This is a genomic window from Anaerotignum propionicum, assembly GCF_024461735.1.
In the GTDB taxonomy this organism is placed as follows: domain Bacteria; phylum Bacillota; class Clostridia; order Lachnospirales; family Anaerotignaceae; genus Chakrabartyella.
The window spans coordinates 115,343-172,570 of the sequence record NZ_JANGAD010000008.1; the positions used below are offsets into that span (position 1 = coordinate 115,343).

Here is a 57,228-nt window from a genome sequence, read left to right on the forward strand (position 1 = left end):
GAAAATACGATTCACTGTTTTATCCAAAAAATATCTATCATGGGATACAGCAATAACCGCACCTTGAAAATCTTGTAAATATTCTTCTAAAATCATCAAAGTTTCCAAATCCAAATCATTGGTTGGTTCATCTAAAAAAAGAATATTAGGTGCTCCCATTAAAACCCTTGCCAAATAAAGTCTTCTTTTTTCACCACCAGAAAGCATGGAAATGGGACCTCTTTGCATATCCGCAGGGAATAAAAATTTTTCAAGCATTTGAGACGCACTTATTCTTCCATCTCCTGTCTGGATATACTCCGCCACCTCACGAATATAATCCAAAACCTTCATGGTCTCGTCCATACCATCATTCTCTTGAGAGAAAATTCCGATTTTCACAGTCTCCCCTCTCTCAATCATGCCACTGTCCGGCTGCAGTTTCCCTATCATCATCTTCAATAGTGTAGTTTTACCACACCCGTTGTCTCCCGTGATACCAATGCGGTCATCCCTTAAGACTATATAGCTAAAATCCTTTATATAAAACTTATCATCGTAAGCCTTTGAAATATTTTTTAATTCTATGGTCTTTTTCCCTAGGCGGCTGCCAATAGATGATAGGGCAACGTTCTGCTTTTCCTCTGGTGCCTTTATGGCAGATACTTCATCAAAACGTTGTAATCTTGCTTTTTGCTTTGTTGATCTTGCTTGGGCCCCACGGCGTACCCATTCCAGCTCACTGCGCAAAAAGTTTTGACGCTTTCGCTCTCCTGCGGCTTCAAGCTCTTCCCTTTCAGCTTTCAGTTCTAAAAAGTTGGTATAATTACCTTGGTAGGAATAAAGCTGACCTTTATCCAACTCAAGTGTCCGATTGGCAACTCGGTCAAGAAAATATCTATCATGGGTTACCATAAGCAGAGCTTTTGCATATTTCTCTAAATGCTTTTCTAAACACTCCACTGTTTCATGGTCAATATGATTGGTTGGCTCATCTAATATCAATAGCTCCACCGGAGCGATCAAGGCTGCCGCCAACGCTACTCTTTTCTTTTGTCCTCCCGAAAGGGTATCTACCTTTTGCCCAAAATCTACAATCCCAAGGCGGGTCAAAATATTCTTGGCTTCACTTTCCAAAGACCATGCCTCAGCCTTATCCATTTCCTCTGTCAGCCTTGCGGATAATGCCGCCATATTTTTATCCTGAGGGTTTGCATTCAACTGCTCCAAAGTCTCCTCATATTCTCTGACCAAGGAAAGCTTTGGATTCTCCCCCGCAAAAACATGCTGTAGTATAGTAGTTCCCTCCATAAATTCAGGATTCTGAGAAAGATATGCAATTCTCATTCCATTCATGGTAATCACTTCACCGCTATCTGCGTGTCCAACACCAGCTACGATTTTTAATAATGTGGATTTTCCAGCACCGTTGACACCTATAACACCAATTTTATCCCCTTCATGGATACTAAATGAAATATCATCAAAAATAACCCTTGTTCCGTAGCTTTTACGAATGTGCTCTGCAGTCAATAAAACCATTTTGCTTCCTCCAATATGTAAACCTCTGTCATAACTCCAGAGGCAAAAGTTCAACGTCTCCCGTATCTAGGATGCTAAAATTCTAAGAGATATTCTCAAAATTCATTTCATAATGGCTTTGCACCTAAAAGAGAATTTCTTCTCCTTTGTGATTCCACTTGAAAACCAGGGTTTTCGAGCATTCCTAAAAGTATCACATTATTTCATAGAAAAAATCATTAATCCTCTTTCTTATCCTCATTCTCCATAGCATTCCCGCCCTCCGTAGATTTGAGAACAAGCTTTTCCTGTCGTCCCTTCCATACCAAAAAAGCTGCCGCCGCAACAATAAATATTGCAGATAGCACCTGAGAAACGGCAAACCCGCCCCATTGCAGCTGATCCGTTCGCAAACCTTCAATCCACACTCTGCCTAAACCATAGCCAAGGAAGTATAATCCAGCTATTTCACCGTGAAACTTCTTCCTGCGGCTCATAAAAATCAAAAGGGCTAACACTCCTAAATTCCATAATGATTCATACAAAAACGTTGGATGTACCTGAATATATTCAACGCCATTGACCATTTGTAATTGGCTCAATGTGTTATCTGAAATATCTCCAAGGCGTACCTGAGAAAGCTGATAACGCATAGCAAATAAATTGTTTGTGAAATCACCAAAGGCCTCACGGTTGAAAAAATTCCCCCAACGCCCCAATACCTGCCCTAAAACCAAACTTGGGGCAGCAGTGTCCGCCAACTGCCAAAAATTTATTTTTTTTATTTTAGAATATACTAACGCTGTTAATACGCCACCGATAACTCCACCGTAAATGGCAAGACCGCCCTCTCGTGTAGCAAAAATCTTTAAGGGATTATCCTTGTAGGTATCCCAAGAAAATGCAACATAATATAATCTGGCACAAATAATAGCAAAAACCAATGCATAAAGGGCAAAATCCAAATAGGTATCAGGATCCTGGCCTGTTCTTTTCGCTTCATGCATGGCAAGCAATAGTCCTAATAAAACCGCTGTGCCAATAAATATTCCGTACCAGTAAACTTCTTTTCCGAAAATTGTAAACGCAACTCTGTTTAAATGATTTATTTCTATTCCCAAATGAGGGAACCATATTTCAGGCATAAGCCAACCTACCTTTCATCAATACATAAAAATATAACAACACCTATTATATCATTGTAACCATTTTTGCTTAGTCTTATAGTACAGATAAGCAAGGGTTTAAAAATGAGAAACTTAAATAATAATTTATCAGCATAATATTACTTATTGACCCATTTAGAAAAAATAATACCACATCGAGACCCGTAACTCAATGAATTCTTTCATAAAAGCTGATATCCCGCCTAAAATGCAATCACGCATAAATTAATTTAATTTATATGTAGTTCATGATAAATACATATAAAAAACACAGAAGCCTTTAAGGCCTCTGTGCTTAGGGTATGGAAAATACCCTTATCAAAATCGTAAGTTCAAGCCTTTTTACGTTAGAAACAAAGGGTAAGTCTGAATCACCTTAACGGATTACGGAAAGAACCATCTTCTCTTTTGCAAAAGCCTTGCTTAAAAGCTGCTCAGCTTCATTCTTTTGCACAGTTTTTAAATAACGAAACACTTGTCCTGCCGAGCAGTCTGCCATGGCCCACTCAATCTGCCCCATTACCATGCCTGATACCGACTGATTTCGACGGATAAAGCGTCCTATTTGTTTTTTGCAAATTCTACGGAAATCCTCTTCACCAATTCCCTCTTGACAAAGGGTCTCCAGATGTTGTAAAAGAAGCTCGCTCACTTCTTTTCCCCTTTCTCCCACGCCGGAAAAAGCACAAAAGGCATACTCTTCACCGTTAAAATACGCATTCCCCAGCGGCTCATCCAAATATTTTTTATAATAAGCCTCCTGATAAAAAGCACTGCTTTCACCGGCTAAAATCTCCAACAAAATACTCATTAAAATCCGCTGTTTTATGGGTTCCTTCTCTACCGGTGTCATTTTAAAGCCAATCTGAAAAATTGGTCTAGTAATGCCCAGCTTTCCTTCTACATAGCTTTCTTTTACATTCTCCGGCTCTCTCTCAAATAGAGGTTTCTCCCCCGGCTTTTTCTTTTTCATCATACCCGCAGCTTCAACAATTTTTTGTACTCGAATATCTCCAGCACAAATCAAACTAAAACGTTCCGGCGTATACATACAATCATATGCCTGTTGTAACACTTTATAATTGATTTTCTCCATTGCTTTCGCATCTCCCGCAATGGGGATGCGAATGGGATGATGGTGATACATCGCCTGCAAAAGCTGATAATATACACGCCAATCCGGATTATCGTCATACATGGTAATCTCACTTTGTATAATACTCTTTTCCTGTTCTGTTTCTTCTTCTAAAAAATAAGGGTTTTGGACAAAGCTGAGTAACAACCTCAAGTTTTCAAAAAAATTCTCCTGACAACTAAAATAATATACTGTTTTCTCAGCATCGGTAAAAGCATTGGCAGAAGCACCCTGTTTGCTAAAGGTTGCAAAAGCATCTCCCCATTTTTGTCGGAACAACCTATGCTCAATAAAATGTGCCGTTCCTTCTGGAAAGTGCAGAGGTTTTTCCTGATTCTGCGCATCGCAGGCTAAAAAATTGGAACCTGCTTTCACCACAATGGCGGCCATCTTCTCTTCATAATCAGGCATAGGAAAAAAATAGCAGTCCATTCCAGAGGATGTTTTTGTCCAAACTGTTCCGTTTTTATCAGTATCATTTTCCCTCATCTTTTGCCACCTCCTGACCGCTTAACAAATAAATGGCTTTCAATACGGCTTTGTTCGCCATACGACTTACCTCTTCTGCCGTAACATTCCCAATGCGGCGCAAAAACGGTTCTAGTCCCCGCTCACCTTCACCCAAAACCTGCTCCACCGAAAAGTCAGCCATTGCCCACGGCTGATCTGCAATGGTTCTATACTGTCTTAATAATGCAGTTTTTGCCTGCTCTAACTTTTTTTCCTCCACAATATCTTCTCCCAGCTTTTCCAACTCGTGAAGAATTCCCTTTGCAGATTTTTTAGCATCCTCAACTTTAATTCCTGTCTGCACAAACAAAAGTCCTGTTAATGGATAAGGAAAAGATTTGATGTCATAACAAAGTCCATCCCGCTCTCTTAGGTTTTGAAATAATAAAGAATCAGGATCACCACCAAATAGCTGATTTAGTACCAGCATTGTGCCATAGCTTCTTTTGCCCCATTCTGCCTTAGTATCAAAAGCCAATACAAGCCTTGCCTGTTCCATTGGGGTATGCTCTCTAACATAAACAGGCTCTTGTCTAGTTGTGACTTCAACCTCCGTTAAGCTTTCCAAAGGTTCTCCACCTGAAAAAATTTTACGGAAAATTGTCAGCTTCCTTTTTTCCCCCTCATCGCCGCAAAAGAATATTTTAACTGGTGCATGCTCAACAATTTTGCAATAATAGTCATATAATGATTTTCCATCAATTTCATCCAAATCCTCTTCATAACCATCAGCAGAAATTTCAAGGGGTGTTCCTTTTGCTGCCTCCTGTAAGCATCGTCTGCGGGCATACTCTTGTTTATCATCCTTCAAAGCTGCCAATCTTTTCGCCAATATTTCTTTCCGCCGATCTACAACGGTTTCAGGAAACCCAACATGATCTACCAAAGGTTCAGAAGAAAGAGCCTTTAAAAATCCAATTGCTTCCTCTGTTTCTACCGCCTTTGCCGTTTCCAATGAGAAAACCAATAATTGTTTATCCCCTTTTTTCACAATGAAAATATCCCACAAAGCACCATACATTTCTTCCGCTGCAGTGGCTATTCGGCGAGCATCAGGATAAGCCTTGCAGCCTTCTCGCAACACCTCAGCTAATAAAGCTGTTTTTGTGGCAGTTTCTCGTTTTAAAGGTAACTCAAAAAAAAGCAAAAACAGATTTGTTTTAAACTTTTTGCCATCCAACCAATAAATTCTGCATCTTGGCGTATTTCTCTCCAAGGAATACATGTTATCACCTCATTTACTTCATTTTGGATTATTGTTTCCCAAAGAAGTAAAAAAAATCTATGCAAATTGTGTTTTCTTTTTCTTAAGATTTGAAACTTTGGCAAATTATTTTGCTTGCGAAAAAAACAAATTATCATGTATTTCTGTTTTGTAAAGATTCACAAAAAACTCTAAGTATGATCTACTTTGGTAAAGAAGATTTTAATCAGAAAAGGGGGAATTTATTATCTCATTTAAAAACAAAAAAGTGTCGACTAAGCCGACACTTCTGCTTCATTACAACCAGATATAACATGTTACGCAAGGATTTTTTACGCCAGTCATCCTAAAATATTTACATTGGCTTTAGGAATCTAGCTTCAATTTTTAATGCAATTTGAACCACAAATATTGATCTTTCATTTCAGGAAATCTCCTGAGAGGTTCTTTTGTTTAACTTCTTCTGATAATATTGAATTTTATTTTTATACATTATTTGGTCTGCTTCCTGTATTAAATGATGAACCATCTCTTTTGTTACCTTCACATCCTTCACCGACTGGCTTCCGCAGGAAATAGAAATAGGCCCGTGTTCAAAATTTTTCCACTTTTCTGTCGCCTTCTGCATCCTTTGTTGACATTCCTCATTGCTTAGCTCCGTTTGGGTCATCAAAACCACAAATTCGTCCCCGCCCAAGCGATACCATGCATCCTTTTCCTCTGGGAATGCTTCCTTGATGCTTTTTGCCGCCTCACATAAGAGTCTATCTCCCGCACCATGACCACTTTTATCATTTACGGGCTTAAGCCCATTCACATCCATTAAAATTACCGTTAGATTTTTGCAAATTGTCCCTCTCTCCTCTAAGCTTTCAATGCATTTCTCTAAAGCTACTCGATTGGGCAAATGGGTTAAAACATCTCTTAAAGCCAACTCCTTGTAAACCCGATTTTCGATTTCAACCTCAACATAACATAGAACCTTCTTGGCACAAATCCAAACAATTATAATTATAAACGACAAAACACCATATCGAAAAAATCTTGCATTGTCCAGAGGTGCAAAAAAGAAAAATCTCAACACGTCCATCATATAGAAACTTAAAAAAACAATAATAGCGATTAAAAAGCCAGCAGTATAATAGGACTTTTCCTTTGTGTATTCCCCCATTGAAATACCAATCAAAGCAAAAATTGTGAACAATAGAAGAATATATGTAATAGACATCATTTGAATATATTGATATATCCCGAGAAAATTCAATATATTTTGAAGCAAAAAGTTAAGGGTAGCGGCTCCCGCCAATCGATACAAAAATCTTTTGTATCGCACCAAAACATCACTATAAAAAATAGGTATCATAATGGGTAGAAGCATAAAAGAATTAAAAGAAAGATATGCTAATAAAATATCATTGCCAACACATAAATGAACTACCTCGCAGTTTGCGATTGACCAAATACTGCTTAACACCATCAGTATAGAAGTATGTGCTAGTAAATCGACTTTTTCACCACTCCCCATTTTTTCTCTCAGATACATCGCCATGCAAAGTATCGTAAAAAAAAGCATTATCCCGGAAAAAACCAAAGAGGATAGTCCAGCCCGCAAGGATTCCAACATCAAAACCGACTCCGCACCCATAAAAAAACTCGGGAGATGCAGACCCACCGTTTTCATAGGTGATTGAAACGAAACCTTGATTTCTTGACCAGCATCCTTTTCCCCTAAATCCACAATACAAAGCACATTGGTGTTCATCTGCCGTCCCTGCTCAGGAAGTAAGCCCCGATATGAATAACGTTCTTCACCATTAATTTTCACTTGAACATCTTGAAATCTATTTTCAAAGGCCAAAATAGTATTGTCATTTATTTTTTCTGGCAATTGCCTATAAATCTCTGCTCCGTCAGACGCCATCACAAATTCCTTGGGTAACTCTTCTATGGGATATATAACATCTCCAAGCTTCAGGTTCCATCCCTCTTTAAGCTCTGACAGCTCCCCTCGCTTCGATTGGCTCGACCCATAACGAAAAAACCCAACTGCATCAACGCATACAAAAATAAGCACCGTTATCTCTACCATATAAAGTATGTATAATAATATTTTTTTACACATGAGAAACTCTCCTTATCATCATACCTTCATTATATATGGTTTCCTTAAAAATTGCTTAAAAACAGGGCAAATTCCTATGAAAACATTCCTTTCTTTATCGACAAAAAAACCCCAGAGAAGCCTAAGCTCCCCATAGGGTTTTCCTCAATCTTATTTCCAAAATTCAAACTCTAAATCGTAAATACGAACGGTGTCACCTTGTTCAATTCCTTTTTCTTCTAAAGCTTCAATTATGCCCTTTTCCTTCAAATATTTCTGGAAGAAAGCAAAACCTTTTTCCGTTTCAATATTGGTATAGCCAATCATTTTTTCTACACCCACACCGGTTACCACAAAGTAGCCATCTTCCACCTCTTCGATGGTGAAAGGTTCAACATCCACAGCAACTTCATCGTATTCTTCATAATCCTCTGCAAAAATAATGTCCTCAGGATAGTCCTTCAAAATCAATGCAACGGCTGACAAAAGCTCATCCAATCCTTTGTTCGTTGCCGCAGAAATGGGGTATACCTTGAAGCCTTCTTTTTCATAAGTTTCCTTCAAGCGTGCCACATTTTCTGCCGCTTCGGGAATATCTGTTTTATTGGCCGCAATTACCTGGGGACGCTTTAATAATTCAGGATTATATTCTTCCAACTCATGATTAATTTTACGAATATTCTCAACAGGATCATCCCCTTCAACACCTGCCGCATCCACAACATGGATAAAAACCTTAGTTCTTTCCACATGACGCAAAAATTCATGACCTAACCCCACACCTTCGCTGGCGCCTTCAACCAAGCCTGGAATGTCTGCCAAAACAAAGCTATCGCCAAATCTGCCCTGTACGACACCCAAATTGGGTGAAAGGGTTGTAAAATGATAGTTTGCGATTTTTGGGTTTGCATTTGTTACCATGGAAAGCAGAGTGGATTTCCCTACATTGGGGAAACCAATCAGTCCAACATCAGCAATCAATTTTAATTCTAAAATAACGTCGTATTCCTTTGCAATACGGCCTCTTTCCGCATATCTTGGGGCCTGTCTGGTTGGGGTTGCAAAATGCTGATTCCCTTTGCCGCCTTTGCCGCCAAAAATCAGTACTTTTTCTTCCCCGGCTTTACTGATATCCGCCATTACCTTGCCGCTTTGGGCTTCACGTATAACAGTACCTACGGGCACGCGAACAGTAATGTCCTCGCCATCTTTACCGAAGCAGTTTCTTTTTTCGCCGTCCCCACCATTTTGAGCTTTAAAAGCCCTTTTATATCGGAAATCGACTAGGGTATTCATACCCTCATCACCCACAAAAATGACACTGCCGCCTTTACCGCCGTCACCACCGTCAGGGCCGCCATGGGTAATGTATTTGGCTCTATAAAAAGAAACCATACCGTTTCCGCCGTTTCCACCTTTAATATGAATCTTGACTCTATCTACAAACATTTTTTCACCTCTTTATGAATTACCTCAAACTATGTTTTGAATATCATTTTATTTTATAATATATCTTTTGCTGAAATTTTACTATAATTAACCGATTAACTTCTACGAAAAGGAATTCCTGCAAAGGCAGCTCACGGTTCACTAAAATTATATTCTTCTCTTCCATTCCCTTACAAGCTTCACCTTTTTCCCAAAAAGCAATATTTTTGCTTTTCACGAAAAAAGCTTCAAATGGTATCATTTGAAGCCTTCGCAATTCTTATTCAGCGATTTCGATAGGATAAACAGAAACCTGTTTCTTATCTCTGCCTTTTCTTTCATACTTCACACGGCCATCAACCAAGGCAAATAAAGTGTCATTGCCACCTTTGCCAACATTTGTACCGGGGTGAATCTTTGTGCCTCTTTGTGTGTATAAGATATTACCGGCCAAAACAAACTGACCATCTGCACGTTTTGCGCCAAGTCTTTTTGCATTAGAGTCACGACCATTCTTTGTGGAACCGCCGCCCTTATGATGCGCGAAGAACTGAAGGTTTAATCTGAACATCACTTACACCTCCTTATCAATCAAAGTAAAATACCGTTTATATTCCGTTTCTATTGCTGACAAGCCCATCTCCAGCGTTTGCAGTAAAAGCTGAGTATCATGGTCTGCCATACCCTCTAAAGGGAAAAGGACTTTGAAAAAACCGCCGTTTTTTTCATCCGCTTCACAGCGAAATGGAATTTCCGTAAATTGCTCAATGGCATTTATGGTATTCAACGTCAGTACAGATACAGCGGAACAAACAATGTCTCTGCCGCTTTTGGCGTACTCTGCATGCCCGGTTAGCTCAACTCCGCAGATTTTTCCGTCTTTACGATAAATAATAGCTCTTATCATAATTAGATAGATTTGATCTGTAATTTTGTGAAAGGCTGTCTATGGCCTCTTTTTTTGTGAAAGCCTTTTTTGGATTTGTACTTATAAATAATAACCTTTTTCTCCTTGCCATCACCAATTACAGAAGCTGTAACAGCAGCACCGTCAACATAAGGAGCACCTACTTTAACGTCACCGTCTTTTGCTAAAACAAGAACCTTGTCGAATGTAAAATCCTGACCAGCTTCAACGCCTAACTTTTCAACTGTGATGACATCACCTTCAGATACCTTATACTGCTTACCACCTGTTTCAATAATTGCGTACATATGAACACCTCCTCGCAATTTACTCGCCGAATACGGTAATCAAAGCCATTCTTTGATTTTAAAACCTCTCCGTGCGGCTGAACATACTTCATAATAGTATCACAGCAAAAAAAACATGTCAACAAAAACTATTCTAATTCATGCCCATTTTTTACGGAAAAATAAGCTTTGCTGTCGCCGCTTTTCCACAAAAGCTCACGCAAAAGCTGAATGCCTTCTTTCGTCATGCATTTTTTACCAGTTAAACTTTCTCCATATGCCAATTTTAATGCTTCCAAAGCTTTTTCTTCCAAGCCAGCTAAAGCATATAGCCTTCCAACCTTATCACAAACCTTGCCAAAACTTTCTGTTGTTATTCCGTTTTTCCCTGCCAAAATCAAAACATGATCCAGCATTGTCTCTCCTTCTTGGATATTTCCAATTTGAATATGAAGACTTGCAACCCGCAGAAGCAGTTTACTGAATCTTTCCGTTTCTCCCTCACGGTTTCTGATTGACACGGCTAACACGTAATAAAGCTCCATGGCTTCCTTATGTCGTTCAAAGGCAGTCAAAATTTTACCAATTTTTATAATCCGATTGTCTCTGGAAGCACATTCCGGCAAATTCAGCTCTTTATAAAGCTGATTCCAAGAATGATAAAATCCCAAAGCCGTTGTCATCTCACCTTTTTTATAAAAATAGTCTCCAATATGACCCAGTACACGGCAGTTCTCCCATGAATGGGTATCTCCATATTCTGAAATGAATTCTTTTGCATTTACAAATTTTTGTAGTGCTTTTTCTTCATCCCCATACAGCAATAGTACCTCACCCAATCGAATACAGGTTCTTGCATAATACGTAGAATCAGCATACTTTTCAGCTAAGGTATACCAATAGATAGCCTCATTCTTTTGACCAAGGCGCTGATACATCTCCCCCAAAGAGAACACTGCGAATGCTAGTTTTCCATTTTCCAAATTTTCTTTGGCTCTACTTTTCTCATAAAGCTGGGTCATAAATGTAATGGCGTCTTCAAGATTTTTTCGTTCACTGTCTCGCATACGCCTTCTCACCGGCCGATTGGCTGGAATAAGGACATTTTTCCCTGCACCATACACTTCCTTTAGTTGAAGATATCTATCATTGGGCATCAATCCACTTTGAATCAGCTTTTCTTCTGCCTTTTTTGCATATGTTCTTGCCTTTTCCTTGTCTCCCAGTCTGAGGCAACAATTGCCCATGGCCAGAAGGGTACAGGCGGAAATTCTTTGTTCTTCAGGTGTCTCCTCAAAATTCATATCATTGCGCTCTTTGTAAAGCTGCAGTGCATAACTACAGTCACCCCTGCAAAGACAAATCTCCGCAAAGGCCTCCAAGGTCTCAATATAAATTGGATTGTCCCTATCAAGGGTATCTCTTTGCAGCCTTAGAGCTTCCTCTAAATATTTCCCCGCTGAAGCCAAATCACCGGATTTTTGATAAGCAATGCCTAAATTTTTAAGCACCTCACCATATTCGGAATGTCGTTTTCCCAAGGCACTTCTAGCAATTTCCTCCATTTCAAGGCAAATTAACACCGCCTTTGTATATTCTTCTTGCTTCTGCCGAACCTGCACAAGCGCATTCATTAGTGAGATTACAGGTTTCTTATTTGCACAAGAAAAAGCCATTCTTACTTTTAGGGCATTCTCATATAGAAATGCCGCTGCTTCATAAGAACCGTGCTGCTCAAATATACAGGCAAATTCAAACCATAACTGTGCTAGAATTGTTTGATTATCCGAAGAATCTTTTTCCAGAATATCAAGAGCTTGTTTATAATAAGTTAACGCCTGCATACAGTCTTCCATTTTGGCCATGATCTGACCCATTTGAACGTAGCTTTTTACGCTTATGCTTTTATGCTGTGTTTCAAATGCTTCTCTTAAAGAAAAAGCCTTTTTCCCCATCTCCAAAGCTTTTGCAAAATCTTTCATTCCACAATAATCTAGAGCTATTTTATCTAGAAAATCAAAATACAGTAAATGATTTTGTCCTAATTTTTTCTCAATGATTTCCATTCCGGTTGTATGTAGTTGAAAAGATTTTTCAAATTGACCGTCCTTATAGCATAAGTCAGCCAAGTAGCATAAATGATTCACATAATCTAAATGACCTTGCTGAAATATTTGCCTGTGCACCTCAACGGCACGCTCACAATATTCCACGGCAAGGCCAGTAAGTTCCGCCTTTTCACAAACAAAAGCCAGGGCAATGGAATTATTTAGAAAGGCTAGGTTTCGGTTGCCCAGCTTTTTTTCCATAATATCCAATGCAACCTCATAATTATAAATTGCCTTTTTATAATTCCCCGTTTTATCATAACAGCGGGCCATAGAGGAATGGATATCCGCCAGATCCATTATCTGCAAAGAACGGCAATCAATACTTCTCTCCAATGCCTGTCCATGGCTTTCCAGCGCCTTGTCATACTCCTTCAGGCTTTCATAACAATTTCCTAAATTATACAGAGTATGAATATAATCCTTATGATTTTGCCCCAACTTACGTCCACGCACTTTTAGAACCTGCAAATGGGTATTTAATGCATCTTCGTGTCTATCCAAATTGCTGTAGACAATGGCTAAATTATTTAATGTATCCGCATATCCCCGAGACTCACCTCTATATGATTTTTTCAGTTCTGCTCCTCGGCCATAGTATTCTGCTGCCTTTTCATAGTACCCCAGTTCATCAAAAATAACGGCAACATTATGAAAATCCTCTCCCAAATCGGTCTGAGCATCTTCCCCGTTTTTTTTATAAAGCTCTAACAAGTGTTCCCCAAGAAACAAAGCCCTTTTATAATCACCTTCTTTATATGACTCCACCAAGTTTTTTCGCAGCTCTCTTATCTCAGCTAAATAAGACTTCATGATCCACACCCTGCCTATTGTTGATTCATTTCCTCAAAAGCATCCTTTATTACTCCATAGGAATAACCCTTGCGTTGCAAAAAACCATATAACTGTTTCTTTTTTTTCTCATCCGGCGGCCACTGACCTCTTGTTTTTTTTTCCAGCCATTTCACCGCATCTTTTGTTTCACAAAAATCCGCTTGCTCTAAAACTTCTTCGCAAATTTCCTCAGAGATGCCCCTTTGTAAAAGCTCCATGCGCAATGCATAAGCCCCTCTTGGGCTTAAATGCAGGCGATCCTTTATATATCGATTGGCATATTCTCTATCATCAGTATAATGATACTTATTCAGAAAGATCATCACTTCTTCAATGATTTCTTCGGAATATTCACTTTCCATGAGCTTTTGCCTTACTTCTTTTTCCGTGCGCAACTTGTACCCGATAAAATGTAATGCCTTGTTCTGGGCCTGAATATAAATCAGACTTCTCTGAATAAAGGTTACTGTTTTTTCGGGTATTTCCCTGCCTTCTTTAATATGAAAATATTCCATATCCCCCATAGAAAGGGCAAATACGTATTCTCCGTCTATAAAAATATTGTACTTAGAGGTATCTCTTTTTTGAGGTATAATTTTTGTTACAAGCATTGGATTTTTCTCCTTATTCTTTCATTATAACACAATTTTTTTCCTTTCACTATCACAATTCAACATAAAATGAATTCAGTTTTCGACAGTCTGTTTATCACGAATATTCCCTTATGAAAATACGTAATTACCATTAAAAAAACCCGCTTGCATGGAACAACTTTACCTTGCAATACGGGCTTTTATTTTGAATGTACCTCTAAATCTTATTATGAAAAATTCATTACTCTAAATCCAATTCTTCAATTTCAGATTCATTTTCTGCCGTGTTAAAAATGCCTTCCGGAGTCTTTCCGTCCATTAAATTTTCATTTAATCCCTGTCCAGACATATCAGCCATGGAAAACAATCCGTAATGCTCCCTAACTGCATTTTCAACCTCAAGGCAGATATCCGGATGCTCTTGCAAAAATTGCTTTGCATTCTCCCTGCCCTGACCAATTCTTGTTTCCTTATAGGAGAACCAAGAACCACTTTTGTTAATAATGCTTACCTCAGAAGCCAAATCTAAAATATCTCCATATTTGGAAATGCCCTGACCATAAATAATATCAAACTCCGCCGTTTTAAATGGTGGAGCAACTTTATTTTTTGCCACCTTAACTTTAACCCTGTTTCCGATAAGCTCTGTTCCTTGTTTCAGCACATCCGCCTTTCTGATGTCGATACGAACAGAGGCATAAAATTTAAGCGCACGACCACCTGTAGTTGTTTCAGGGCTGCCATAAATAACACCTATCTTTTCTCTTAACTGGTTAATAAAAACAACGGTACATTTGGATTTATTTGTAATACCCGTCAGTTTTCTCAAAGCCTGACTCATCAATCTAGCTTGCAGACCTACGTGAGATTCGCCCATTTCACCTTCAATTTCTGCCTTAGGAACCAATGCCGCAACAGAATCCACAATGACAATATCAATGGCGCCACAGCGTACCATGGTCTCTGCAATCTCTAAAGCCTGCTCACCATTATCAGGCTGGGAGATATACAATTCATCAATATTAACGCCCAGAGCCTTGGCATAAACAGGATCCATGGCATGCTCGGCATCAATATAGCCGGCAATGCCCCCTTTTTTTTGAACCTCTGCAACCATATGAAGGGCAACGGTTGTTTTACCTGAAGATTCGGGGCCGTAAATTTCTATAATTCTGCCTTTTGGTATGCCACCAACACCTAAGGCTACATCCAAGCTTAAAGAACCGGTAGGTGTTACCTCTACATTCATCTGGCGACTGCTGTCACCTAGCTTCATCACAGCACCCTTGCCAAATTGTTTTTCAATATAACCCAACGCCGCAGACAGCGCTTTATCCTTATCCTCAAATCTGATGTCATCTTTTTTTGAATCATCTTTTTTTGCCAATTGACCTTCACCCTCTCTAAGAAACGAACTAATGTTCTTATATTAACTTATTTTCTCCTCTGTGTCAACTGTTTTTCCCAATGGCTTTTCAGCCAAGAGCATTGCCGCAAAAATAATTCCGCATCCTAACAGACCTCGCCATCCCATTCTCTCACCATAAAACAAAACGGATATGATAGCTGCAAAGATAGACTCTGAAGTAATAATAATTGCGGTTTTATTGGCTGAGGTATATTTTTGCCCCACAGATTGCAATACAAAATAGATTGCTGTACAAAAGATACCTACATTCAAATAACTAGCTACAGCAAATCCATTGAGGGACGGCATGTCAAATCCCGTTATAGCAGTAATCACAAAAGATATGACTGTAACTGCCAAATGTTCAACCAATGCAATATTCACGGAATCACATTCCTGAACAGCTTTCCCCATAAAAGCCATCTGCATGGAAAAAGCTACAGCCGCTCCAAAGGACAAAACAGCCCCGATATCTAATTTAAAATCCTCAGTCACTGAAAGAAGTGCCACACCAAATAATGTCAAAAAGGCTGCCAAAAAGCCACTTGGCAAAGGTTTTTGCCGAAATGCCCCCCAACAAATAAAAGGAACAATAGCGGCTTGGGTGTTACATAAAAAAGCGTTGACAGAAGGAGTTGTATATTGAAGCCCCACTGTCAAAAGAACAAAGGTTGCCGCCAGCAGCACACCTAAGATACCGCCCATTTTCCATTCTTTCTTGGTAATCTGAAAATATCTCTTAAAATATATCAGGCTTAAGCAAACCGTTGCGATTAAAAATCTGCCTAGCATCACCTGATATGGCGTATAGCCCCAATCCAAAAGATATTTCACACCAATGAAGCCCCCGCCCCCAAGTATGGCGGCAATGAGAAGCATCCAATCTCCTTTATTTCTCATATTGCAATTTTCTCCGCAACCAATCCAAAGCTTGGAAGGTTGCCCGCTCTCTGATTTTATTTCTATTACCCGCAAAATGGAACCCTCTGGCCTCAACGACTCCATTGTTATAAATACCGATATAAACCAAGCCCACTGGCTTCTCCTCTGTTCCGCCATCAGGCCCTGCAACACCTGTGGTGGCAATGCCAATTGATGCGCCAGAGGTTCTGGCAATACCTTCCGCCATTTCTTTTGCAGTTTCTTGGCTTACAGGACCAAACTTCTCAAGGGTCTGGGCAGAAACTCCTAAACGCTTCATTTTTGCCTCATTGGTATAGGTTACGCATCCCTCCAAGAATACTTCCGAAATACCGGGAAAGCGTACCAATTGTGAGGAAATTTCTCCACCGGTGCAAGATTCCGCTACGGCAATGGTCTTTTTTTGCGCTAGCAAAAGCTTGGCCACCTCAGTTTCCATGTTTGTTTCACCCTCAGCGTAAACAGATTTTCCCAGACGCTCCTTTAATGCTGCCGCAACGGGGTCAATTAAGCGATTTGCCTCCTCTTCGTCCTTTGCTTTAGCAGTAATGCGTAAAAGGGCTTCACCTTCCTTGGCATAGGGAGCTATGGTAGGGTTTGTTTGGGCATCTATTAGGTCTTTTACCATTTCCTCCATGGCACTTTCTCCAACACTAGCTACCCGTAGAATTCTGGAAATAAAGGTATACTCTTGTTTTTTTGCCAGATAAGGCTTTGCCTGATTTTCAAACATAGGCACAACCTCTTTTGGTGGACCAGGTAACATTATGATAATTTTTTCATCTTTTTCTATGATAATGCCCGGTGCAGTACCGTTGGCGTTGTACATAACTACGCTATTATGTTCAGGAACGAATGCCTGTTTCTTATTGTTTTCTGTCATAGTTCTGCCAATACGATCAAAGAAAACTTGAATCTGAGCCAATGCCTTTTCATCCAAAACAAGGGACTCACCAAAATATTTCGCCGCTGTTTCCTTAGTCAAATCATCCTCTGTGGGGCCTAAACCTCCTGTGGTAATCACCAAATCCGCTCTGGAAAAGGCATGATAGATGGTTTCCTCCAATCTTTTTGGGTTATCCCCCACCACCGTTTGGTAGTACACCTCAATCCCCAGTGCTGCCAGTTCCTTGGCTAAGTATTGGGCATTGGTATTTAAAATATCTCCAAGCAATAGTTCTGTGCCTACTGCCAAAATTTCTGCCTTCATGTTACGCCTCCTTATCCTATGTTTGAACATTCTGTTCTTATTGTATTCTTTTTATAAGGAATTTCCAAGTCTTTTTCAAAAGAAAAAAAGAGCAATTCTGCTCTTTTTCGTTGGAACCTTGGGCTTTGCCCAAACCCACTTGCTTTTCGAAAAGAGCAAGAAACTTTTATAAATTGCGTTCTTCAGTTTTACTAACAAATAACATCTTTTTATGTAACGGAAGGTAAGGAAACAAAAAGTTTCCCTACCTTAATCCCTAGGATAGGCTTGTCCAACCCGAGGCAAACAGAGAGTTTCAAGACCAATTGGTGGCACAAGCTCATCTGTTTGCCCCTGAAAACTTCAGAATAGCTCGAAAAAACTGATCTTTTTTCAGAGGGTGTTTACTTTTTATCCCTTTAAAACCTGCTTGTTTTTTACAATGTAATCCACCCCCGAGAGGATAGTAAAAAATACCGCTAAACCAACCAAAAGCATTTCAATAATAGAAATACCCGGAAAGGGTAAATTCAACAACACCACAATAATCATAATCATTTGCACTGTGGTTTTTACCTTTCCCCACCAGCTGGCGGCCATGACAATTTTAGCCTCCATGGCAAGGGTACGAAAGCCTGTAATTGCAAACTCCCTTGCTAAAATAATGATAACTACCCAACTTGCCAAATCTCCCAACTGAACCATAGAAACAAGAGCGGCCATTACCAAAAGCTTATCCGCCAAGGGATCCATAAATTTACCGAAATTACTAACCAAATTCCATTTTCTCGCAAGGTATCCGTCCAAAAAATCCGTTAGAGAGGCAACAATAAAAATTGCAACAGCAATATAACGATTCAAAGGCGCAGGTACCAAAAACAGTACCGAAAGGAATACGGGAATCAAAATGACCCGAAGCATTGTCAGTTTATTCGGCAGATTCATCTGCATAAATTACATCTCCCATCAAATCATAGTCTCCGGCTTCTCGGATTCTTGCTGTTACAAAATCTCCGGAGTATAGTTCCTCCTCGGCGGTTAAAAACACCAGCCCGTCAATATCCGGCGCATCTCTGCGGGTTCGTCCGCAATAAATACTTTCTTCAGGCAGTTTGCCCTCTACCAAAACCTGTACTACTTTGCCAACTTCCTTTTCACAAAGGGAAGCCGCAATATTTTTTTGAATATCCATAATTGTTTCTTTTCTTGCTTCTTTCAAATCCTCATCAATCTGATTTTCCATAATCGCCGCCGCTGTACCCTCCTCTTGAGAGTAGGAAAATACACCCAAACGGTCAAAACGCATTTCTTCCACAAAATCAACCAGGTCCTGAAATTCCTCTTCTGTTTCACCGGGGAATCCCACAATCAGGGTCGTACGAATGGCAATATCGGGCATCGCCCCACGCAATGCCGCTACCTTTTCTTTGATTAAGGCTTGGTTGCTTTTTCTACCCATGCGCTTTAACACAGCATCGTTCCCATGCTGAATGGGCATATCGATATAATGACAGATTTTTTCATTCCTAGCCATAATATCAATGGTTTCTTGAGTTAAGGTTTCTGGATAACAATATAACAGGCGAATCCATTCAATACCATCAACCTTTGATAATTCCTCCAACAAAGCATGAAGCTTGGGTTCACCATATAAATCTCTGCCATAAATGGAGGTATCCTGAGCGACGATGACCAATTCCTTCACACCATTTTCAGCCAATACCTTTGCTTCCTCCACAAGGCTTTCCATGGAACGGCTTCTGTGCTTGCCTCTGAGCTTAGGAATAACACAATAGGTACAATGGTTATCACAGCCCTCAGAGATCTTTAAATATGCAAAATAAGGAGCAGTAGAGAGAATCCGCAATTTTCCATTAGCATCTTCCATGGGACGGTCAATATCCTCTAAATATTTCTCTCCCATTTTCCCTTTCAAAATATCCGCCGCCACCTCTGCCACGGATTCGTAGGCCGCTGTACCAATGACTGCATCCACCTCAGGCAGTTCATCAAAAAACTCCTTTTCATAGCGCTGTCCCAAACAACCGGCTACGATTAAGCCTTTGCATTTGCCTGTTTTTTTATACTCCGCCATCTCCAGAATGGTTTCAATACTTTCGTCCAGGGCATCCTTAATAAAACAGCATGTGTTTATCACAATGATATCTGCCTCTGCTTCATCGGCAATGGTTTGGAAGCCATTTTGTGCCAAGATGCCCAGCATAACCTCGCTGTCTACTCTGTTTTTGTCACACCCTAAAGAAGTGAATGCTACGGTTCCTTTCATGTTTACCTCCCTAAATTTACATCAAGTTGTTCTGCATTTTTGCAGCCACAAGACAGTTCTTCATAAGCATTGCAATAGTCATGGGCCCTACGCCTCCCGGTACAGGTGTGATTGCCCCTGCAATCTCTTTTACTGCTTCAAAATCCACATCACCGCAAAGCTTACCTTCTTCATTGCGGTTCATACCCACATCAATCACAATGGCACCTGCTTTTACCATATCTGCCGTAACGGTATTTACCTTTCCCGTGGCACTGACGATAATATCCGCTCCCCGGCAAATCTCCGCAAGATTACGGGTCTTTGAATGGCAAATAGTCACCGTTCCGTTCTCCTGCATTAACAGCATAGCCACAGGCTTCCCAACAATATTGCTTCTTCCGATAATCACACAATTCTGACCTTGGATGGTATGTCCACTGCGCTTAATTAGCTCAATAATACCTGCAGGTGTACAAGGCAAAAATCCTTTACCTCCTGTATGCAATAGTCCCACATTCATAGGATGAAAACAATCCACATCCTTTTTGGCATCAATGGCAAGAATCACTTTTTCTTCATTGATTTGTTTCGGTAAAGGCATTTGTACCAAAATTCCGTGAACGGTTTCGTCGGCGTTTAACTGTGCCACAAGGTGGAGCAATTCCTCCTCCGATGTTTCTCCTCCCAATTCATAGGATACAGAGCGAATGCCCACTGCCTCGCATGCCTTTTTTTTATTATTCACATAAACCTGTGAAGCGGAATCGTTTCCCACCAAAACGACGGCAAGGCAAGGATTCACACCTTGAGCCTTAATTTGAACCGCTTCTTTCGCCGCTTCCTCTTTGATTTGTGCCGAAATCAACTTACCATCAATCAATTGCGCTGTCATTATTACAACTCCTTAGAATAATCCCACGATGTTACCATCCTCATCAATATCAATATCCAAAGCCGCAGGTCTTTTTGGCAAGCCTGGCATTGTCATAATGTCTCCAAGCATTGCAACAATAAAGCCTGCCCCTGCTGAAATTCTCAATTCTTTCACATTTACCTCAAATCCCTCAGGACGTCCCAAAAGCTTAGGGTCATCAGAAAGGGAGTATTGTGTCTTTGCAATACAAACAGGGAAATGGCCAAAGCCCAGCTGTTCAATTTGAGCCAATGTTTTTTTCGCCGCTGCCGAGAAGCTGACACTTCCTGCACCGTAGATTTCTTTGCAAACACAATTTATTTTTTCCTGAATGGTTAAATTGTCATCATATAAGGTATGGAAATTATTTTCCTTGGTCTCTAAGGTTTCCAAAACCTTCTCCGCCAGCGTACGACCACCTTCTCCGCCTTCTGCCCAAACTCTTGCAATGGCAAAGGTGGCACCCATGGCTTCACAGTGCTCCTTTACAAAGGCAACCTCTGCTTCAGTGTCTGCAACAAAGTGGTTCAAAGTAACCACAACAGGAACACCGAATTTCTGTATATTCTCTATATGCTTTTCTAAATTTACAAAGCCTTTTTTCAAAGCCTCTAAATTTTCATTGCTCAAATCTGCTTTTGCAACACCACCATTATATTTCATTGCACGGATTGTTGCAACCAAAACAACGGCATCGGGACGAATGCCAGCCTTGCGGCACTTAATGTCAAAAAATTTCTCTGCCCCCAAATCCGCACCAAAGCCTGCTTCCGTCACCACATAATCTGCCATTTTCAGGCCTAATTTTGTGGCACGCACACTGTTACAACCATGGGCAATATTTGCAAAAGGGCCGCCGTGAATCATTGCCGGCGTATGCTCTAAGGTCTGTACCAGGTTGGGCTGAAGGGCATCTTTCAATAAAACGGTCATTGCACCATCGGTACCAATTTGCTTTGCCGTCACAGGCTCATCACTGTAAGTATACCCAATAATGATTTTCCCCAACATCTCTTTTAAATGCTTTAAGTCGTTTGCCAAACAGAAAATGGCCATAATTTCAGAAGCAACGGTAATTTGGAAGCCATCCTCACGAGGCACGCCGTTTACCTTACCACCCAAGCCTGAAATAACGCTTCTCAACTGTCTATCATTTAAATCAACCACTCTTTTCCAAGTGATTTTTCTGGGGTCAATATTCAAATCGTTTCCTTGTTGAATATGATTGTCAACCATAGACGCCAACAGATTGTTAGCTGTAGTAATGGCATGCAAATCCCCAGTAAAATGCAAGTTGATTTCCTCCATAGGAACAACCTGGGCATATCCGCCACCGGCTGCTCCCCCCTTAACACCCATGCAAGGGCCAAGGGATGGCTCTCTTAAGCAAGTAATGGCATTTCTGCCCAACTTCTGTAATGCTTGTGTTAAGCCAATGGTCACTGTGGTCTTCCCCTCACCTGCAGGGGTAGGATTTACAGCAGTTACTAAAATCAGCTTCCCGCTAGGGTTATTTTTAATCTGATTATAGTATTTATCGCTGATTTTTGCCTTATACTTCCCGTAGCATTCCACAAATTCTTCGGGAATCCCTGCTTTTGCGGCTATCGCAGTAATCGGCTCCATTGTACACTCCTGTGCAATCTGCAAATCTGTTTTCATGATAAACAAACTCCTTTCAGTCCTTCAACGGTTTTCAAACGCCATGAACCGCAAATAAAAAAACCGACAGTCCAAGCGTCATCGCCCAGACGGTCGGCATTTATCCTTGTCATACTCCATGTGGTTAACTCCACTTCCGTCAGTCATATGACCTCTAGGGAAATGGTACTATAAGCAGGTTTTTTTGTCAACAGACAAAGAAATATTTTATCCGGTACAAGATTGCCTCAGACCTTTCCTTCGACTGTATCCTATCTTTTAGATTCCCACTATAATAGGGGATTCTAACAAAATAATATCCCAACAACTCGTCAGTATATGCAAATGCAATTTCCTGTTTCTCTTCATCAAAGTTCTTCTTCCACAGGCTCTTTTATCGTCTCCCACTGCGCACGGGTAATGAGTACCTTTCTGGGCTTGCTCCCATCCTCAGGGCCAACCATCCCCTTGCGCTCCAGCTCATCCATCAGCCTTGCCGCACGGTTATAGCCAATTCTAAACTGCCTTTGCAGCATAGAAACTGAAGCCTTTTCCTTTTCAATAATCAAATCTACAGCAGGTTCAAAAAACGCATCGCTGTCTTCATCTGCATCCATACCGGTTTTTGTTACCTTTGTAATTTGGTCTATGGTATCTTGGGTATAACCCGGACGACCGCTCTTTTTCAGGAAGGACACAATATCCTCCACCTCTTTATCGGTAACAAAGGCTCCTTGTAAACGGGCAGGCTTGCTTTGTCCCGCCGGGTAAAACAGCATATCCCCCTTGCCCAAAAGCTTCTCCGCACCAACCATATCCAAAATGGTTCTGGAATCAATGCCAGAGGAAACAGCGAAGGCCAATCGGGACGGTATGTTTGCCTTAATGACACCGGTAATAACATCTACAGAAGGTCGCTGGGTCGCAATAATCAAATGCATTCCTGCGGCACGAGCCATCTGCGCCAATCTGCAAATGGAATCCTCCACCTCACCTGGTGCCGCCATCATCAAATCCGCCAACTCGTCAATAACGATGACAATTTGCGCCATCTTTCCTTTTTCGTCCCCTTCTTCTTCTTTCATGGCATTAAAACCCTTAATATCCCTCACGCCAAAGGATGCAAAATCATTATATCTTTGCAGCATTTCCCGCACCGCCCAATTTAACGCCGCAGACGCCTTTTTCGGGTCAGTAACAACGGGTATCAATAGATGAGGAATACCATTATAAACGCTCAATTCCACCACCTTAGGGTCAACCAGAAGTAGCTTCACGTCCTTGGGGTCAGCCTTATATAAAATGCTGGTAATCAGTGTGTTGATGCAAACACTTTTACCACTGCCTGTTGCACCTGCAATCAGAAGATGGGGCATTTTTCCAATATCCGTAACCACTGGGTTCCCTGCAATGTCCTCTCCCAATGCAAATGCCAGCTTGGAGCCATGATTATGGAAGGCATCACTATCTAATACCGTTCTCAAATATACAGATTGGGTTTCTCTATTAGGCACTTCAATGCCAACCGCCGCCTTCCCAGGGATCGGCGCTTCAATACGGATGCCACTTGCCGCCAAATTTAAGGCAATGTCATCCGCCAAATTTACAATCTTGCTAACTTTTACCCCTTGGCTGGGAGACAATTCATAACGGGTAACGGTAGGCCCTCTGTTGATTTGGATTACCTTTGCATCAACACCAAAGCTCTTTAATGTTGACTCCAGCTTTTTCGCATTGGCAAGCATCTCCGCCTTTGAATCTCCTCCTCCTGATTTGGGGTCTTCTCCCAAAAGCTCAATGGGAGGAAATACATAGGGAATTTCTTCTTCTATTGGTTCGGCAGCCACTTCCTCTTCAGGGATGGGTTCCGTTTCCTTAGGCGTTATTTCTTGCTTTTCTCCTTCTTCGGTACCTTCCAACTCATCGACATCCGCTGTTACTTCTAAATCGTTGGAAATATCAATGCTTTCAGACATATCCAAGCCATCAGTATCATTTAAGTTCTCTGTCTCTTCATCCAAAACAACAATAGGAATTTCCTCTGTATCACTTAGAGGCTCGTCCTGGGTAAAAACCTCTTCCTCTTCTGATAACAAAATTTCTTCCTCAGGGGTCTCCCTGAAAATTTCCTCCAGCATTTCCTCTCCTTCATCCTGAACTGCCTTAGAATGAATCATAATTGGAATTTCTTCGTCCTTTTGCTGCTTTTCCCCAACGGATTCAATCTCAAAATCTTCGATTTCTCCCTCAGAAGTTCCCTCTTCTCCTTCCTGGAAAATAAAGTTATAAATAGGGTCTGCCTTCTTATATTTTATAGCATCTTTTTTACGGAAAACCGTTTCTTCTATTTCAGGAGTAACAACCTCACAGCCTTCCTCATCCCTGAGCTCAATATTGTAACTGCCTTTCTTTTTTTCCCGTTGTCGCCGGCGCTCCCGCTTTTCTTCCTCTGCCTGCTCCATCAGCCGAATCTGTTCCGCTCTGCTTTTTATTTTTTCTTGTCTCACCTTCTGCATTGCCTTTTGGTGTGCCGAATAGTCAGAAACAGCCTGAAAAAAAGACTTTCCTGTTGCCATAATAAAAGAAATAATTAATAGGGCAATTAATACCAAAGTGCTGCCCAAAGTATCAAAAGCTCCATATAACATACCACCTAATGCAACACCAAATAAGCCACCGTTGCCCATAGCGCCTTCTCCGTAATAAAAGGCTATTTTTTGGAAAAACCTCAAATTGGCAGCAGCTTCAATGGGATGTATCAAATGCACCCCTGCCGCAACACAAAGAAGAAACAGAAGGCCGCCAAGACCACGAACCACAGGCATTTTTCTCTCTTCACTTGCCAAAAGCCATCCACAATAGATAATAATACATAACGGCAATAACACTCCTGCAAAACCAAACAGTCCCTTAAATAAACTGCTGAACAAATGCCCAATGACTCCCATTTTTTCAGTAAGCACACTGATTTCGGCAACTAGGGAAATCAACATAATTATAATTAGGATTACCTCGTCCAGAATGCTATCCCCAAAGCGGCTATCATTTTCTATTGCCTTAGCATTACCCTTATGCTGGCTTTTTGGGGAACTGCTTTTCCCTGTACCGGTCTTTCCATTTGTATTTTTTTTCACGGCAGTAGATTTTGCGGGGGTCTTTGTTGTACCTGAACCGCTTTTTCTTGTTGTTTTCTTCTGCTCTGCCAAATTACTCACCTCATCTATCTTTGAAACAAAATTTACGAACCACTGTTTGCCTTTAATATAAAATTATACCATAAATATGCAAATCACGCACCCTTTTTATCAACGCAATTTCCTCTACGATATTGCATCTTTTATAAAACATGCTGTATAATCAATAGTGAATTCAAATTACAAAAGGAAAAGGAGGAACATAAGATGAAATATAGTGGTGAAAAGCTACAACTGAGAGCAATAGAAACCGTAGCTTCCCTCATGATTGCCGCAGCGAAAACAGCGCCAAAAGGCTGTGGCAGAGACAGCATGGAATCCCTTATTATTGATGGAGAGGATAAGGATGCCCTAGCGGCAGAAATGAGAAAAATCGGGGAGGAAACCCGTCAACCATTTTATATAAGAGATGCAGAGAACGTAGACCTATCTGCCTGCGTTGTTCTCTTCGGGGCACAAGAAACCTATAGAGGTTTACCTTACTGTAATTACTGTGGGGCAGGAGACTGCTTCGGTGCCAATAAAAGCGGCACCCACTGTGCCTTTGCCGTAGGCGATTTAGGCATTGCCATGGGCTCTGCCGTGTCTGTAGCAGCGGCACATCATATCGACAACAGAATTATGTTTTCTGCTGGGAAAGCTGCATTATCTTTAGGTCTCTTTTCAGAGAAAGTATTCTTAGGCTACGGTGTACCCCTTTCCGTTTCGGAAAAAAGCCCTTACTATGATCGTCCTGTCGTGGCTTCTGCATCCTCTGTGGCGGCTCCCGGCTGTAATGCAAAATAAATATACCTTGATACAAAAAAAGCCCCCGCTAGGCGTAATATTCGCTTTGCCGGGGCTTTTTTCCATATGATGTGAATCCTGGTGTTCAAAAAATAGAATCGCCTTCAATTGTGTTTTCTCTACTCTTCTAAAAACCTTTTCACCAAACCTTTTTAATCTAGTTGACCTTCCTGTAACTTGCCGCTTTTAGAACTATGTTCTCCCAGCTTCAGCTAAATCATTTTCCCATACACTCCAGGTCTCTTCCACGATGTCGAACCTGATCAATTTCGTACTCTATCTTTTTCTTCTTTACTTTCACCCCTTTGCCGGAATAAGCCGATAATCCCAGCACAGTGCCTAAAATCAATATAAATCCAACCAGTTCAGTAGGATGGAACACAGAACCAAGAAATAGTAAAGATACTATAATTGCCGTAACCGGCTCTATATTTCCCAAAAGACTTCCTAAAAAAGGACCAACCAGACTAACACCCTTCAAGAACAAGGAGAAAGCAACCGCAGTACCAATGATTACAACCCCCAAGACGCCCATAATGGTTCCAGAATCCCATAAAATTTCATAGTTCCAAGGGCGAACAAAAGGAATCATAATGATGCCTGCAAAAAACATGGCAAATCCAACCACTACATAAACACCATATTTTTTCATCAATTCTCCAGAAAGCAGACTGTAAAGTGCCGCACCTAGTGCGGAACCTAATCCAAAAAATAACGCCGTTCCGGTCAAAGACATATTGTAAACATCTCCGTGAGTACTAAGTAAAAACGTACCCAAAAATGCCGCAATAATTGCCGCAACCTCTACTTTATTTGGAAACCGCATTCCCTTTACACAAACAACACCTAAAATGATTAGTGGATTTAGTGACTGTAAAACTGTTGCCGTTCCTGCATTGGAATGTTGGATTGCCGCAAAATATGTATATTGGCACATTAACATTCCAAATAGAGAAAAAATGAGAAGCTGCTTCATGTCAGCTTTATTTTTGAAAATCTCCCACATCTTACCCTTTTGCAGAATTAAACCCAATCCTATCAGCAATATTCCTGCAAAAATAAGTCTTATGGCAACCAACCACTCCGCAGTAATATTTTTTTCCACAAATAAAAATTGCCCGAAACACCCTGATATACCCCAGCAAATGGCGCCGCTTAGTGTAATCAGAATACCGGCCTTTTTCTTCCCTTCCATAATATCCCTCCATCATTATAGTCAACTTATAGTATTATAGTAGTTATATCCATACTATGCAACAATAAAAAACATCCTTTTATTTTTTTCAACAAAAGGATGTCTTTTTTTGACTTTTAATTATCTTTTTGGGGGGGAAATTTAAAAGCCTTATAACTTGGATTTTTTTACTTTACATCATAACCCTTAGATACAAGCTTCTCAATCAGCTCTTCGCAATGGTTTTTGTTTCTTGTCTCCACAGTTACATCTACAACGCATTTTCCAACTGCAATATTACGTACCATACGGTCATGGTTTACATTGAAAATATTTGCACCGGCTTCTGCGATAATTTGAAGCATCTGTGTCAGCTGACCAGGCTTATCCATCATTGTTACAGAGAATTTTGTCAATCGACCACTCACCTGTAATCCTTTATCAATAATACGGTCTAAAATATTTATATCAACGTTACCACCGGAAATAATACATACGGTCTTTTTGCCCTGAATATCAGCCTTATTATGCATTGCTGCAGCAACAGAAACTGCACCAGCACCTTCTGCTACCATTTTGTGTTTTTCCAAAAGCATCAAAATTGCAGAAGCAATTTCTTCTTCAGAAACCGTAACAATTCCATCCACATATTTCTGACACATTTCAAAAGTCTTGTCTCCCGGCTGTTTTACTGCAATACCATCGGCAACAGTGTTTACTTCAGCCAGTGTTTCAATTTTACCATCACGGAAGGAATTAAACATGGAAGGTGCGCCTTCAGCCTGTACACCATAAACCTTGCATTCAGGTTTCAATTCTTTAATTGCACAAGCAACACCGCTGATTAAGCCCCCACCGCCAATGGGAACAAGCACAACTTCAACATCTTCCAAATGCTCCAAAATCTCAAGACCAATGGTTCCCTGTCCTGCCATTACATAGTCATCATTAAAGGGATGTAAAAAGGTATATCCCTTTTCCTCTTTCAGTTCCGCAGCTTTTGCAGCAGCATCGTCATAAACACCGGGAACTAACACAACCTCTGCACCATAACTTCTTGTTGCTTCAACTTTAGCAAGGGGTGCACCAGCAGGCATACAAATTACAGCCTGAATTCCTTTCTTCTTTGCAGCTAAAGCAACACCCTGGGCATGATTGCCTGCAGAACAAGCCACAATGCCATGCATTGCTTCTTCTTCTGTTAAATTAGCTGTTTTGTAATAAGCACCTCTCAACTTAAAAGAGCCTGTTACCTGCATATTTTCACATTTAATATACACATCAGCGTCAGGATTGATAAACTTAGACTGAAATAAAGGTGTTTCTGTTGCAATACCATTCAGAACCTCTTTTGCATTTTGAATCATTTTTAAAGATAACATTGCACTCTCACTCCTGTGTCTTTAACATATGCACATATGTTTATTTTTGTCTATATCTCGAATACAAAATAATTATATGTTCACTTTTTAACAACGTCAACACATTTTCATAACTTTTTTTCTAATTTTGCAATTTTGTTATTATTGCTATCCATTCCGTATTTCATGTACATTATTCCGCATTATATAGACGATTACAATATTTCTCTGTAGTAATGCATAAAAACCAATGATTTTCCCCCTGGAATGGAAGCCATTTCTCTTAATTTTTTCCCAATTTTGCTGAAAACTAAGGAATAATATTCTATTTTCCCATAGGTTTTTAGGGGTTTGACAAACGTATCTGGGTATTTTAATTCACTAAATTGGTGAAAAACATACTTAATTAATGCTAAAGATTTTAAATCACGAAAAAAATCCCCTATGAAATATTCATGGGGGATTTCTGTTGTTTAAGATGCGTTCACCTTTCTTGTATGCTTGCGTCTGCGCATACGCTGTAAAGGCTGTCGGTTTTCGTTATAAACATATTTGGGGGCTTCATTCCCCTCAACAACGCCTTGGGTAATAATACATCTTTCCAATGTTGTTTCTGCAGGGATTTCATACATAATAGGATTAATGAATTCCTCCATAATTGCACGTAAGCCTCTGGCACCTGTAGCCCGCTCCATTGCCTTTTTCGCAATCGCTGCTAAAGCCTCAGGTTCAAATTCCAAAATAACATCGTCTAAAGCAAATAGATATTCATACTGCTTTGTCAAAGCATTTTTGGGCTCCGTCAAAATATGGGTAAATGCTTCCTCATCCAAATTATCCAGAGTTACCACTACGGGCAAACGTCCAATAAATTCAGGAATAAGGCCGTATTTCAATAAATCCTGGGGCATCAAAGAACGAAGAATTTCGTCTGATGTTTTGTTTAATCTGCTATGCACTTCGGCACCAAAACCAATAACCTTGTGTCCCATACGGTTTTCAATGATTTTTTCAATACCGCCGAAAGCGCCGCCACAAATAAATAAAATATTTGTTGTATCTATTTGGATAAACTCCTGATGAGGATGTTTTCTGCCACCCTGAGGAGGTACACTTGCTGTGGTACCTTCCAGAATTTTCAGCAATGCCTGTTGCACGCCTTCGCCGCTGACATCTCTAGTGATTGATACATTTTCAGATTTTTTGGTAATCTTATCAATCTCATCAATATAGATAATGCCTCTCTCTGCGCGTTCAATATCATAATCTGCCGCTTGAATAAGCTTTAGCAGGATGTTTTCCACATCCTCACCTACATATCCCGCTTCTGTTAGAGAGGTGGCATCCGCAATGGCAAAAGGAACGTTCAATACTCTGGCCAAAGTCTGCGCCAGCAAGGTTTTTCCTGTGCCTGTAGGGCCTGCCAAAAGAATATTGCTTTTTTGAAGCTCAACATCCTCCGCCTTGGCATCCATATAAACACGCTTATAGTGGTTATAAACCGCTACTGATAAAGCCTGTTTTGCCTTATCCTGACCAATCACGTATTGATCTAGCGTCTCTTTGATTTCTTTTGGCTTTGGAACATTAAACTTCTCTTCTTTGTTTGCTAAAACATCATATTCTTCATCAATAATCTCGGCGCACAGCTCGATACATTCATCACAAATATATACATTCGGCCCAGCAATCAGCTTCTTTACTTGATCCTGAGTTTTCCCGCAGAAGGAACAACGCAATTTGTTCGTATCTTCTGTTTTTCCTGCCATATTTAGCCTCTCTCCTTTGTCTGAGGTTTTGTAATTATATCATCAATCAGCCCATAGGCCTTTGCTTCCTCAGCCGTCATAAAATGGTCTCTCTCTGTATCTCTTTCAATTTCTTCAATAGTTCTGCCTGTATTACTAGCCATAATTTCATTTAATTTCTTTTTGGTACGCAAAATATTTTCAGCATGGATAAAAATATCCGTTGCCTGTCCTCTTGCGCCACCACTAGGCTGATGAATCATAACCTCTGCATTCGGCAATGCGTATCTTTTGCCCTTTGCACCACCTGACAAAAGAAAAGCTCCCATACTGGCTGCCATACCAATGCAGATTGTAGACACATCAGGTTTGATATACTGCATGGTATCGTAAATCGCAAGTCCCGCGGTTACAGAACCGCCTGGGCTGTTGATATAAAGGCTAATGTCCTTATCGGGGTCTTCCGCAGCCAAAAATAATAGCTGGGCCACAACAAGGCTTGATGTAACATCATTTACCTCTTCCCCCAGAAAAATAACTCTGTCCTTTAACAGTCTGGAATAAATATCATAAGAACGCTCTCCCCGGTTTGTCTGTTCCACTACCATAGGCACTAAACTCATATGAACTCCCTCCATTCCCAATTAATTTATACCTTTTGAAATACCTATAAAGCTTAATTAGGCACAGTAAAACTGTGCCTAATCGATGGTCTTATTCAGCCTTAGGATCTGTTAAAACGGCTGTGTCTTCGATCAGCTTCATCGCTGCTCTTACAAGCATATCCTGTTCCAGCGCTTCTTTATCCTCTTCTCTAATCATTTCCAGCATTGTTTTTCCATCAATGCCGTAGCTTTCGCCGTATTTGCAAATTTCAGCTTCCAGCTCTTCTTTAGTAACTGCTAAGCCTTCTTCCTTTGCAATTGCTTCCAGCATCAATCTAGCATCTACACTCTTTACGCTGGTTTCTTTGAAGTTTTCTTTCATTTCATCAGGGGTTGTACCCATATATTGGCAATAAATGTCTAAGGATAAGCCCTGACGAACGATGTTATCTTCAAAATCCTTCATCATGCTGTTGATTTTATTGTCATACATAACCTGTGGTACTTCCATTTCGCAGTTTGCAACTGCAACATCCAGAAGCTTGTCGCCCTGAACCTGTCTTGCTTTTTCTTCTTTCTCCTTTGCAAGCTTTTCCAGAATGCTTGCTTTGTATTCATCCAAAGTGGAAAATTCGGAAACATCCTCTGCAAAAGCATCATCCAATGCAGGCAGTTCTTTCTTTGTAATTCCTTTGATTTCAATAGCAAAAATTGCATCCTTGCCTGCCAAATCAGGAGAGTGATACTCTTCTGGGAATTTTACGTCAATATCAAATTTTTCACCCAAAGAGTGACCAACAAGCTTTTCTTCAAAACCGGGGATAAACATTCCACTACCCAATTCCAAATCATGCTCATCTGCCTTGCCACCCTCAAAAGGTACACCGTCAACAGAGCCTTCATAGCTCATTTTTACAACATCGCCCATTTCTGCTGCTCTGTCTGTTACTTCAACGGTTCTTGCATTTTTTGCCTGAACCTTTTCCAATTCAGCCATAACTTCTTCATCTGTTACCTCAGATACAACCTTTTCAGCGGAAAGGCCTTTATACTGACCCAACTTAATTTCAGGTTTAATTGTAACATCAACAATAAATCTTGCACCCTTATCAGAACCGATATATTCAACATCCAAAGATGGTGCGGAAACTACGTCCAAATTCAGCTCTTTAACAGCTGCCATGTATTCTTCAGGGAAAATATGGTTTACTGCATCTTCATAGAAAAAGCCTTCGCCATACTGTGCCTCAATCAACTTTCTAGGTACTTTACCCTTTCTAAAACCAGGGAGAGAAATTTGATTTTTATGCTTGTTATAAGCAAAAGCCATACCTTTTTCCAATACTTCTGCGGTTACTTCAAAAGAAAATTTTACTTCTGTTTTTTCCTTGTTCAACAATGTTGCGTTCATGTAGAAGCTCCTCCTTAAAAATCTGTTTCTATGACAACTAAATCTTAATTTTATCAAACTGTCGTCATCCAAATGTCAGTCCCTAAAACTGAACAATCAAAGGTTATTATATCACACGGTATTTTGAAAATCTACTGTAAAATATAAAAAAATCCACTGTTTCAGCCAAAAAACCTCCCTAAAACACTTCAAATTCTGCGGAAATCATTTCCGCTTCCGTGTTTTGCTCCATAAAGCGCAGGATATGCTGTATGATGCTGTCTGCCTGTCGTTTTTCGTTGGTTACACAGACAAAACCGATTACAATAATTTTATGATGATCCTGACAGTCCACCTCGGCAACGGAAACGTTAAATTTATGTCTTGTTTTATCCACAAGACTTTTTACAATCATGCGCTTTTCTTTCAAAGATGTTACCCAATCAGCGTGAAAGGTTACTTCGCAGCTACCAATAATCATAATAAGTCTCCTTCTTTCTTTTGTCTCAAAAAGAGCGCTCCGCTCTGCAAGGAAGTTAAAACCTTTGTCAAGGCACACTAAGTTTGCAGCCACTCTGTTTGAGGGGGTATAACGAGTATTCTATAAAAATATTATAAAAAAACATGCCCTTCACTCAGTTAATCAAAAATACTAAGCTGAACGGGTTCATTTTTTGCATTTACCATTCGTTCAAGTCTGCTCCTATAATCAAAGGAAATCTGATATTTCTCTTTAAATCTGCCTAACTGTTTATACAAAGATCCTCTGTAATCCTTAAGCCCTGCATTCTGATAAAGTAACCTATACTCACCCAATAAATTCGGATATTCCTTCTGCAAAAAATGATAAAAAACCTGTTTTGTTTCTCCTCTCAAATTCAGCAGCCCTGGCAGCAGATAATCCACATGGGCATCTCTTGCCTGAGAAAAAACAGCATTTAAGTTTTCCTCCCCATCTGTAAGGTAAGGCAGCAAAGGCATCATATGCACTGCTGTAGAGGCCTTGGTTTTTCTGAATTCCTGCAACATGGAAAATCGCCTCATGGGGCTTACCCCTCCGGGCTCCAGTTTTTTTTGCAATGTTTCATTTGCAGTGGTTATGGTAGAAGCGATATTAACATAGGTTTTTCTTGACAATTCATCAAACAAATCGAAATCCCTTAGTATTAAATCTGATTTTGTTGAAATTATTATGGGATTATTATATTTAATCATTAAACGCAAAATCTCGGGCATTTGTCTCTCCATAGCCTCGGCAACCTGATAATTGTCTGTTACACCACCTAGATTAATAACGGCCTTGTCCCATTTGGGACTGCGTAATTGCCGTTCCAATGCCTCAGCAATATTTGTTTTCACAAATATTGCTTCCGAGAAATCCCCTTTTTCACCCAAATACTTATGGGAATAACGGGCGAAACAATATTTACAGTCATGGGAACAGCCTCTATATACATTTAAATCCCAATGATAGGGAAAGCTTCCCTTCACAAAGGTGCAGGCTGTATTGCAAGATATGGGAATGGGTTCCTTCATGCGCTTCCCCCTCTATAACAAAATAAAATTCATGTCCTTTTTCTGATGCTTTCTTCCTTATATGGTAACACTTTCTGACTAGTTAAGCAAAGAATTCCAAATATTTAAAGAAAATACACAATAAAAAAATCGGTCTTGAATAATCAAAACCGATTCAAACAGCGCGAGACGAGATTCGAACTCGCGACCCTCGCCTTGGCAAGGCGATGCTCTACCACTGAGCCACTCGCGCACACAACTGTAATAGAGATTTTACATTATTTACATATCTTTGTCAAGTAGTAAATTTCGTTCAACACAAAAATATTTAGAATCTATGAATTAACCGATCCATCTTTTTATGATATAATGAAACAAAAATCTTAACTTCTTACAATACTCTTGGAAAGCAAAAATGTCTCTTTTACCATTGCGCAATCAGACATCTGATTTAAAAAGTGAGATTAATGGAAACATCAGTTCTTTGAATATTGTATTCCCTAAATTTTAATACTTATTATAAGGAGGATTTACATGAAATATGAAATAACAGGCGAAACCTTGCCAGTGGTTATATGCAAGCTTGATGCAGAAGAAACAATGATTACAGAAAAAGGCTCTATGGCATGGATGTCTCCTAATATGGTAATGGAAACAAGCACGAACGGTGGAATTGGTAAGGCTTTTGGCAGAATGTTTTCGGGGGAATCTTTTTTCCAGAATAGATACACCGCCAGTCAAGGCCCAGGGGTAATTGCCTTTGCTTCAAGTTTCCCAGGTAGCATCAAAGCCTTTGAGGTCTCACCCACTCAAGAATATATCTTTCAAAAAAGCGCATTTCTTGCGGGAGAAGCAAGTGTACAGCTTTCCGTCCATTTTCATAAAAAATTTGGCTCAGGTCTGTTTGGCGGCGAAGGCTTTATCTTACAAAAAGTTTCTGGCAAAGGTACCGTTTTTGCTGAATTTGATGGACACACTGTGGAATATGATCTTCAGGCAGGACAACAAATTATCATTGACAGCGGTTATCTTGCTGCAATGAGCACAACCTGCCAGATGGATATTCAGATGGTACCCGGTCTTAAAAATATGCTGTTCGGCGGTGAAGGTCTTTTTAATACAGTGATAACAGGACCCGGACATATATGGCTGCAAACCATGCCTATCAGCTCCGTTGCATCAGCATTAAAACCATTCTTTTCTTTAGACTCCAAATAATTTATGAAAAGACCTTATCTTTATTAAAATTTAGAGAAAGGTCTTTTCCTTTTTTATCCCCCAATCCCTTAAAATTCAAGGAAAACAGAGATTTTCACCACTTATTTCATAATAAATTACCATTTGTTTCCGCTTTTATTCTTAGAAATGCTGTGATACTATGTCCTTGTAACAGTTTTGTAACAATTACATAATAATTGAGAAACAACTATTTAAAAACTTTTCTATCAATAAGGAGGAACTTTAAATGAAAAAATTTAGATTAGCCGCTGCTGTTTCCGTTGCAGTTCTTACCATGTCCGTGCAGGCGATGGCCGCACCTCTGAACTGTAATATATCTTCCGGTTCCAGCTGCCCAACAAGCAAAGCTTATACAAGTGCAGTAAAAGGTATCCAGACTTCAAACAGCACACAGAATAATTGTTTTAACTCCACAAATATCAATTCTATTCTTAGCCAGCTGAACTGCAACAACAACGGTTCATCTGTAAAGGGTGCTAACTACGTAAAAGGCACAACAACAACAAAAGGCTCTAACTGCACCACTTCAACAAAGGGTTCTAACTGCTATACAAATGCTGCAACAAAAGTGAAAGGTGCAAGCACAAACAATTGCACAACAGGCTCCAACTGCACAACAGGTTCTAACTGCACAACAACGTCGAAAGCCGTTAAGGGCGCTAGCACAACTGCTTCCAACTGCTTTACCGGTTATAACTGCACCGGTTCTAATTGTAATACCGGTTGCAATAACTAACTTGTAGATGAAAGAAGGAGGAAATGAAATGAAAAAATTTAGATTAGCTGCCGCTGTTTCTGTTGCAGTCCTTACCATGTCCGTACAGGCAATGGCTGCACCACTTAACTGTAATATATCATTTGGTTCCAATTGCCCTACTTCAAATGGCACAGTAAAGGGCGCTCAGAACTTGAACAGCACACAAAATAACTGCTTAAACTCCGTAAATTTAGATTCCATTTTAAGCCAGTTGAACTGCAACAATGGATCATCCGTTAAAGGCACTTCAAACTTAAAAGGTGTGGTTATCACAAAAAATGGAATCAATTGCACACCAAACATTAAGTGTACACCTGGTACAAAGGCTACAACAGGCACCAAATGTAACACTGGTAACACTTGCACAGGGACCAATTGCACAACAGGTTCCAGCAACAACGGCTCCAGCAACAATGGCTCCAGCAATAATGGCTCAAACAACAACGGCTCCAGCAACAACGGCTCCAGCAACAACGGCTCCAGCAATAATGGCTCCAGCAATAATGGTTCCAGCAACAACGGCTCCAGCAACAACGGCTCCAGCAACAATAGTTCCACTGATACAACTGCAACTGTATCCGCAAATGCTCAAAAAGTAGTTGACCTCGTAAATGCAGAAAGAGCAAAAGCTGGCTTAAGTGCATTAACAATTGATACAAAAGTAACCGCGGCTGCACAGGTTCGTGCAAAAGAGGTACAAACAAGCTTCTCTCATACAAGACCTGACGGCAGAAGCTGCTTTACTGCCCTTGACGAAGCAAATGCTTCTTATAGAGGTGCCGGTGAAAATATCGCTCTTGGACAAAAAACACCTGAACAGGTTATGAATGACTGGATGAATTCCGAAGGTCATAGAGCTAATATCATGAACCCTAACTTTAAGTACATCGGCGTTGGCGTTGACGGCAATGCTTGGACACAGTTATTTACCTACTAAGATTGATAATAAGTTGTAACCTGAAAATAAATAGGGTGAACGTGATTCCCTAGTAATATGTTTTCATAAGATTTGCCGTAGAATTTTATTCTACGGCAAATCTTTTATGTACTCCAATTTATTAATCTTTTAGATGCTTGTACGTCTATTTTTTATGCAGTGGGTTATACGCAAACCCTTTCTTAAAGGGTTCCCTTTAATCCAATTTCTTCTGCTTTTTCTTTCATCCCTTCAATGGTTTCCCGTATCACCTCATCCAAGTCCATACCAAGTACTTCACACCCATTGATAATAACTTCTCTATTTACCCCTGCCGCAAAAGACTTATCTTTAAACTTCTTTTTTACAGACTTCACTTCTAAATCCAACACGCTTTTCGATGGGCGCATCAAGCAAAGGGCATTTATTAGCCCTGTCAGTTCATCAATGGTAAAAAGAACCTTTTCCATCTGACTCTCCGGTTTTACATCTGTACAAATACCATATCCGTGGGATTTCATCGCTCGAATATAAACTTCATCTATCCCTTGCTCTCTCATAATTTCTTCAGCTTTGTGACAATGCTCATCTGGATATTTTTCGTAATCCAAATCATGTAATAATCCTACAACGCCCCATAACTCCTCATCTTCTCCATTGATTCGGGCAAAATGAGCCATAGCCGCTTCTACTGCCAATGCGTGTTTTCGAAGAGCCGGTGTCTTTGTGTATTCACATAACAACTCCCACCCTTTTTCTCTTGATAGCTTTTCCATATTAAAACCTCCTTTTATCTAATGTCCTTCTATACTTCAAGAGGGATTTTTTACGAAATGAACAACATAAAGGGTTTCCCCGGTTTATGCAATCCCTTTTTCTTGATTTCTTACTTCTTTTTGATTATAATGGTATATATCTTATTTAACATTTGCTCGATATATCGAACGAATTGTTTTTTATATCTTACAATCGTTCGTTTTATTTGTCAAGGGAAAAAGGTGAATTTATGGAACTGGGTAAAATTATTGCATTTAATCTCAAGGAATTAAGAAATGAACGGAATTTGACACTGGGTCAATTATCAAAAATTTCGGGAATTAGCAAAGCAATGCTTTCAGATATAGAAAAAGGCGGCAGCAATCCCACAATTAATACAATTTGGAAAATTGCCAATGGCCTTAATGTTCCGTATACAAAATTGATGGAGGGTGTTGAGAAAGAGTCAACCTTTGTCTCAAGGGAGGATTCTGTAATGCAAACAGGTGAAACAGAACATTATAGGGTATATTGCTATTTTAAAAGCACCCCTGTGCGTAATTTTGAACTCTTTTATGTAGAATTGGATGCACAATCTTCCAATGCTTCCATCGGGCATTCGGAAAAAGCGCAAGAATATATTTATATCATTCAAGGAGAACTAGACCTTCATACTGAGGCAGGTAACTATACGTTGGTTGAGGGGGATTCTCTGGCTTTTGACTCCTCCATCGGGCATACCTATATCAACCGAAAAAATACCATGCTCTCTTTTATAGAAATCAATTATTACCCCAATTAAACCAAGCCATTTTTCATAGGAAGTACAAAAAAAATAGGCGCTGTATCTTCTGATTAATCAGAAGGCACAGCGCCTTTGTCATTTTAAGCTTAAAAATGTACTCACTTTTTCTCTTTTCTTTCTTTTTTACATTGGCCGCAATTTCCCCCGCACCCACAGCAACCGCCGTTTTTTTTCATGCGACGAACAGCCCCTATAAAACCTAAGGCAATCAGGCCTAAAATAATATAATCCAAAATACCCATGTATTCAGCTCCTTATGCAAACAGCTGTAATATTTGATATACACCGAAAGCCACAATCCACGCTATCACACATTGAATCAAAGCAACAACCCCTGCCAAAAATCCTGAATTCAGTTCCCTTTTCACCGCCGCAATAGCCGCTACACAGGGTGTGTATAACAGTGTGAATACCAAAAAACTAATGGCAGAAATAGGTGTAAATAGTGTCGATAAAGCTATATTCAACTGTGCAACCGTTGTTCCCAGTAAAACACTCATGGTACTGATTACCGCTTCCTTTGCGGTGAAACCCGTAATCAACGCTGTGGGTATACGCCAATCTGTAAATCCGAGAGGGACAAATAATGGTGCCAAAATCCTACCGAACATTGCAAGAAGACTGTTTGCACTGTCTGCTACAATATTTAAGTGACTATCAAAGCTTTGTAAAAACCAAATAATAATTGTAGCTACAAAAATAACAGTAAATGCCTTTTGTAAGAAATCTCTTGCTTTATCCCACATTAACAAAACCACGCTTTTGAGTGAAGGAAAACGGTAATTTGGCAATTCCATTACAAAGGGTATGGGGTTACCATGAAAAATAGTTCTACCAAACAAAAGTGCAACTATAATTCCTACGACAATACCAAACAGATAAAGACCAAGCATAACCAATGCTCCCTGCTTTGGAAAAAATGCCGCTGTGAAAACAGCATAAATAGGTATTTTTGCAGAACAGCTCATAAAAGGTGTCAATAACATGGTCATTTTTCTGTCCCGTTCTGAAGAAAGGGTTCTGGTTGCCATAACCGCAGGAACGGTACAGCCAAAACCAATTAATAGAGGAACAATGCTGCGACCGGAAAGACCGATTTTCCGCAGAAGTTTATCCATTACAAAAGCAACCCTTGCCATATATCCTGTATCTTCCAAAATAGAAAGGAAAAAAAACAACACCACAATGATTGGTAAAAAGCTTAGAACACTGCCAACCCCGGCAAAAATACCATCAATGACCAAGCCGTGTACCACAGGATTTATGCCATATAAGGTTAGCCCTTGATCCACCCAGCCCGTAATCCCATCAATGAGTACAGATAACCCATCACTTAAAAACGCACCAATCACATTAAAAGTAAGGAAAAAAATCATAAACATAATGCCGATAAAAATAGGTATTGCCAAAAATTTATGGGTTAGCAATCCATCAATGCGAACACTGCGAATATGCTCTTTGCTTTCTTTGCATTTGATAACCGTTGCTTCGCAAACCCGTTCAATAAAGGCATAGCGCATGTCTGCCAACGCTGCATTACGATCCATAGAAAGCTCTGTTTCCATTTCAATAATGCTGTGCTCAATCAATTCCAATTCATTTTGGCTGAGCATCAATCTTTTTATTATATCCTCATCATTTTCAATTACCTTTGTGGCACTAAATCTTAATGGAAGACCTGCATTTTCCGCATGATCCTCCAACTGATGACAAACAGAATGGATACATCTGTGCACGGGTCCTTGAGGGCAAAAATCCAGTCTTTGAGGCAATCTTTTTTGCTTCGTTTCCTTCAATGCACTCTGAAGCAATTCTTCAATTCCTTCATTTTTTGCCGCACTGATGGGAATTACAGGAATGCCAAGTTCCTCCGACATCTTTTCAACGTTTATCGTACCACCGTTATTGCGCACCTCATCCATCATATTTAGTGCCAAAACCATAGGAATGCGCATTTCCAGCAATTGCAGGGTCAAATATAAATTTCTCTCAATATTGGTGGCATCTACAATATTAATAATGCCGTCAGGCTTTTCATTCAAAATAAAATCTCGGCTTACAATCTCTTCACTGGTATAGGGACGGATGGAATAAATACCAGGTAAATCCACCACTTTACAATCCTTATGACCCCTGATTTCACCAATTTTTTGCTCTACCGTCACCCCAGGGAAGTTTCCCACATGCTGATTGGAGCCTGTCAGCTGATTAAATAATGTTGTTTTACCGCAATTTTGATTTCCTGCTAAAGCAAATATCATTTTGCAGCCTCCTCAATCACCTGAATATTCCTAGCATCCTCCAAACGAATGGTCAGCGTGTAGCCTCTCAAGCGCAGCTCTATGGGATCACCCATAGGTGCAACCTTTGTAATCATTATTTTTGTTTTAGGTATCAATCCCATATCTAAAAGGCGATAGCGCAAAACCCCTTCGCCGCCAACCCTCAAAATTACTGCTTCTTTGCCAATGGGCAATTCATCTAACGTCATTATGATCCCTCTATCTATCCTAAAGTTAATTCAGTCTAATTCATGAGAAAGTATAGCATAACCCCCAACCGATGTCAATTTTCCTTGTTTTTTGGCGTTGCAGATACTTACTGGTATTCTTTCCATCATCAATAAAATTCCCATAAAGAAAAAAAAGTCCAAGGGTAAAAATCCCCTTGGACGATTATTCTTTGTGCCCCTCTATTTTTTATGCATCCAATACTATTCGATTTTATCTAAATAAGTATGAAAACCATTTTCCTGATAACCAATGGTTTCCTTCATGAGCTCTTGAATGGTCTTGCCCTGTTGACGAAGGTCATCCAATGTAATATCCACCGCAAGGGTATTTTCCTTTAAAATAATCACCCGATCCACGAAATTTTCAATTTCATTGATTTCATGGGTGGTTATAAAAATCGTTTCCTCGCCGGATAGGGTACCGGATAAGGCCTGCATAAAATCCTGTCGGGTAAACATATCCTTACCCACGAAGGGTTCATCCATAATAATGTATGGTGTTCTTTTTGCCATACCCGCGGCTATCTCCACCTTAGCCCTCTGCCCCTTTGACATCTTTTTGATGGGTCGGTCCTCTAAATGAAAAAATTCCAAAAGCATATCAAAGTAAGGTCTATCAAAGGATGGGAAAAAATCCTGCGAAAAATCTCCATATTCCTTAGGTGTCAGATCGTTAAAATATGTTCCTGCCTCACTGATAAAAGCAATTTTACCTGCCATCTCCTGAGGTGTTTGGTCATCTATCTTAATTTCCATATGATTGTCCGGCTTCATCAAACCGGCAATCAGCTTCAAAAGTGTGGTTTTCCCCGCACCATTGGCACCCAAAATCGCTACAATCTGTCCCGTGGGAACAATGAAGGAGACATTTTCTAAAACTTTTTTAAAGTTTGCATAGGTAAAATATAAATTTTTTATCTCCACCATGAATTTTCCACCTTTCCATTTATAGGTATAACCTCCATAATTTGTCGCTGTCTTTGGGTAATGATTGAATCACCATAATAATTTTTCATTGCCTCCTCAAGATAAGGTGCACTTTTTGCAATATCGTATATGGAAAACATTTTATAAATATCTTCATCATAATCCGTTACCAACTGACCCCGATAGAGAACCTTTTCAGTATCTCCATTCATTACAGTCAGATACACCTGATATCCGTAGTAGTAAGGAAGCTTCAATTTTTCTTCATCATTCACCATAGATACATCAAAAATCAGATTATTCCTACATACAGAAAGTAGTCTTCCACCATCTCCATAGCAATTCATTCGTTTTAAGCCTTTTTCATCAAATTGGTACATTCCATTTACAACCGTCTCCCAAGCCTCTGAACCATCCTTCTGTTTTACAATTTCATATGTTCTAAAGTAGATGGAAGCATCCCTTTCATTCCAAGAAACCACATCGGCCTCAGCTTGGTCTACCCTTTTACCCAGCTCATTAGTAAGCAAATCCTGCGCAACCAAGGTGCCCTCTGTATTATATAATTCGAAAAACAAGCTGTCCTTTTGGGTTCTAAAAATTCCAATGGATTGCTCGCCAACCTTAAACATTCCTAATATATGATTATCCTCACCCACAGGGAAGGCGCATAGAGCCGTTGCTTTGCCATACTCCTTTTGGTCATATATCTTTCCTTCATCAGGTGTTTTAACCAAATCCTCTTTGTTGACACGATACAAGGTGGTTTTTCCTTGGCACTCCTTGCTGGGAATTGCCATGCTAAAATAAGCATCTCCCAATTTAATGCAAATCGCATTAATTTGGGCATCATTAAAAGCGGAATGGGTGAAGAAAGAATTTGTTTCTGCATAATCACCCCGTGTGTAATAATACGGCTTATCTTGCAGAGTCATTCCTGTAGGCACCCTTGCCCAACGCCCATTGTCTACATCAAAAAAAGATAAATACACATCAATCTTATCGGCAATAACTGTCTCCCCTCCAACAAATTCGGCATTTTGCAAATCAAAGTCTTCTAATAGTTCCTCATTAAAGCTATCCTTATGTTGTATCTTTGCATCTTTGGAAGGTGCCGAATCGGTAGAAGAAAATACATTGCCACTACGACTAAAATCATAATAATTTTCTTGTTTATAATAATTGTAGCTATATTTTTCAAATCCCGTTAAACCTCTGCGCTCAGCAAAAACAATATTTTTAATTTGCTCTGTGTCAAAAGGGTAAAACTTAGTGGTTAGTTCTCCATCCTCTAAACGAAAACTGATTCCTTGGGTACCATCACCGGCAATCCCTTCCAAGGGAAAAAGGGTTAAATATTCTCTTTGTCCCTCTAAATCACTTAAATAAAAAATTCCTTTTTTCTGTAATCCATGCATTACACCAAAAAAAACCGTGAAGATCAGAATGGGTAAAGCCACCGCCCAAATCACCTTATTTTTCATACCCTTCCCCCCTTTTAAATGTCTTTTCTCCACTTTAATTTGTGTATGGCAACAACTATTAATGTCACTCCGAGAAACCCTGCCAGTACAAATAAATAAAGACTTTGGGGCAATATAGATCTCACTGAATAAAATAACTGATTATCAATAAAAAGCCACGCCCGATAAAATGCCACAAAAAATCCCGCTAATACAACCACAAACAGTAACACTCTTATAAAAACACTTTCATTATATAATCCTGCAAAAACAATGGCAGTAACGGAGAGAAACAATCCTCCACTTAATGCCAAAACCTGTATCCAAGAAACAGGGAAACAGGAAGATAGAAAAATACTTCTGTGAAAGGCCAAAAAAAATCCATTGGAAATAGTGGCATCTATTTCTCTAACGGTTACACTCTGGGAAAAACGCAAAACAGATTGGAATGCCGCTTTCACATACATAGAAGTAATGGGTATGTACAACGCAACCATAGCCACAAGCCATAGCGCAAAATATAAAAAAACCACCGCTGATGCCGATAAAAAGAAGGCATAAAACACCTGACACCTTTTCATAGGCAGCATCAAAATAGAATACATCCCTTTTCCGTTAGTGTAAAATCCATTCATTTGAATAAAGAGTGTGATAAAAAGTGTAATCAAACCCAGAAAAAAAACGATACCTGCGCCACTATAATCAATTACCATATCATAGGTGCGAAATTCCTTTGCAATATGCTGATATGCATTGTTCGTGCTAAGGCTGCTGCTAATTAAAATCAGAAGAGCGGCAATCCCTAAAGAAATGCCCATAATATATCGGCCACTCTTGCGAAAAAACCATTGAAACAAATAATTACTGAGTTTTATTGTATTTTTCATGCTGACTCCGCCCTTTCCCATTCTTGTTGCAGCAATCCCAATACCTCATCAAGGGATAATTTATTTTCCTTTAACCTTTTTACAAATTCAGCTACCAAATCTCCTGTCATTTCCCGTTGTATCTCCAATAACATATCCTCATCAAAATAAAGGATGCTGACTGTGTTTTTGGGTGTAAGAACCAAGCCCGCATCTTCTAAAACACGAAAAGCCTTTTGCGCAGTATTGGGGTTAATTTTCAGCTGAGTTGCCAGTTCACGCCTAGATGGCAATGGGTCTCCCTTTTTTGCCTTCCCTAAAAATATCTGCCGCTTTACAAATTCATTTATTTGTGCATAAACCGGTTCCACTGTATTGAGAACCAGCTCCGTAAAATCTAACATACTACCCCTCCTAAAGTGTACTATATTGATAACACACCTAAGTGTATTATATGACTCATACACCTAGGTGTCAATATAAAAAAAGCTTTTTGTCGAAATGTTTCATAAACCATTCTATTTCCTATCTCTATCAAAATTTTTGCAATAAAAAGGTGCCGACTTTATCGGCACCTAAAAAGCTTCTTTATGAAGCAACAAGAAGCATCTAATTTATTCAACGGTTACTGATTTTGCCAAATTTCTGGGCTTATCAACATCACAGCCTCTTTCCACTGCTGTATAGTAGGCAAACAACTGCATGGGCAAAACATTGTAAGAGCTTGTAAAAATATCTCCTGACTTCGGCAGATAAATCACCTCATCCGCCACCTCTTCCATGGCAAGATTTCCTTCCACAGCAATGGCAATTACTTTAGCGCCCCTAGCCTTTACCTCTTTGGCATTACTTACCAACTTTTCAAACAGTCTTTCCTGGGTTGCGATGGCAATCACCAGCGTCCCTTCCTCAATTAAGGATATGGTTCCATGCTTTAACTCCCCGGCCGCATAAGCCTCACTGTGGATATAGGAAATTTCCTTTAGCTTCAAGGAGGATTCCATTGCAGCAGCATAATCCAGACCACGACCAATGATAAATACGTCCTCACTTTGAGCATATTTTTTCGCAAGCTCAGCCATTTTTGTATCTAACTTTAATACCTCTTCTGTCTTTTGAGGTAATAAGCGTAATTCCTGTAGATACTCATTCAGGCGTCCTTCCTCCATAGTACCCCGTACCTTGGCAAAATACAAGGAAACCAGATATAGCAAGGAAAGCTGGGTTGTATATCCCTTTGTGGTTGCCACTGCAATTTCAGGCCCTGCCCAAGTATAAAGCACATCATCACTTTCCCTAGCAATGGAACTGCCCACCACATTCACAATAGAGAGTACTTTAACCCCCTGTTTTTTCGCTTCTCTTAACGCCGCCAAAGTATCTGCGGTCTCTCCGGATTGGCTGATGATAATACAAAGGTCATTCTGATTCAAAATAGGATTACGATAGCGGAATTCAGAAGCAATATCTACTTCAACAGGAATTCTGCTTACTTCTTCCATAACATATCTGCCTACAACACCTGCATGCCATGCACTACCGCAGGCAACAATGTGAATACGATTAAAATTCTTAATTTCCTCTTCCGTCAAGGAAAGATCCTCAAAACTGATACCCGTTTCTGTCATTCTGGGGAAAACTGTTTTTCTCAACGCTTCAGGCTGTTCCATAATTTCCTTCATCATGAAATAATCGTATCCGCCCTTTTCCGCGGCGTCGATATCCCATGTCACACGGAATACATCCTTATGAATCTCATTTCCATCCAAATCGTAAAGGGTTACGCCTTCTTTGGTCAAAAATATAATTTCATTGTCATCCAGCAAATAATAATCTCTGGTATATTCCAGTAATGCAGGAATATCTGATGCAACATAATTTCCCTCACTGCTTAAGCCTGCCAAAAGGGGGCAATCCTTTCTGACTGCAACCAAGCTATCGGGATGGTCAATGCACATAATAGCCAAAGCATATGCGCCACGAACCTTTCTGACTACTTTGCTTAATGTTTCAACAGGATTTCCCTCATAATAATAATCAAACAGCTGTGCAACCACTTCTGAGTCCGTTTCTGATACAAATACATAGCCTTGCTCCTGTAAGAAGGCCTTAATTTCCATATAATTCTCAATGATTCCGTTGTGAACCACTGAAATTTTTCCGCTTTGGCTATTGTGAGGATGGCTGTTGCGGTCACTGGGGGCCCCATGGGTAGCCCATCTGGTATGGCCAATTCCCATATGGGAGGATAAAGTTTCCTCTTTATTAATTTTTTCCGCCAGATTCGCCAACCTACCTTTTGCCTTAATGGTATATATTCCATCATGATAAACAGAAATACCCGCTGAATCATAACCACGGTATTCCAACTTGGCAAGTCCATTCAAAAGAACGGGTACCGCCTCAGCGTTCCCGATATATCCAACAATTCCACACATAATTTAAATTTCTCCTTTATTCTTTTATTCGTCCGTTGCCTTTCCCTTTGTCAGGAGAATTTTCTTCTCCTATTTGTAGAAAGACCTGCGTCCCTGAACGAATGGGCGAGAAGCATCCGCCGAAAAATTCGATCACTTCTACCTCGTCAACCGCCCTATCTGCGGTTCTGGCGCTTCCACTACATATACCGTCCTTTCCTTCTTTTTCACCGATAGGAAGCCTTGGGTTGCAATTTTTTCGTCAAAAAGCAACACCGTTTTGATAGTATACCATTTTTTTTTGAAAGGGTAAAGAGTTTCCCCCTATCATTATTCTATGACCGAGGGGAAAAGTCTTGCAATAAAAATTTATAAATATGAAAGATTTTTGTTACGTTTCGTTTATAATATTGGATTATACTAGAGTAATGTCACATCTTTTAATGTGTCCAGGTTTGCTTCTTGATTTTTTATGAAAAAAACAAAAAGCACAGTCAATTTTAAAAGGTATCATCGATTATTTTTATGCAGACTGACAGTAAGATACCATGGGATAGACTTAGGCATCAATCAAAAATAAGGGGTTATGCCCCAGAATGAAGAAATACGGTATTAGCCTTAAGGAGGATGAATATGAAGAAATACATATTGTATTTTATGACCGCACTATTTCTATTGGGAGCGACAGGTTGCAGTAAAAACAGCGAACCCTCTTCCCCAAAGCCCCAAGCACAAGGAGCAGTACCTCAGGATATGGCAACAATGGTTGAACCCATTGACGCACTCATGCGTTGTATGCTGGAAAACAACACGGACTATGATGCCACCGATCCTGAATTCTTTTGGAGCGCCCTTTATTATTTCTTAGGCAACTCCGGTGCTGAGAATAGCCTAGTAACAGTAACTGATGATGGAAGGTTAAAGGTACCAAAAAAAGTTGCCCAAGAGTATGCCATTGCCCTGTTTGCAACCTATGATGACTTATTGCCTCTGCCTGAATCTCTTTCCAACTCCATTACCTATGATAAGGATTGGGATGCTTATTTGCTTTCTCAGGGAGATCGTGGTCTTTCGGAAACAAATTTATCAGATTATAGAGAAACAGAAAATGGCTATGTCATTACAGCAAAACTAGTTTCCACCATGGAGGATAAAGAGGTTTTGGGTAAATGCCAAGTGACAATGCAAAAAAATGCCTTTGCTGATGGCATTGTGGACCCCAGATATTTTTATAGTATAGCAACCATGACCAAAGAAGAGGGCTTTGCTCCTCCCACACAATCAGCTTCCGCCGTTTTTAATGGCTTGGTTGATGGTCATACCGTTGAGATGACCTTAGAGGATGGAACCATTCAAGCCTTTCAATTTTATGATGAAACCGTATCAGAAAAACTTCATAATATGAAAGAAAAGGATGCCTTTTCCTTTGTGTACTCAACTGATGAAGAAGCAGGTGCTTTCACCATTCTGGAAATAAAATAAATATAACAAAAGTTGTTGCAAACAGAAAAGGAGAAAAAATGGATTTATCATTTCGATTTGCTGAAGAAGAAGACACACGGCTAATTTTGTTCTTCATACAAGAATTGGCCAGTTATGAAAAAATGTTGGAGGAAGTGGTAGCTACAGAAGAACTTCTCCATGAATGGATCTTTCAACAAAAGAAGGCAGAGGTGTTATTTGCCATGTTGGATGGTAAGGAAATTGGCTTTGCCCTATTCTTCCATAATTTCTCCACCTTTTTAGGGAAAGCGGGAATATATCTAGAAGATTTATATGTGAAAGAAGAATACAGAGGCAAAGGCTATGGCAAAGAAATTTTAAAGGAACTGGCTAGAACTGCTGTGGAACGCAAATGCGGTCGCTTAGAATGGTGGTGCCTGGATTGGAATCAGCCCAGCATAGATTTCTATTTATCTTTGGGTGCAGAGCCCATGAAAGATTGGACAGTATACCGCCTTGCTGGGGAAACCCTGAAAAGTTTGGCAATGGAATAAAACCCCCGTTTATTTCTGCCTTCTTTACATCAAATATAAAAAGCGCATGGATACGTTGATTATCTCATGCGCTTTATCTCATTTGTAGTTTCACACCGTAGATACATCTACGAATAAATTCGTTACTCTTTATTTTTCCACTTCTAAGTTTTGAAGGAATATCTTCTCAGCAGCTAAAATGCCATCCACAGCGGCAGAAACAATTCCCCCTGCATAACCGGCACCCTCTCCCGTGGGATAAAGTCCCTTTGCCCAAGGGCTTGTACCGTCTTCCCCACGCAAAATCCGAATGGGAGAAGAGCTTCTGCTCTCCACCGCTGTCAATACAGCATCTTCCCGATCAAATCCCTTTAACCTTTTTCCCATTTCGGGAATCGCTTCCTGCATGGCTTCTATCATAAAAGCGGGGAAAATCTCTGCCAAATTAGATTCCTTTGTATTAGGACGATAACTAGGAAAAATCATTGATCCTTCCTTGGAAGTTCCAAGAAATGCCCCTACCCGTTGTATGGGAGCGGTGTAATTACCTCCACCCAAAGCAAAGGCTTTTTCCTCCAACTCTCTTTGAAAATACATCCCTGCTAAGGGGTGGTCAGAACCAAAATCCTGAGGAAAAACCTGAACCAAAAGAGCAGAGTTGGCATTCTCTCCGTCTCTGGCATGTTCACTCATACCGTTAACCGCCAATTTTTCTTCTTCGCTAGCTGCCGCTACCACATATCCACCGGGACACATACAAAAGGTGTACACACCTCTGCCTTTTTTTGAGGTATAAGTTAAGCGGTAGTCAGCCGGTGGCAAACCCTTTTCCCCTTCCCCGTACTGGGCAATATCTATCATCCTTTGGGGATGCTCAATTCTCACACCCACTGCAAAAGGCTTCTGCTCTAACATGGCACCCTTTTGATACAGCATTTCAAAGGTATCCCTTGCGCTATGTCCAATAGCCAAAACCACATCGTTGGTATGAATGGCTTCTCCATCTGAGAGTATAACTCCCTTTACTTGTCCACCTTCCAACAAAATATCAGAAACCTTGGCAAAAAAACGAACCTCTCCCCCAAGGGAAAGAATCTTTTCTCGAATTCTTTGTACAACACCTTGCAATAAATCAGTTCCAATATGGGGCTTTGCATCATATAAAATATCCTCTGGTGCTCCAGCCCCCACAAGTTCCTCTAAAACCTTTCGACAACGAGGATCTTTTATACGTGTGGTCAGCTTCCCATCGGAAAAAGTACCTGCGCCCCCCTCACCAAACTGTACGTTATTCTCAGGGTTAAGCCTTCCTTCCTCCCAAAAAAGAGAAATGGCTTCTTTACGGCTTTTCACATCTCCCCCACGCTCTAAGACAATAGGATTCAAACCCATTTCTGCCAAAAGCAGGGCGGCAAACATTCCCCCTGGGCCAAAACCAACCACAACGGGACGATTTTTGCATTCAGCCTTTCCCTGGGGAAAAGTATAAGATAAATCGGGGGTTACAGATATATTCTTTCCTGTAGCTTTAGAAAGCACCTTCTTTTCATTGGCAACCTCCACATCTACAACGAGAACATAATGAATTTGATCCTTTTTTCTTGCATCTAAAGAGCGGCGGAAAATCTTTGTATTGAGCACGCCTTCAGCAGGAATCCCCAAAGCTCTAGCGGCTCTTTTTTTCAACTGCTCCTCAGTCCCATTTACAGGCAGTTTTAAATCAGTAATTCGTATCATAATCTTCCTGCCTCTCTCCATAATAAACTTCTTTTAAAGCCAACCCCTTTGCCGGGGCGGTAAAACCCGCTTTTTCTCTATCTAATGCCGCAAAAATAGCGGGGATTTCATGAGGCTGTCTTTTTCCCTCTCCCACCTCGATCAGCGTTCCTGTTAATATTCTTATCATCTGATATAAAAATCCATTTCCATGATAGGAGATGGTTATTTTATCCTCTGAGCAATGAAAATCAATTTGATATATTTTCCGCACTGTTGATTTTTTCATACGCTTATTTGCACAGAAGCTTTTGAAATCATGCTCTCCAAGGAACAATTTAGCAGCCACTTGCATTTGCTCCACATCCAAAGGCTTATCACACCAAAAAACATACTTTCTTTCAAAAACAGGGGGTTTTTTACTATTCCAAATGGTATATTCATAGGTTTTTGCCTTGGCACTCAAACGGCTGTGAAACCGTGAAGGTACCTCCTCCAAAGAAAGCACACTGATATCCTCAGGTAACCTTTCGTTGATAGTGTCCATGAGTCTTAAGGTTGAATCATTCCATTCCATATGAAAATTAGCCACCTGACCATAAGCGTGGGTACCCGCATCTGTCCTACCCGAACCGAAAACCTCAATAGGGCACCCCCCCAAAGCAGAAACGATGCCCTCCAATTTTTCCTGTATGGTGTTGTCTGTGTTGCCTTGTTTTTGCCAGCCGTTATATCTCCCGCCATCATAGGCAAGTATCATCTTATAATTTTTCATCATAGCACTTGTTGAATCCCATTTAATATTTTAGGTACAAACTGCTTCTTTCTCGACACCATGCCGGGAAGGTAAATCCAATTTTCTTCTGCTGTTCCGCAAAAAGCCGCATCCACAATGTCCTTTGCCTTGTCTCCAACAAATACCAACTCCGAAGATTCTGTTAATATATTGGTTAAAAGGAAAAACAAAACATCACAACTACCCTTAATAGACTCCATATAAAGGGCAATTTTAGCGCGAAGCTGACTCAGCTCCTCCTGATCCAGTGAAGAAATCTGACCAACCCCAAAGGTTAAGCCACTGCCACTAAATTTCTTGAAATCCTGATAAAAAATTTCCTGAGGTGCCTTGTCTCCCAAAGAACTGCCCGCCCGAAACATTTTTTCTGCATATTCTTGAATCTCAATTCCTGCAATTTTAGCCACAGCCTCTGCTGCCTCCCTATCCTTCTGTGTGCAAGTGGGTGAACGAAACATCAGCGTATCGGATAGAATGGCAGAGCATAATAATCCTGCAACTTTCGGCTCGATTTCTACCCCGTTTTCCCGATACATTCCATAAATGATGGTAGCAGTACATCCAACGGGTTGGTTGCGGAAATAAACCGGCATAGCGGTTTCCAAACTGCCTAAACGATGATGGTCAATAATTTCAATAATCTCCGCTTCATCAATTCCATCTACCGCCTGAGTCTTTTCATTGTGGTCAACCAAAATAATTTTTTTCTTCTCCATATCCAATAGAGAACGGCGAGAAAGCATTCCACAATAATTTCCGTCCTGATCTAAAACAGGGAAATCTCTGTGTCTGATTTTTGATAGAACAGACTTTATATCGGAAATAAAATCATCCTTATGGAAGGCAATCAGCCCTTCTTTTCGCATAAAATAGCCAACGGGAGTGCTTTGACTCATTAATCTTGCAGTCATATAGGTATCATGGGGTGTACTGATAATTTTACAGTTGTTCTCAACTGCCAGTTTTTGAATGGTTTTTGAAACAGGAGCACCCATACAAACAACAATACAGCCGGCCTTCATCTCAATACAACAAAGCTGGCTTTCAAAACGGTTTCCGGTGATAACAATATCCCCTTCTTCAATATAGGATTCCAATAAATCAGGATTCGCCGCACCAATTAAAATTTTCCCCTTTGTAACAATTTCCCCTTCATCCCCGATAATCATTTTACCGTCAATGGTGTCCAGAATATTTGTATATTTGGTGTGAGACATCGCTAAAATATGGGTTTCATAAACGTCCATATTGGCTGTTGCAATATCTTTGACAGAAATGATGCCCTCAAGCTTTCCGTCCTGCACCACAGGCATTGTGGCATCCCCTAAGTCTCGCATGGTGTTCCATGCTTTTTTCAAGGAAAGCTCCCTGCTAATAGAAGGAGTTGATTTAATTGTAATATCCCTTACCTGTGTGCCAACGTGGCCCAGAAAACCGGGATCCGTCACATCAAAATATTCAAGAACAAATTTTGTTTCATTATTGATTTCCCCTGCTCTTTTCGCCGCAAAATTGCCTTCCTTTAATCTGTTTTTTAACTCAGCATAAGCAATAGCAGAACAAATAGAATCCGTGTCAGGGTTCTTATGTCCAATAATATAAACAGTTCTTTCTTTATGCATGTATTTAAACCTCCTAATGAGAAAAAGCCTTTTTAAAGTGTCTTTCGTAAATGACAATGAATCATCATGCCCTATAATTTCAAACAAATTCTTACTTTTCGGCAGTTAATACCCACAACTTTCCAACTCTGTTGTCATTCCTACCCTTCACGCCAAGTCAACCAAATTTTACGCATAAAAAATAACGGTAAAAGGCTTTTTGGCTATTGATGAATTCAGTATAGCCGTAAAACCTTGTACCGTCAACATTTTTTGTTTGCATGCTCCCTATTTTGTGCAAAGCCCCATAAAGACCTGCCTAAGTTATTTTTCTAATATTTTTGCTTCATCCTTATACCAAATGTAAGACATTATGGTTGGGTATAAAACAATGACACACATTATGCATCCAATGATATAAGGCATTGCTGAAATGGGAAAAAACCACGCACACAGTATCATAATTAATCCCGCAAAAAAGAACACTTTTCCACCTAATCTTTGTGTCTTATTCCATACCATTTCGCTGCTCAGTGCCCAAGGTGTTCTAACACCAGTAAAAAAGTTGGATTTTACTTTTGGCATCATGTTACCAAGAAAAACAAACAAGAACCCAACACCACCGCTGACAACTCTAGGTATAGAGATTCTTCCGGGATTAAGGCTTTCCGAAAGTGAAATCGCCATGATGGCAGCCATAAATATCACAATCATAAGAATAATATTTTCATAAGCTAAAAAAAACTTCTCATAATTTTTCTTTCTTGGGTCAATTTTAGGCACAAGAGGCATAAAAATGCCCATTACCAAACATAATCCAGCAATAATATATAATTGCCACTTATCCCCATAACGTACACCACCGCTGGCCTCCCATTGCATAGGCACCAATGTAGGAAGCTTTTGGTAAACCAAACTTACCATTATAATAGGCAGTACGGAAAAAAAATAGATTGCCATTCTTTTTTTACTCATTTTTATCCCCTCCGGTAAAAGCAGTAATCCAGCTTAAAATTTCTTCAAACACAGTCATGTTTAACTCATAATAAATATATTTCCCTTTTTTCTCATCCATTATCAACCCTGCATTTTTTAATACAGATAAATGATGGGAAATGGTTGCCCCTGTTGCCTCGAAACGTTCGCCTATTTCCCCCGCAGTTTTCTCTCCTGATTTCAACATATCCAAGATCTCCCGCCGCGTCGGGTCACCAATTGCCTTTAATGTTTTTTGAAGTCCCAATGGATCACCCCATTTCATTTAGATGTTTATCTAAATATAAAATAACACGAATTCAGCCCTTCGTCAATGACATTTAGATATGTGTCTAAATATTCCATAACCTTTGACCACTCTCCGATTTTAATTGCTTCAAGTAACCCAATTAACATTACATTATAAAAAACCGCAGATATTCTCTACGGTTTTTAGGGTTGAGTATCAAACTAGTCTTCTATCAATCTATTAAAAATAAGAACCCTTTTGACAAAACAATGTGCAAGCTGATTGAAGCCGTAAGATTTTCTACGTTTCAATACCTTCCTTCATAGCCATTCATCAGGGTGAGCCATTGCCACTTGTAATGATTCAAAAAATTGTTTTAGGTGATAACCATCTACTGTTGCATGATGCACTGTAACAGATAGAGGCATAAATACCTTCCCCTCTTCTTCCACAAACTTTCCTGATTCAAAGCTGGGTAAATAATAGTCCTTTATTCCATGGTTATGGAGAGAAAAGCTTTGGAACGTAAACCAAGGGATACAAGAAATAATGTAAGCATTGGGTAAGGGAATTCCTTTTGAAGACAGCACGCCATGGCTGTCACCATATACCTTGACATCCCTCTCATAATTATCATAAAACTCTGAAAAATCCTTGCAAAATTCTGTCCAGAGTAGTGATGTTGTTTTGTCATCCTGGTGAAACTGAGGATAGGCTGGAGTTAATTGCTTCCACGTACCTAAAACACCATCTTTCATCCCTACTCTAAACTCGTTAATTCCTTGTATTGCTCTCGTGACTAACCACAAATAAGCAGGAAAAAATTTAAACCCTCGTTCCTTTAATTTCTGTCTCAATACAGTAACGTCCATTTTTACATCAACAGTATAACTTGTGGGGGCTTTCTGGGTATAGTAATAGAATATTTGTGCTCTTGGCCAGCTTTCCATTTTAATAGGAACAAATTCTTTATTACACGTCATACCTTTGTTACCCATAAGCCATCTCTGCTGCACCCCAAATAAAGCTCCCCTTTACGAAATACGGGAATGCGCACCTCACCACTCTGCTCAGGGTATAATCTTATAAGAAAAACTCTATCATAGGTCACATATGCAACAAAAGAAATATAGTGTTCTTTCAACATATCATGAGGAAAGGTAATGTAATAATCATTCTCTATTGTTTCCACATTTAAATAGTGCTCATCATCTGCAGGCTTAGGAACCAAAGCAGTCATTTTGCGTCCACAACAGGATATTTCCGCTTCCCCTGTGGCTGTAATCACGTTTCCACAATTGGGACACATATAAAATTTTATTTTTTTCATATTTCCTCCGTCTGTATTGTTGGGTTCCAAATCTCCCAATAATATCTTTTCAATATTCACATTTAATACCTGTGATAATTCATTGAGCAACGACACGTCAGGGCATCCTAGCCCACGTTCCCATTTTGAAATTGTTTTATCACTTATATTCATGGCATCTGCAAGCTGTTTCTGTGTCATTTTCTTCTCTTTTCGCAAATCGAGAATAAGCTTTCCTACCTTATTGCAATCCACTACTGCCACCTCCGTACATCATTATAAATGAATTCTCTTAACAAGCCAATCAACGCTCCGTAGAGTTTTAATTCTGCAATAAAAAATGACAAGCTCTCCTAAAGAAAACTTGCCCTTCCGCTTAAGGCGCCACCCGGATTTGAACCGGGGATAGAGGTGTTGCAGACCTTTGCCTTACCACTTGGCTATGGCGCCATAAATATAAAATTATTATAGTATTTTCCATTTCAAACGTCAACCCCTTTTTTTGTTACTTTCTGCACAAAAAACTTTAAAAAAATCTTATAGGGTGTAAATTTCCCTTTTCTTTAATCTGTTCTTCTATAAATCTAAACAATTCTTCAAAATCATGCCCGTCTATCCCCTTTATCTGTTCAGTAGACTTTTGTTAATAATCCTACATGCTAAAAAAATTATAAAATGAATATATTCATATATTATTCTTAAAATAAGCTAAATAATATAGTGAATCATACATTTTATTTATTCATAAAATAAGCTATAAAAAGCTTGAAATACTAGTATATATACATTTTTAATTATTTTATTCATTGGTGGTTTCAGCGTATAAAAAATTGTTATAAAAAATGAATATTTTAGTAGACAGAAACTAGAACAAATGGTAAAATAAAAAAACGTTCCGAATTTTTAATGATTTGTTTAACAATCAAACCCCCTGTAGGTTGACGTGAAATTTAAGTACTTAAAAATCACGTATTTAAATTCAATCTAAAATAAAAAAAAGGAGGTAGGAATTTTCGTCAATATAGACGGAAAGGTAAAAAATGAATAATCACAATGAAAAACTTTATGTAAGTGTAAAAACAGGTGATCCAAGTTCTATCGGACTTCTTGGGTTAGCCATGGTAACCCTTGTAGCATCTTCACAAAAGCTAGGGTTTACCAACGATTTGTCCTTCATTTTGCCTTGGGCAATATTTCTTGGTGGTATCGCCCAACTGTTTGCAAGCGTTCTAGACTTTAAAAAAGAGAATGCTTTTGGTGGAACAGCTTTTGGGGCCTATGGATTTTTCTGGTTAGGTGTGGCCATGAGCTGGATGATGAAACTTGGTATGTTTGGTGCAGAAGTGACTAGCAAAATTGATGCGAGACAGTTAGGTATTGCCTTTTTAGGCTATTTAATTTTTAGCATCTTTATGACTTTAGGAGCAACCCGTACCAACAAAGTTTTATTTTTCATCTTTGTAGCTGTTGATTTTCTACTTATTGGTCTTACCGGCAGCACACTTGGATTTATGCCGGAGCCTATGCATCAATTGGCCGCTTGGTCAGAACTTATTGTTGCAATTTTATCTTTTTACTTATCAGGAGCACTTATAATTAATATGCAATTTGGCTACGAATTTTTGTGGATTGGAAAACCAATTTACTGTTTTGAAAAGAAATAATACGAGCTTCCTCTAAAAGGCCTGAATTCAGGCTTTTTTTAATGTGCTTTTGCTCTGTTTCCAATGTTGCTCCCATAAAATTGTATCCTTATGATCTAAAAAAATGATAGCTAAGACCTAATCGTTATTTTTGTTTATTATAAGTTTTTTCCTTTAAATTACTCTTACCAATCCAAATTATCTTTACGGAAATAGATAACTGTCCAAAGTAAATAAAAAAAACGTCCTAAATCAGCAAATGCTGATTCAAGACGTATCTCTTGCAAGGCGCCACCCGGATTTGAACCGGGGATAGAGGTGTTGCAGACCTTTGCCTTACCACTTGGCTATGGCGCCAAAATATGATCCGTGCGGGATTCGAACCCGCGTTACCGCCGTGAAAGGGCGGTGTCTTAA

At 39.8% G+C, this 57,228-nt stretch carries 48 protein-coding genes, 3 tRNA genes, 1 pseudogene and 1 riboswitch (1 of these 53 running past the window's edge); of the genes and pseudogenes, 8 read left to right on the top strand and 44 right to left on the bottom strand.

Going from position 1 to position 57,228, the window contains the following annotated elements:
- The 19 genes from NE558_RS11555 to NE558_RS14505 all read right to left on the bottom strand — a co-directional run.
- Positions 1-1,521 carry the 5' portion of an ABC-F family ATP-binding cassette domain-containing protein gene (locus NE558_RS11555; RefSeq protein ID WP_256150233.1) on the bottom strand. 387 nt of this gene lie to the left of the window's left edge, so only the first 1,521 of its 1,908 coding nucleotides appear in the window; it begins with the start codon at positions 1,519-1,521; the stop codon falls past the left edge of the window.
- A gap of 218 nt (positions 1,522-1,739) precedes the next feature.
- Entirely contained in the window at positions 1,740-2,645 is a 906-nt protein-coding gene (gene lgt / locus NE558_RS11560) for a prolipoprotein diacylglyceryl transferase (protein ID WP_256150235.1), read from the bottom strand.
- Between the two features lie 397 nt (positions 2,646-3,042).
- On the bottom strand, positions 3,043-4,290 hold the full coding sequence (gene yfmH, locus NE558_RS11565; RefSeq protein ID WP_256150236.1) for an EF-P 5-aminopentanol modification-associated protein YfmH: 1,248 nt from the start codon (positions 4,288-4,290) through the stop codon (positions 3,043-3,045).
- Positions 4,277-5,536, bottom strand: a complete 1,260-nt coding sequence (yfmF, locus tag NE558_RS11570; RefSeq protein WP_256150237.1) for an EF-P 5-aminopentanol modification-associated protein YfmF — start codon at positions 5,534-5,536, stop codon at positions 4,277-4,279. The genes yfmH and yfmF overlap by 14 nt, the downstream gene beginning before the upstream one ends.
- Before the next feature lie 403 nt (positions 5,537-5,939).
- The gene (locus NE558_RS11575; RefSeq protein ID WP_256150238.1) at positions 5,940-7,637 is read right to left on the bottom strand and encodes a GGDEF domain-containing protein; all 1,698 of its coding nucleotides are present in this window, start codon (positions 7,635-7,637) and stop codon (positions 5,940-5,942) included.
- 150 nt (positions 7,638-7,787) lie between these two features.
- The gene (gene obgE, locus NE558_RS11580; protein ID WP_256150239.1) at positions 7,788-9,065 is read right to left on the bottom strand and encodes a GTPase ObgE; all 1,278 of its coding nucleotides are present in this window, start codon (positions 9,063-9,065) and stop codon (positions 7,788-7,790) included.
- Between the two features lie 259 nt (positions 9,066-9,324).
- Positions 9,325-9,615, bottom strand: a complete 291-nt coding sequence (gene rpmA / locus NE558_RS11585; protein WP_066047280.1) for a 50S ribosomal protein L27 — start codon at positions 9,613-9,615, stop codon at positions 9,325-9,327.
- Positions 9,616-9,618: 3 nt separating this feature from the next.
- Positions 9,619-9,951, bottom strand: a complete 333-nt coding sequence (locus NE558_RS11590) for a ribosomal-processing cysteine protease Prp (RefSeq protein WP_256150241.1) — start codon at positions 9,949-9,951, stop codon at positions 9,619-9,621.
- A gap of 2 nt (positions 9,952-9,953) precedes the next feature.
- Positions 9,954-10,259 carry a 50S ribosomal protein L21 gene (gene rplU / locus NE558_RS11595; RefSeq protein ID WP_256150242.1) on the bottom strand — a complete coding sequence of 102 codons (306 nt, stop codon included), beginning with the start codon at positions 10,257-10,259 and terminating at the stop codon, positions 9,954-9,956.
- A 128-nt stretch (positions 10,260-10,387) separates the two neighbouring features.
- On the bottom strand, positions 10,388-13,159 hold the full coding sequence (locus NE558_RS11600) for a tetratricopeptide repeat protein (protein WP_256150243.1): 2,772 nt from the start codon (positions 13,157-13,159) through the stop codon (positions 10,388-10,390).
- A 14-nt stretch (positions 13,160-13,173) separates the two neighbouring features.
- Complete coding sequence (locus tag NE558_RS11605; RefSeq protein WP_256150244.1) at positions 13,174-13,791, bottom strand: RecX family transcriptional regulator; 618 nt, start codon at positions 13,789-13,791, stop codon at positions 13,174-13,176.
- Positions 13,792-14,014: 223 nt separating this feature from the next.
- Positions 14,015-15,160 carry a recombinase RecA gene (gene recA / locus NE558_RS11610; protein WP_305145059.1) on the bottom strand — a complete coding sequence of 382 codons (1,146 nt, stop codon included), beginning with the start codon at positions 15,158-15,160 and terminating at the stop codon, positions 14,015-14,017.
- A gap of 42 nt (positions 15,161-15,202) precedes the next feature.
- Positions 15,203-16,081 carry a DMT family transporter gene (locus NE558_RS11615; RefSeq protein ID WP_256150246.1) on the bottom strand — a complete coding sequence of 293 codons (879 nt, stop codon included), beginning with the start codon at positions 16,079-16,081 and terminating at the stop codon, positions 15,203-15,205.
- On the bottom strand, positions 16,071-17,312 hold the full coding sequence (locus tag NE558_RS11620) for a competence/damage-inducible protein A (RefSeq protein WP_256150248.1): 1,242 nt from the start codon (positions 17,310-17,312) through the stop codon (positions 16,071-16,073). Before NE558_RS11620 ends, NE558_RS11615 begins: the two co-directional genes overlap by 11 nt.
- 390 nt (positions 17,313-17,702) lie before the next feature.
- Complete coding sequence (gene pgsA, locus NE558_RS11625; RefSeq protein ID WP_256150302.1) at positions 17,703-18,236, bottom strand: CDP-diacylglycerol--glycerol-3-phosphate 3-phosphatidyltransferase; 534 nt, start codon at positions 18,234-18,236, stop codon at positions 17,703-17,705.
- Positions 18,220-19,578, bottom strand: a complete 1,359-nt coding sequence (gene rimO, locus NE558_RS11630) for a 30S ribosomal protein S12 methylthiotransferase RimO (RefSeq protein ID WP_256150250.1) — start codon at positions 19,576-19,578, stop codon at positions 18,220-18,222. Before rimO ends, pgsA begins: the two co-directional genes overlap by 17 nt.
- A gap of 16 nt (positions 19,579-19,594) precedes the next feature.
- A complete protein-coding gene (locus NE558_RS11635; protein WP_256150252.1) occupies positions 19,595-20,452 on the bottom strand; it encodes a bifunctional 5,10-methylenetetrahydrofolate dehydrogenase/5,10-methenyltetrahydrofolate cyclohydrolase in 858 nt (285 codons plus the stop codon).
- A 12-nt stretch (positions 20,453-20,464) separates the two neighbouring features.
- Positions 20,465-22,135: a formate--tetrahydrofolate ligase gene (locus NE558_RS11640; RefSeq protein WP_256150254.1), complete on the bottom strand. Its 1,671-nt coding sequence runs from the start codon at positions 22,133-22,135 to the stop codon at positions 20,465-20,467.
- Between the two features lie 76 nt (positions 22,136-22,211).
- Positions 22,212-22,292: riboswitch (ZMP/ZTP riboswitch) on the bottom strand.
- Positions 22,293-22,482: 190 nt separating this feature from the next.
- A complete protein-coding gene (locus NE558_RS14505) occupies positions 22,483-25,320 on the bottom strand; it encodes an FtsK/SpoIIIE family DNA translocase (protein ID WP_305145060.1) in 2,838 nt (945 codons plus the stop codon).
- Between the two features lie 195 nt (positions 25,321-25,515).
- On the opposite strand from NE558_RS14505, the gene NE558_RS11655 reads away from it, so the two are divergent.
- A complete protein-coding gene (locus tag NE558_RS11655) occupies positions 25,516-26,094 on the top strand; it encodes a ferredoxin domain-containing protein (RefSeq protein ID WP_256150256.1) in 579 nt (192 codons plus the stop codon).
- A 217-nt stretch (positions 26,095-26,311) separates the two neighbouring features.
- Here NE558_RS11655 and NE558_RS11660 read toward each other — a convergent pair whose 3' ends face one another.
- The 8 genes from NE558_RS11660 to NE558_RS11695 all read right to left on the bottom strand — a co-directional run bounded on the left by NE558_RS11660 (position 26,312) and on the right by NE558_RS11695 (position 34,140).
- Positions 26,312-27,289, bottom strand: coding sequence for an EamA family transporter (locus NE558_RS11660; RefSeq protein WP_256150257.1), 978 nt, complete (start codon positions 27,287-27,289; stop codon positions 26,312-26,314).
- A 167-nt stretch (positions 27,290-27,456) separates the two neighbouring features.
- The gene (gene ilvA / locus NE558_RS11665) at positions 27,457-28,650 is read right to left on the bottom strand and encodes a threonine ammonia-lyase (protein WP_256150259.1); all 1,194 of its coding nucleotides are present in this window, start codon (positions 28,648-28,650) and stop codon (positions 27,457-27,459) included.
- 452 nt (positions 28,651-29,102) lie between these two features.
- Positions 29,103-30,398: an ATP-dependent Clp protease ATP-binding subunit ClpX gene (clpX, locus tag NE558_RS11670; RefSeq protein WP_256150260.1), complete on the bottom strand. Its 1,296-nt coding sequence runs from the start codon at positions 30,396-30,398 to the stop codon at positions 29,103-29,105.
- Between the two features lie 2 nt (positions 30,399-30,400).
- Positions 30,401-31,000 carry an ATP-dependent Clp endopeptidase proteolytic subunit ClpP gene (gene clpP, locus NE558_RS11675; protein ID WP_256150261.1) on the bottom strand — a complete coding sequence of 200 codons (600 nt, stop codon included), beginning with the start codon at positions 30,998-31,000 and terminating at the stop codon, positions 30,401-30,403.
- Between the two features lie 91 nt (positions 31,001-31,091).
- The gene (tig, locus tag NE558_RS11680) at positions 31,092-32,393 is read right to left on the bottom strand and encodes a trigger factor (protein ID WP_256150263.1); all 1,302 of its coding nucleotides are present in this window, start codon (positions 32,391-32,393) and stop codon (positions 31,092-31,094) included.
- Between the two features lie 178 nt (positions 32,394-32,571).
- The gene (locus tag NE558_RS11685) at positions 32,572-32,853 is read right to left on the bottom strand and encodes a DUF503 domain-containing protein (RefSeq protein ID WP_256150264.1); all 282 of its coding nucleotides are present in this window, start codon (positions 32,851-32,853) and stop codon (positions 32,572-32,574) included.
- A 158-nt stretch (positions 32,854-33,011) separates the two neighbouring features.
- Positions 33,012-33,908: an SPL family radical SAM protein gene (locus NE558_RS11690; RefSeq protein WP_256150265.1), complete on the bottom strand. Its 897-nt coding sequence runs from the start codon at positions 33,906-33,908 to the stop codon at positions 33,012-33,014.
- Positions 33,909-34,068: 160 nt separating this feature from the next.
- A tRNA-Gly gene (locus tag NE558_RS11695) sits at positions 34,069-34,140 on the bottom strand.
- A gap of 281 nt (positions 34,141-34,421) precedes the next feature.
- Here NE558_RS11695 and NE558_RS11700 point away from each other — a divergent pair.
- The 3 genes from NE558_RS11700 to NE558_RS11710 all read left to right on the top strand — a co-directional run bounded on the left by NE558_RS11700 (position 34,422) and on the right by NE558_RS11710 (position 36,820).
- A complete protein-coding gene (locus NE558_RS11700; protein ID WP_256150266.1) occupies positions 34,422-35,105 on the top strand; it encodes a TIGR00266 family protein in 684 nt (227 codons plus the stop codon).
- Between the two features lie 247 nt (positions 35,106-35,352).
- Positions 35,353-35,862, top strand: a complete 510-nt coding sequence (locus NE558_RS11705; RefSeq protein ID WP_256150267.1) for a hypothetical protein — start codon at positions 35,353-35,355, stop codon at positions 35,860-35,862.
- Positions 35,863-35,890: 28 nt separating this feature from the next.
- Entirely contained in the window at positions 35,891-36,820 is a 930-nt protein-coding gene (locus NE558_RS11710) for a CAP domain-containing protein (RefSeq protein WP_256150268.1), read from the top strand.
- Between the two features lie 182 nt (positions 36,821-37,002).
- On the opposite strand, the gene NE558_RS11715 is transcribed toward NE558_RS11710, so the two are convergent.
- Positions 37,003-37,575, bottom strand: a complete 573-nt coding sequence (locus NE558_RS11715) for an HDIG domain-containing metalloprotein (RefSeq protein ID WP_256150269.1) — start codon at positions 37,573-37,575, stop codon at positions 37,003-37,005.
- 230 nt (positions 37,576-37,805) lie between these two features.
- Here NE558_RS11715 and NE558_RS11720 point away from each other — a divergent pair, with 230 nt between their 5' ends.
- Positions 37,806-38,357 (top strand): helix-turn-helix domain-containing protein, encoded by a 552-nt coding sequence (locus NE558_RS11720; RefSeq protein WP_256150270.1) that lies wholly within the window; start codon positions 37,806-37,808, stop codon positions 38,355-38,357.
- A 101-nt stretch (positions 38,358-38,458) separates the two neighbouring features.
- Here the strand turns inward: NE558_RS11720 and NE558_RS11725 are convergent, their stop codons facing one another.
- The 7 genes and pseudogenes from NE558_RS11725 to glmS all read right to left on the bottom strand — a co-directional run bounded on the left by NE558_RS11725 (position 38,459) and on the right by glmS (position 46,566).
- On the bottom strand, positions 38,459-38,602 hold the full coding sequence (locus NE558_RS11725) for a FeoB-associated Cys-rich membrane protein (RefSeq protein WP_256150272.1): 144 nt from the start codon (positions 38,600-38,602) through the stop codon (positions 38,459-38,461).
- A gap of 12 nt (positions 38,603-38,614) precedes the next feature.
- Positions 38,615-40,851, bottom strand: a pseudogene (gene feoB, locus NE558_RS11730) (ferrous iron transport protein B).
- Positions 40,852-41,073: 222 nt separating this feature from the next.
- Positions 41,074-41,799, bottom strand: coding sequence for an ABC transporter ATP-binding protein (locus NE558_RS11740; RefSeq protein WP_256150278.1), 726 nt, complete (start codon positions 41,797-41,799; stop codon positions 41,074-41,076).
- A complete protein-coding gene (locus NE558_RS11745) occupies positions 41,787-43,283 on the bottom strand; it encodes a hypothetical protein (RefSeq protein WP_256150279.1) in 1,497 nt (498 codons plus the stop codon). The genes NE558_RS11740 and NE558_RS11745 overlap by 13 nt, the downstream gene beginning before the upstream one ends.
- 14 nt (positions 43,284-43,297) lie before the next feature.
- Positions 43,298-44,149: a hypothetical protein gene (locus tag NE558_RS11750; RefSeq protein WP_256150280.1), complete on the bottom strand. Its 852-nt coding sequence runs from the start codon at positions 44,147-44,149 to the stop codon at positions 43,298-43,300.
- Positions 44,146-44,532 carry a GntR family transcriptional regulator gene (locus NE558_RS11755; RefSeq protein WP_256150281.1) on the bottom strand — a complete coding sequence of 129 codons (387 nt, stop codon included), beginning with the start codon at positions 44,530-44,532 and terminating at the stop codon, positions 44,146-44,148. The genes NE558_RS11750 and NE558_RS11755 overlap by 4 nt, the downstream gene beginning before the upstream one ends.
- 210 nt (positions 44,533-44,742) lie before the next feature.
- Positions 44,743-46,566: a glutamine--fructose-6-phosphate transaminase (isomerizing) gene (glmS, locus tag NE558_RS11760; RefSeq protein WP_256150283.1), complete on the bottom strand. Its 1,824-nt coding sequence runs from the start codon at positions 46,564-46,566 to the stop codon at positions 44,743-44,745.
- 612 nt (positions 46,567-47,178) lie between these two features.
- On the opposite strand from glmS, the gene NE558_RS11765 reads away from it, so the two are divergent.
- On the top strand, positions 47,179-48,027 hold the full coding sequence (locus tag NE558_RS11765) for a hypothetical protein (protein ID WP_256150284.1): 849 nt from the start codon (positions 47,179-47,181) through the stop codon (positions 48,025-48,027).
- A 38-nt stretch (positions 48,028-48,065) separates the two neighbouring features.
- Entirely contained in the window at positions 48,066-48,542 is a 477-nt protein-coding gene (locus NE558_RS11770) for a GNAT family N-acetyltransferase (RefSeq protein ID WP_256150285.1), read from the top strand.
- Positions 48,543-48,671: 129 nt separating this feature from the next.
- Here NE558_RS11770 and NE558_RS11775 read toward each other — a convergent pair whose 3' ends face one another.
- From NE558_RS11775 to NE558_RS11810, 8 genes are all read right to left on the bottom strand, one after another.
- Positions 48,672-50,258, bottom strand: coding sequence for an NAD(P)/FAD-dependent oxidoreductase (locus NE558_RS11775; protein WP_256150286.1), 1,587 nt, complete (start codon positions 50,256-50,258; stop codon positions 48,672-48,674).
- Positions 50,242-51,012: a tRNA pseudouridine(38-40) synthase TruA gene (truA, locus tag NE558_RS11780; protein WP_334303609.1), complete on the bottom strand. Its 771-nt coding sequence runs from the start codon at positions 51,010-51,012 to the stop codon at positions 50,242-50,244. Before truA ends, NE558_RS11775 begins: the two co-directional genes overlap by 17 nt.
- Entirely contained in the window at positions 51,012-52,655 is a 1,644-nt protein-coding gene (locus NE558_RS11785; RefSeq protein WP_256150289.1) for a putative manganese-dependent inorganic diphosphatase, read from the bottom strand. The genes truA and NE558_RS11785 overlap by 1 nt, the downstream gene beginning before the upstream one ends.
- Before the next feature lie 303 nt (positions 52,656-52,958).
- On the bottom strand, positions 52,959-53,609 hold the full coding sequence (locus NE558_RS11790) for an SdpI family protein (protein ID WP_256150290.1): 651 nt from the start codon (positions 53,607-53,609) through the stop codon (positions 52,959-52,961).
- Positions 53,602-53,877, bottom strand: a complete 276-nt coding sequence (locus tag NE558_RS11795) for an autorepressor SdpR family transcription factor (protein ID WP_256150291.1) — start codon at positions 53,875-53,877, stop codon at positions 53,602-53,604. The genes NE558_RS11790 and NE558_RS11795 overlap by 8 nt, the downstream gene beginning before the upstream one ends.
- Positions 53,878-54,179: 302 nt before the next feature.
- A complete protein-coding gene (locus NE558_RS11800; RefSeq protein ID WP_256150292.1) occupies positions 54,180-54,857 on the bottom strand; it encodes a CatA-like O-acetyltransferase in 678 nt (225 codons plus the stop codon).
- Positions 54,839-55,423, bottom strand: a complete 585-nt coding sequence (locus NE558_RS11805) for a helix-turn-helix domain-containing protein (RefSeq protein WP_256150293.1) — start codon at positions 55,421-55,423, stop codon at positions 54,839-54,841. The genes NE558_RS11800 and NE558_RS11805 overlap by 19 nt, the downstream gene beginning before the upstream one ends.
- A gap of 124 nt (positions 55,424-55,547) precedes the next feature.
- A tRNA-Cys gene (locus NE558_RS11810) sits at positions 55,548-55,618 on the bottom strand.
- 590 nt (positions 55,619-56,208) lie between these two features.
- Here NE558_RS11810 and NE558_RS11815 point away from each other — a divergent pair.
- Entirely contained in the window at positions 56,209-56,832 is a 624-nt protein-coding gene (locus NE558_RS11815; RefSeq protein WP_256150294.1) for an acetate uptake transporter, read from the top strand.
- A gap of 265 nt (positions 56,833-57,097) precedes the next feature.
- Here the strand turns inward: NE558_RS11815 and NE558_RS11820 are convergent.
- Positions 57,098-57,168, bottom strand: a tRNA-Cys gene (locus tag NE558_RS11820).
- Between the last annotated feature and the right edge of the window lie 60 nt (positions 57,169-57,228).

What these genes read in the sequence shown, in the direction of transcription:
- lgt (WP_256150235.1), bottom strand. Translation starts at nt 2,645, where the DNA reads ATGCCTGAAATATGGTTCCCTCATTTGGGAATAGAAATAAATCATTTA.
- yfmH (WP_256150236.1), bottom strand. Translation starts at nt 4,290, where the DNA reads ATGAGGGAAAATGATACTGATAAAAACGGAACAGTTTGGACAAAAACA.
- yfmF (WP_256150237.1), bottom strand. Translation starts at nt 5,536, where the DNA reads ATGTATTCCTTGGAGAGAAATACGCCAAGATGCAGAATTTATTGGTTG.
- NE558_RS11575 (WP_256150238.1), bottom strand. Translation starts at nt 7,637, where the DNA reads ATGTGTAAAAAAATATTATTATACATACTTTATATGGTAGAGATAACG.
- obgE (WP_256150239.1), bottom strand. Translation starts at nt 9,065, where the DNA reads ATGTTTGTAGATAGAGTCAAGATTCATATTAAAGGTGGAAACGGCGGA.
- rpmA (WP_066047280.1), bottom strand. Translation starts at nt 9,615, where the DNA reads ATGTTCAGATTAAACCTTCAGTTCTTCGCGCATCATAAGGGCGGCGGT.
- NE558_RS11590 (WP_256150241.1), bottom strand. Translation starts at nt 9,951, where the DNA reads ATGATAAGAGCTATTATTTATCGTAAAGACGGAAAAATCTGCGGAGTT.
- rplU (WP_256150242.1), bottom strand. Translation starts at nt 10,259, where the DNA reads ATGTACGCAATTATTGAAACAGGTGGTAAGCAGTATAAGGTATCTGAA.
- NE558_RS11600 (WP_256150243.1), bottom strand. Translation starts at nt 13,159, where the DNA reads ATGAAGTCTTATTTAGCTGAGATAAGAGAGCTGCGAAAAAACTTGGTG.
- NE558_RS11605 (WP_256150244.1), bottom strand. Translation starts at nt 13,791, where the DNA reads ATGCTTGTAACAAAAATTATACCTCAAAAAAGAGATACCTCTAAGTAC.
- NE558_RS11615 (WP_256150246.1), bottom strand. Translation starts at nt 16,081, where the DNA reads ATGAGAAATAAAGGAGATTGGATGCTTCTCATTGCCGCCATACTTGGG.
- NE558_RS11620 (WP_256150248.1), bottom strand. Translation starts at nt 17,312, where the DNA reads ATGAAGGCAGAAATTTTGGCAGTAGGCACAGAACTATTGCTTGGAGAT.
- pgsA (WP_256150302.1), bottom strand. Translation starts at nt 18,236, where the DNA reads ATGAATCTGCCGAATAAACTGACAATGCTTCGGGTCATTTTGATTCCC.
- rimO (WP_256150250.1), bottom strand. Translation starts at nt 19,578, where the DNA reads ATGAAAGGAACCGTAGCATTCACTTCTTTAGGGTGTGACAAAAACAGA.
- NE558_RS11635 (WP_256150252.1), bottom strand. Translation starts at nt 20,452, where the DNA reads ATGACAGCGCAATTGATTGATGGTAAGTTGATTTCGGCACAAATCAAA.
- NE558_RS11640 (WP_256150254.1), bottom strand. Translation starts at nt 22,135, where the DNA reads ATGAAAACAGATTTGCAGATTGCACAGGAGTGTACAATGGAGCCGATT.
- NE558_RS11655 (WP_256150256.1), top strand. Translation starts at nt 25,516, where the DNA reads ATGAAATATAGTGGTGAAAAGCTACAACTGAGAGCAATAGAAACCGTA.
- NE558_RS11660 (WP_256150257.1), bottom strand. Translation starts at nt 27,289, where the DNA reads ATGGAAGGGAAGAAAAAGGCCGGTATTCTGATTACACTAAGCGGCGCC.
- ilvA (WP_256150259.1), bottom strand. Translation starts at nt 28,650, where the DNA reads ATGTTATCTTTAAAAATGATTCAAAATGCAAAAGAGGTTCTGAATGGT.
- clpX (WP_256150260.1), bottom strand. Translation starts at nt 30,398, where the DNA reads ATGGCAGGAAAAACAGAAGATACGAACAAATTGCGTTGTTCCTTCTGC.
- clpP (WP_256150261.1), bottom strand. Translation starts at nt 31,000, where the DNA reads ATGAGTTTAGTGCCTATGGTAGTGGAACAGACAAACCGGGGAGAGCGT.
- tig (WP_256150263.1), bottom strand. Translation starts at nt 32,393, where the DNA reads ATGAACGCAACATTGTTGAACAAGGAAAAAACAGAAGTAAAATTTTCT.
- NE558_RS11685 (WP_256150264.1), bottom strand. Translation starts at nt 32,853, where the DNA reads ATGATTATTGGTAGCTGCGAAGTAACCTTTCACGCTGATTGGGTAACA.
- NE558_RS11690 (WP_256150265.1), bottom strand. Translation starts at nt 33,908, where the DNA reads ATGAAGGAACCCATTCCCATATCTTGCAATACAGCCTGCACCTTTGTG.
- NE558_RS11700 (WP_256150266.1), top strand. Translation starts at nt 34,422, where the DNA reads ATGAAATATGAAATAACAGGCGAAACCTTGCCAGTGGTTATATGCAAG.
- NE558_RS11705 (WP_256150267.1), top strand. Translation starts at nt 35,353, where the DNA reads ATGAAAAAATTTAGATTAGCCGCTGCTGTTTCCGTTGCAGTTCTTACC.
- NE558_RS11710 (WP_256150268.1), top strand. Translation starts at nt 35,891, where the DNA reads ATGAAAAAATTTAGATTAGCTGCCGCTGTTTCTGTTGCAGTCCTTACC.
- NE558_RS11715 (WP_256150269.1), bottom strand. Translation starts at nt 37,575, where the DNA reads ATGGAAAAGCTATCAAGAGAAAAAGGGTGGGAGTTGTTATGTGAATAC.
- NE558_RS11720 (WP_256150270.1), top strand. Translation starts at nt 37,806, where the DNA reads ATGGAACTGGGTAAAATTATTGCATTTAATCTCAAGGAATTAAGAAAT.
- NE558_RS11725 (WP_256150272.1), bottom strand. Translation starts at nt 38,602, where the DNA reads ATGGGTATTTTGGATTATATTATTTTAGGCCTGATTGCCTTAGGTTTT.
- NE558_RS11740 (WP_256150278.1), bottom strand. Translation starts at nt 41,799, where the DNA reads ATGGTGGAGATAAAAAATTTATATTTTACCTATGCAAACTTTAAAAAA.
- NE558_RS11745 (WP_256150279.1), bottom strand. Translation starts at nt 43,283, where the DNA reads ATGAAAAATAAGGTGATTTGGGCGGTGGCTTTACCCATTCTGATCTTC.
- NE558_RS11750 (WP_256150280.1), bottom strand. Translation starts at nt 44,149, where the DNA reads ATGAAAAATACAATAAAACTCAGTAATTATTTGTTTCAATGGTTTTTT.
- NE558_RS11755 (WP_256150281.1), bottom strand. Translation starts at nt 44,532, where the DNA reads ATGTTAGATTTTACGGAGCTGGTTCTCAATACAGTGGAACCGGTTTAT.
- glmS (WP_256150283.1), bottom strand. Translation starts at nt 46,566, where the DNA reads ATGTGTGGAATTGTTGGATATATCGGGAACGCTGAGGCGGTACCCGTT.
- NE558_RS11765 (WP_256150284.1), top strand. Translation starts at nt 47,179, where the DNA reads ATGAAGAAATACATATTGTATTTTATGACCGCACTATTTCTATTGGGA.
- NE558_RS11770 (WP_256150285.1), top strand. Translation starts at nt 48,066, where the DNA reads ATGGATTTATCATTTCGATTTGCTGAAGAAGAAGACACACGGCTAATT.
- NE558_RS11775 (WP_256150286.1), bottom strand. Translation starts at nt 50,258, where the DNA reads ATGATACGAATTACTGATTTAAAACTGCCTGTAAATGGGACTGAGGAG.
- truA (WP_334303609.1), bottom strand. Translation starts at nt 51,012, where the DNA reads ATGAAAAATTATAAGATGATACTTGCCTATGATGGCGGGAGATATAAC.
- NE558_RS11785 (WP_256150289.1), bottom strand. Translation starts at nt 52,655, where the DNA reads ATGCATAAAGAAAGAACTGTTTATATTATTGGACATAAGAACCCTGAC.
- NE558_RS11790 (WP_256150290.1), bottom strand. Translation starts at nt 53,609, where the DNA reads ATGAGTAAAAAAAGAATGGCAATCTATTTTTTTTCCGTACTGCCTATT.
- NE558_RS11800 (WP_256150292.1), bottom strand. Translation starts at nt 54,857, where the DNA reads ATGGGTAACAAAGGTATGACGTGTAATAAAGAATTTGTTCCTATTAAA.
- NE558_RS11815 (WP_256150294.1), top strand. Translation starts at nt 56,209, where the DNA reads ATGAATAATCACAATGAAAAACTTTATGTAAGTGTAAAAACAGGTGAT.